The sequence below is a fragment of the Bacillus cereus group sp. Bc010 genome, from assembly GCF_027716745.1.
GTDB lineage: Bacteria > Bacillota > Bacilli > Bacillales > Bacillaceae_G > Bacillus_A > Bacillus_A pacificus.
Genome location: NZ_JAQFUY010000001.1, coordinates 230,685 through 288,355 on the forward strand (window position 1 = coordinate 230,685; position 57,671 = coordinate 288,355).

Genomic DNA, 57,671 nt, shown 5'->3' on the forward strand with positions numbered 1-57,671 from the left:
AAATCTTTTCTATGAATAGAGTACATTTTGGGATAACAAGATGGGATAATCAATTTATTGAAAATAGTTCCTTTTTCGGATACAAGTTTAAAGCCGTTACTTTCGTTGCCGAATTTTTTTATTCTCTCAGAAATTCCGTATGGCTCAAGTGCTTGCATTGCATTTGGAGCAATGATAATACCCGCACCAGCAACAGTAGGCTCATTGTTTTTATCATATACTTTTACTTCTATTCCTATTTTTGTAAGGAAATGGCTGCGCAAAGTCCAGCAATACCGCCACCAATAATTATGACATTGTTCATTTGTTATCACTCCACCTTTGAATGACTTTGTTCATAAAATGACCTTGGTCATTTTATGAGTTAAGGTTAATCCCTTTTTATGTAATTGTCAATTATACTTTTAACTATAGTTATGGAATGATTAGGTGAAAATAGAATGAATGAAACTTTCCAGAAATGTAGAAAAGTAAATAGTAAAATTAAGCATCCGAGTAGGAGTATAGAGTGATAACATGTTACAATACAGCTAAGAACATGCAATAAAGGAGAGTTTTTTACGTGAAGATTAAAGCAATTGAACCGACGCCAAGTCCAAATACAATGAAAGTTATTTTGAATGAAGTATTACCATCAGGAGCACGTAATAATTATACAAATGAAAATAAAGAACAAGCACCAATGCAAGTGCAAGAAATTTTGAAAATTGAAGGTATTAAAGGTGTATATCATGTAGCCGACTTTTTAGCGGTGGAGCGAAATGCAAAGTATGACTGGAAAGTTTTATTACAACAAGTTCGTGCTGTTTTTGGCGAAGAAGTAGTAGAAGAAAGTGAAGAACAACAACTTGCTCATTTTGGAGAAGTGAAAGTATTTGTTCAAATGTTCTTTACTATCCCAATGCAAGTAAAGTTAACAGATGGAACGACGGAAGAACGTGTTGGTTTACCTGACCGTTTTAAAGAATCAATTATGAAAGTTCAAATGTCTGCACCAAACGTTGTAAAAGAACGTAAATGGGTGGAACAAAGTACACGTTACGGTAATTTTGAAGAAATCGGGAAAGAAGTAGTAGAAGAGATTGTTGCTGCTTATCCGGAAGAACGTGTAAATGAAACGGTCAAAGAATTATTAAATCAGGCAGGTGCTGTTGAAGTAACGATTCAAAAGCGTGAGCCATATAAAGTAACAGAAGAGATGATGAAAGATGCTGACTGGAAAAAACGTTTTGCAGCTTTAGAACAAATGGATCCTACTGAAGAAGATATTCCAGTGTTGAAGATGGCGTTAGATGATGAAAAAGTTTCGATTCGCCGTTTAGCAACAGCATATTTAGGTATGGTAAAAGGTGATGAAGTATTACCGTTATTATATAAAGCCTTATTAGATCGCTCTGTAAGTGTTCGTCGTACAGCAGGTGATTGCTTATCAGACGTAGGTGACCCAGCAGCGATGTTCGTTATGATTAAATCTCTGAAAGATCCAAGTAAATTAGTACGATGGCGTGCAGCGATGTTCTTATTTGAACTAGGAGACGAAAGTGCAATTCCAGCATTAAAAGCAGCGCAAGATGATCCAGAGTTTGAAGTAGCAATGCAAGCACGTCTAGCTTTAGAGCGTATTGAAGGCGGAGAAGAAGCAAAAGGTTCTGTATGGAAACAAATGACGGAGTCTCGTAAAGGGGAATAATGTATGATTGTTTTCTATGATAGTTGGTGTCCGATGTGTACGGCGGTTGCAGAACGTACGAAAAAATTAGATAAAAAGGGTAAGGTGAAATTTTTTTCATTTCGAGATGAAGATGTAGTTGAGAAGTATGAACTTTCTCAAGAACTACAAAGTAAGATGGAACAAAGATTGTATATTTTAAAAAATAATAAGTGGTATGACGGCATTCATAGCATATATGTATTAGCAAAGGTCGTTCCATCTTATTGGTTTGCCGTACCTTTTATAAAGCTATCTATCGTACTTGGTTTTGGAAGTAAAGTATACGATTATATCGCTAACAATAGAAAACTTGTCCCAGTTGGACATTGCCGCGAAGGGATTTGTGAAATCCCTACAAAAAAATGAAATCATCGTTATCTTTCTTTTGCACCTATTAATAGAGCGTGATATGATGAATTTGGAATGAAAGTTGAAGGAGAGATTACAAGATGTCAAATGCTTATGAAGAATACATGCGCCAAATGGTAATCCCAATGCGCCAAGAGTTAGTGCGTTCTGGGTTTGAAGAGTTAACTACAGAAGAAGCTGTAACAGAATTTATGGAAAACGTAACAGGTACAACTTTAGTAGTTGTAAACTCTGTTTGTGGTTGTGCAGCTGGTTTAGCACGTCCATCAGCAGGTCAAGCGGTTGTTCGTGCTGAAAAACAACCTGATCATCTTGTAACTGTATTCGCAGGTCAAGATAAAGATGCTACTGCAAAAATGCGTGAATACTTTGGAGAAATTCCTCCGTCTTCACCATCTATGGCATTGTTAAAAGGAAAAGAAGTTGTTCACTTCATTCACCGTCATGAAATTGAAGGTGCAACTATGGACGAAATTATTACGAATTTAGAACAAGCTTTCGAAAAGAATTGCTAAAGAAGGGGGAGAGTAAATCTCCCTCTTTTCTTTATATAGAGGTGAAAAAATGATAGTAACAACAGCAGGAAGAACGAACAAAGAAATGACAGCTTATGCAAACAGGGTAGCAGCAGAATTAAATGCTTCTTTCGTTAAACGTAATGACATACCAATACATAAGCTGCATGAACAGTATGAACAAGATGTACTTGTCGTAGGGAAGAACCGATTAGCTATTTATCCAAAAGGTACGGAAGAATCGTTTTTCTTTCATCCGAACTCAGCGATGTTTCGTGTGAAAAGGTTAATGCGCGGAGAACATGATCCGTTTGTACAAGCCACGCAATTAGAGAGAGGAATGACAGTGTTAGATTGTACGCTCGGGATGGCATCAGATAGTATTGTAGCTAGTTATATTGTTGGTGAAAGCGGAAAAGTAACAGGACTTGAAGGCAATGAGTATATGGCTTATATTATGGAAAATGGTTTGAAAACATGGTCTTCATCTGTTTCTGAAATTGATGAAGCAATGCAACGAATTGAAGTAAAGCAAACGGAGCACTTCGCATTTTTAAAACAATGTGAAGATAATAGCTATGACATCGTTTATCTCGATCCGATGTTTGAAGAAACTGTCATAGAATCTGACGGAATTAAAGGATTAAAACATTTCGCTTTGTATCATGATATTACTGATGAAACAATTGCGGAGGCGAAGCGAGTGGCGAGAAAGCGTGTCGTATTAAAAGATCATTTCCGTAGTTCTAGATTTGAAAAACACAATTTTCACGTATACAAAAGAAAAAGTGCTAAGTTTCACTTTGGTGTAATTGACCCTTGCTAATTGTTTGAAAAGATGTATAATAAGCAATAATTAATTAAATATACTGTCTGTGATGAAGAGAGTAGTCTTTTTTAGAAGGAAAGCGAGCTAGGGATGGTGTGAGCCTAGTGCGGAAGAAAAAGATGAAGCGCACTTCGGAGATGCTTCTTGAACGAATAGTAGAGTAAGCCGAGGCCCCCTGTCCTCGTTATAAACGGGAAAGTGGTTCGTAATGAACAACAAGGGTGGTACCACGGGTTCAAACTCGTCTCTTTTTTAGAGACGAGTTTTTTGTATTTTAAAAATGAAGGAGGTTGTAGCATGGATTATAAAAAGCAGTTTGCAGAAAGTTTATCTAATATTTTTACGAATGAATTAACGCAACAGCAAATTTTAGATTTAATTGAAACACCGAAACAAGATGAATTCGGAGATGCAGCGTTCCCATGCTTTTCATTAGCGAAGCAATATAAAAAAGCACCGGCTATTATTGCAAAGGAAGTTGCACAGAAATTAAGTGGTCCGTTTTTTGCGAAAGTAGAGGCTGTTGGTCCTTACGTAAATGTCTTTTTTAATCGTGAAACGGTAAGTGATACAGTATTAAAAACGATTTTAGCGGAGAAAGAAGAGTACGGTCACAATCATTTTGGATATGAAAAAACGGTCGTTATCGATTATTCCTCTCCTAATATCGCAAAGCCATTTTCAATGGGGCATTTACGCTCTACAATGATAGGAAATTCATTGAAACATATCGCTGAAAAATGTGGCTATGAAGTTGTAGGAATTAATTATATTGGAGACTGGGGAACACAGTTTGGAAAGTTAATTACAGCTTATAAAAAATGGGGAAATGAAGCAGTAGTGAAAGAGGATCCAATACGTGAATTATTTAAGTTATATGTTCAATTTCATGAAGAGGTAAAAGACGACGAAGAATTAGAAGAAGAAGGACGCGCTTGGTTTAAGAAATTAGAAGAAGGTGATGAAGAAGCTGTTGAGCTTTGGAATTGGTTCCGCCACGAATCTTTAAAAGAATTTTCTCGTATTTATGAACTTCTCGGTGTGGAATTTACTAATTTTCAAGGAGAAGCTTTTTATAATAATTTAATGGAAGACTTTATTGGGATTTTAGAGGAACATGATTTACTTGAAGAGTCAGAAGGAGCATTAGTCGTTAATTTAGAAGAAGAGGGAATGCCACCTTGCTTAATTAGAAAATCAGATGGTGCGACGATTTATGCAACGCGTGACTTAACAGCAGCACTATATCGTCAAAACACATTTGGTTTTGATAAAGCGTTATACGTAGTTGGCCCGGAACAAAGTTTACACTTCAATCAATTTTTCACTGTATTAAAAAAGTTGGGCTACACTTGGGTTGACGGCATGGAACATGTACCGTTTGGGTTCATTTTAAAAAATGGTAAGAAAATGTCGACACGTAAAGGAAGAGTTATTTTACTCGAAGAAGTACTTGAGGAAGCAATCGAACTTGCAAAACAAAATATTGAAGAGAAAAATCCAAACTTAAAACAAAAAGAAGAAGTAGCGAAGCAAGTCGGTGTTGGCGCAGTTATCTTCCACGATTTAAAAAATGAGCGTATGCACAATATCGAATTTTCATTAGAAAATATGCTGAAATTTGAAGGAGAAACAGGACCGTATGTACAGTACACACATGCACGTGCTTGCTCTATTTTAAGAAAAGAAAGTGTAGAATTTGAAACATGTACATTTGCTTTAAAAGACGATCATAGCTGGAGTGTCGTAAAATTACTAAATAAATTCCCGCAAATAATTGAAGCAGCTTTCAATAAAAATGAGCCATCGATTATTTCGAAATATATATTAGATGTAGCACAATCATTCAATAAATATTATGGTAATGTTCGTATATTAGAAGAGAGCAAAGAAAAAGACAGCAGACTCGCATTGGTTTATGCTGTGACGATTGTATTAAAAGAAGGGTTACGTTTACTTGGGGTGGAGGCACCTGAGGAGATGTAAAATAAATAGGTATACGTATCATAATAGATATGTATGCCTATTTATTTTTATAGAAAATATGTAAGTAACAGTTATATTTTATAAAGTTTAAACTTTTTTGGAATTGTTTCAGGTGTAGGAATGTCCGCATAAGATGGAGAATTGTAATGTCATATAAAAAGGAGGCGTTAAACTTGAAAACGTACGATTGGAACAATAAACTAACATATTTAAAAAACACGAGAGATTTATATTACAACGACGATTATGTAAGCTTTTTAGTAAATACAGTTTGGAAGATTACTAAGCCTGTACATATCGTTGATTACGGTTGTGGATATGGTTATTTAGGCTTAGTATTAATGCCATTACTTCCAAAAGGATCAAAGTATACCGGCATTGATAGTGGAGAAACTTTATTAGCTGAAGCGAGAGCGTTATTTCGTTTACTTCCATATGAGTCAGAATTTATGGAGGGGGATGCTACAGAAATAGAATTAAACGATAAATACGATATAGCAATCTGTCATGCCTTTTTGTTACATATGAGTTCACCAAAAACGATGCTAGAAAAAATGATACATTCAATTAAAAAGGGCGGAAAAATAATCTGTTTTGAACCACATTGGATATCAAATATGTCTTCATACTTTTTAAATGGAGAGAATCAATCGGAAATTATTAGGCTAGGAGCTTTGCAGAATTTATTTGAAAGTGACATGCAGAGAAGCGGAAAAGATGGAAATATTGGTATGAAAATACCGATGTTTTTAAGTGAACTAGGCGTAAAAAATATTCAATGTAGAGTAAGTGATAAAGTGAACTTTTTAGATTCTAATATGCATCATAATGATAAAAACGATTTGTATCAATCATTAAAAGAAGAAGGGATTGCTGGTAATCCCGGTGATAAGCAACAATTTGTAGAACGTTTAATGGCTAGAGGATTAACATATGATGATGCGCTAGCTCAATATGAAGCTGAGCTCCGATTTTTTAAGGCATTTCATCTTCATTCTTCTTTAGTATATGCTCCGAATATGAAAATTACATTTGGTGAAATAGAATGTTAAAGGAGCAATACGATGAAAAATGTCGCTTAATGTCGGTAAGTCGATATTCGACATATAATCGCTGATATAATTTGAAAATCGCCGATAAAACGAAAGAATCGCTGATATATTTAAATAATCGCCGATATAATTTCATGTACTGATTTCAACTATATAAAAATAAGATCCATATGTTACGTTATTCCAGTTAATCAAACAAAATACAGAGAAAAACAATCAATTTTACTATATTTTGTTATAAATTCGAATAATATTAAATAATACTATCCATTATAGGAGATTTTAGTTGAATACATACAATATGATGTGTAAAATCTAAGCAAGTAGCAGTTTAAATATAAATTCGAGGTGAATACATGCTAGATTTTAAGCAGTTAGATGCTTGTTTGAAAGACAAGAGATTTATAGATGGATTACAGGAAATAAATAATGAAATTTCATATATAAAAGAAAAGAATACTTTATCTTATGTGAAGAATTGGCTTGCTAATATTCCTTCACATAAGGAGTTTGATATATTAATTCGCCTTACTGATGAAGGGCTTATGCACCAATACAGTTCATTCCTCATTCGCTACGCTTATAAAAAATTCCCAAATATGAGAACGCTCTCTTTATATTGTGATGAGTTAATTGATGAGCGGAAAATACTTGAAGTAGAACAGTTGTTAAAAGACTCATTAGAAGAGGTAAACAAAGAAGAGATAGACGTTGATCTTTTAGCGAAAACATATTTTACATTAGTACGATGTTTGTTGGAAATGAAACGAAATGAAGAAGCTCTTTTTTATATGCAAAAGGCAGAGGAGTACAGTGAACGTGCCGTGTTTGATAAATGGGGATACGTCTATATGCATACAGGTGAATGGGAGAAAGCAGAAGAACAATTTATAGCTGGTATGCAGCATAAAGATTGTGAAGAGTTATCTACCTATTTATTATCACAGTTATATGCGAATAAAGGAGAACAAAAACGTGCATTGGAGCTAATTGATGATGCAATTGTAAAGTTCCCACAAGTACCATATTTTCATTTTGAAAAGATAAAATATGTATTAGATTTAGGGAAGTACGAAGATATGTTATCAGTAATAGATAACATAAATAAACAGCTTCCTTATCATGCGTATAAAGCTTATTTCGTACATTTACGAGCAGAAGCACTGTACAAAATGAATAAACTTGTAGATTTACAACAGTTATTAAAAGAAGAAAAAAGTTTAAAAGGGTCTTTATATCATAATTTAGAAAAAAATCCAGATGGAAAAAAGGTTCACTTACCAATCGTTCCAATTGTACAAAAGGATAATTATTGTGTGCCGACAAGTTTAGAAATGATGTTGCAGTTATGGGGAGAAAAACGTACACAAGATGAAATAGCAGAGTTTATTTTTGATATGACAGGATCGAAGTTTTCAGATACTGTTTCTTATTTAGAAGAATTAGGTTATGAATATCGTTATTTTAAAGGTAATGTAGAAAATTATAAGAGACTGCTAGATCAGGGAATTCCCGTATTATTAAGTATAGATATTGAGCATGCTTCACATGTACAAGTACTAGCTGGATATGATGATACATTGCAGGCCTTTTATGTTCAAGATCCGAACTTTATAGAGCCAGTTATTGTCGAATATAGTAAGTTACAAGAAAAATATCGTTATACAGGTTGTTTAGCAATTACGTTTGTTCCGCAAGAAAAGAAGGAACTACTATCATTTTTAAATGAAGAAGAACATCATTATTTTAAATCTATTTTTTCTTTAACAGATCATTTGGATGAACAAGATAAAGAGGGGATTCATGACTTAGTACAGTTTTTAAAAGGGACGAGTGATAATCCGAATACGTGGTTATATACGGTTAAGCATTTAGATGTTGAAGTAGATAAAGAATTTATTTTATATTGTATAGAAAAGTTAATGGAGAAATTTCCTAACTCAGATTTTGTTAAATTACATGGTGCACAGTGCTTTATTCGCCTGGAAGAGTTAGAAAAAGCTGGGCACATGCTTGCGAGTGTTGAGAAGAAAAATAGTCGTGCCTTATATCATTTCATAAACGGAAGGTATGCTTTTGAGCAGGAAAGTTATTTAGAAGCAATTTCAAGTTTTCGTTCCTCGTTACAATTAGACGCAGATCAGCCGATTGCTTGGAGTTTCCTTGCGTTATCCTATATGTATATCGATCAATCTGATAAGGCATTGCAGTTTTCTCAAGTTGCTTTAGAACGTAGTCCAGAAAGATTTACTTTAACGAATCATGGGTTAATATTAATAGATTTAGAAAGATATGAAGAAGCGTATGAAATCTTTAACGACCTGTTAAGAGAGTATAAAAATGAGGCGCATGTATGGTATGAGCGAGCGAGATGTGCGCATCATTTAGGGAAATTACATTTAGCGATAAAAGGGCTTAAAGTAGCGATTCATTTGGATAGTAATGCACCTTACATTTATACGAAACTTTCGGAAATATACGAATCTGATTTGAAGGATGAGGAAAGTACGAAAGAAATTTTATTAAAAGGTATTGAGAATTGTGATGATAAGGCACCTCTATATGTAAAACTGGGTGACTATCATTTTCAAAATGATAGCCTGGAAGAAGCAGAATCGTTGTATACTCGTGCTTTAGAAGAAAATCATGATGATGTTTATTCTCACTTCGGACTTACGCAAGTTTATATGGCAAGAGAACAATATAAGGAAGCAAAAGAATATATTCTCGGTATTGAAAAACAAATTGAAAAGAGCCAAGATTTTCTTATGAATGCGGGAATGGTTTTATGGGATGCTGAAGTTGAACTTGGTGGAAGTGAAGAAGGGTTTAAAGTAGCATTGTCTAAGTTAGAGAGTGGTATAAAGCAGAGCGAATATAATGTAGCAAGCGCGTTAGATGAATATGTGAATCGAATTAAAGGAACGGTATTTGTGCAGCGAGGTATAGCATTCTTAAGAACGTTACACAAAGAAAGAAATGAAGTAAGTGAATACGGTTGTTATACAGGTATTTTATATGAATCTATCGGACAGTATGGCCAAGCGATGAAAAGATATAAAAGGGCGATAGAACAAAAGGAAACGGCATTACCGTATTACCGAATTGGTGAAACACTTATGGCATTAGGGCAATTGCCGGAAGCAAAACAGGCATATGAAACATGTTTAGAGCTTGATGGGACTTTCGTCGGTGTACATTTACAGCTTGCGGAAATATATGAAAAAGAAGAAAATCGTTCTAAAGAACAAAGGCATATGGTTCAGGCGATGAAAGAAGAGCCGCTGCATATTAATATGGAATATTTGGCGCAGCTTTCAGTAGAAATGAACCTTCAGGAAGAATTGCTGACTGAACTAGAACAATTAGCGGACGAAGTGCCTGAAATATGGCGATTAGATGCGATTGCATACGTGTATGGAGCAATGGATGAAATAGATAAAGAACAAGCACAGATTGAAGAGGCACTACAATTAGATAGTGAGCATACAGAAGTTTTATATCATTATGCAAAAGTATTAGTGAAAAATAGAAATGCAAAAGCAATTGAAATTGCAATGAAGGTTATACAAAAAGATGTAAATAATGAACGTATATTTGATGTATATGTAAAAGCGATAGAACAACATAAGAAATGGTCTAACATACGAGATTTTCTTCACATATTAAAAGTAAAAAAGGCAGAAAGAAGTATGGCGTTTATGTATGCTGCATCTGCAGTTACAGAAAGATGGATTGAACGTCAACAAAATGAACAGCCGAAGAAATCCATAATTACAAGAGCTTTTTATCGCATGAAAAACCGTGCGAAAGAAATTTCGATTATTACTACAATCATTGATTTATATGAAATTTCGTTACAGTTAAATCAAAAAAATAGTATGGCAGCGCAGCGATTTGCACTATTTTATGAGAATGTGGCGATGTATAAAGAGGCGATAGATGTATTGCAAACATCATTAGAAAGTAAATGGGATTACGATGTAGCCAAGCAACTTGTAAATCTTTTCATAGAGTGTGAGGAAGAAGATAGGTTACGGGATGCTGCAGAATTAACGAAGCAAATGGTTCGAGAGTTACCAGATGATTACGATACTCTTCTTCTTCAGGCACAAGTATTCTTTAAAGCAGGAGAAGAAAGAAAAGCAGAAAAGATTACTTTACAATTAACGGAGCAAACACCATTTGTAAGTAGAGCATTTCTTGCTTTAGGAGAAATATATCAAAGTCAAGAACGGTTTGAAGAGGCAATTCACGTATTAGAAAATGCTTCTATCCATCATCCGAATGAAACAGCAATTCTTCTTTCTTTAGCATCTTCTTATCATGGTGCCGGCCAAACGATAAAGGCAGAAAAAATAACAAATGAAGTATTAACAATGGATGCGAGTGATTTGTTAGCAAGATACGATCGTGCTTGTTATTTAGCGCAGTTAAACAGAAATGAAGAGGCGAAGGAAGAGCTTGAAATTGTACTTCGTGAGGATGAGTCGGGATTTTTCGCTGAACTTATCGAGGATGATGAAAATTTAGCAGCATTGCGAGAATTTGAAAAGTAATTGTATAACAATCACGAAAAAGGGTATAAATGAAAATATATTTTGAATTAGTTGACAATTTATTATCCAATGGCATAAAATAGCTTTTAACAAAGTATACAAATCTGAAGACGAGAAAGAGTAAAATAGTGTACTGTTCCACAGAGAGCCGGTATGTTGCTGAAAGCCGGTGTGCAGACGTTATTTGAAAATCATCTCCGAGGAGCCGAGGCTGAAAGTAAGTAAGCCCGGACGGATGTCTACCGTTACAAAGAACACGTATGATAGTACGTTGCTAAGTGCTATTAGCGAAGAGCTAATAGAATTAGGGTGGTAACGCGGTTAAACCCGTCCCTACTTCATAGGGACGGGTTTTTTGTGTGCTTTAAAACATAAAAAGGAGTGATTGTAGATGAAGAAAGTAGATGTAAAAGAGTCAGCTGTAGGGAGAGAAACACGTATTCGTAAGCAGTGGAACGAGCAAAGTATTTTCGAGCAATCAATTCAGAATCGAGAAGGCGCACAATCGTTTGTTTTTTATGAAGGACCACCAACGGCGAATGGATTACCGCATGTAGGTCATGCGCTTGGACGAACAATTAAAGATGTAGTAGCAAGATATAAAACGATGTCTGGTTATAAAGTGTTAAGAAAAGCGGGATGGGATACACACGGTTTACCTGTAGAATTAGGTGTTGAGAAACAACTTGGTATTTCTGGTAAACATGAAATCGAAGAGTATGGAATTGAACCATTTATTAAAAAGTGTAAAGAGAGTGTATTCACATATGAGAAGCAGTGGCGTGAATTCACTGAAAGCATCGGTTACTGGGTAGATATGGATGATCCATACGTTACGTTAGAGAATCCATATATCGAAAGTGTATGGCATATTTTAGGGACGATTCATGAAAAAGGTTTATTGTATAAAGGACATAGAGTTTCACCATACTGCCCAAGCTGTCAAACTTCACTAAGTTCACATGAAGTTGCACAAGGGTATAAAACAGTAAAAGATTTAAGTGCAACAGTTAAATTTAAAGTGAAAGATAGTGAAAATGAATATTTCCTAGGCTGGACGACAACACCTTGGACACTTCCAGCCAATGTTGCGCTCGCTGTACATCCAAATATGGAATACGTGAAAGCGAAACAAGAAGGTCATGTATACATTGTTGCGAAAGAACGTGTACAAGATGTATTAAAAGAAGACTATGAAGTATTATCTGTCCATAAAGGCGAAGAATTAGTAAATACATCTTATATGCCACCATTTCCAATGAAGGAAGTTACAAATGGTTACCACGTTATCGCAGCCGATTTTGTCACGGCAGATAGTGGTACAGGACTCGTTCATATCGCACCGGCATACGGGGAAGACGATTATAGAGTCGTTCAAAGTGAAGGATTGTCATTCTTGCATGTTGTAGATGAGAAAGGTGAGTATACAGAGGCAGTACCATTTTTGAAAGGTAAATTTGTTAAAGATAGTGACGTAGATATCGTTCGTTATTTAGCGAAGGAGGGCTTACTATACCATAAAGAAAAGTATGAACATAGCTACCCGCATTGCTGGCGCTGTGATTCACCACTTCTTTATTATGCAGGAGAGAGTTGGTTAATTCGAACGACTGCAATTAAAGATACATTTTTACAAAATAACGATACTGTTACTTGGTATCCAGACCATATGAAACATGGACGATTTGGTAAGTTTTTAGAAAACATGGTGGACTGGAATATTAGCCGAAATAGATATTGGGGAACACCATTAAACGTATGGGAATGTGAAAGTTGCGATCATCAATTCGCACCGAAAAGCATTGCTGATTTAAGAAAGCATAGTACGAAAGAGACACCTGAAGACTTAGAATTGCATAAGCCATATGTAGATGAAGTGCAAGTTTGCTGCGAAAAATGCGGAAGTAAAATGAATCGTACACCAGAAGTAATTGATGTTTGGTTTGATAGTGGTTCGATGCCATTTGCGCAATATCATTATCCGTTTGAAAATAAAGAGTTATTTGAAGATCAGTTTCCAGCAGATGTAATTGCAGAAGGCATTGATCAAACACGCGGCTGGTTTTATAGTTTATTAGCAGTATCGGCACTATATACTGGAAAAGTACCGTATAAACGAGTGCTATCACTAGGGCATGTATTAGATGAAGAAGGACAGAAAATGTCTAAAAGTAAAGGGAATGCACTAGATCCAGTTGATTTAGTAAATCAGTTTGGTGCAGATGCTTTAAGATGGGCACTTCTCGTTGACAGTGCTCCGTGGAATGCGAAGCGTTTTTCTGAAAGAACAGTATTGGAAGCGAAATCTAAGTTTGTAGATACATTAGTCAATGTGTATAGCTTCTACGTTTTATATGCAAATTTAGATGAGTATAATCCAGATGAAACATATGACGTAAAGCGAACGAAATTGGATGAATGGGTATTATCAAGATTGCATAGTACAACGAAAAAAGTGAGAACTGCACTTGATGATTATCAATTTACGAATGCAGCTCGTGAAATCGCGACGCTTGTAGATGAAGTAAGTAATTGGTACGTAAGGCGATCGCGTAATCGTTTCTGGGAGTCTGGTATGAATGCTGAAAAAGCAGCTGCGTATGAGACACTTCATGAAGTACTTGTGACAATTAGTAAATTAATTGCACCATTTACACCGTTTGTCGCTGAAGATATTCATTTAAATTTAACTGGAAGTAGCGTTCATTTAGAGGATTATCCAATTGTAAATGAATCACTACTTCAACCGAAATTAGAAGCGGAGATGGATGCAGTTTTACAAGTTGTTGAACTTGGAAGAAGTAACCGTAATCAACATTCTTTAAAAGTAAAACAGCCGTTAGCGGAACTTGTATTACTTGAGCATAATGAAAATGATATGGATTGGGAATCTTATCGTGATATCGTCATGGATGAGTTAAATGTAAAAGCGTTCCATGTTGAACTCGATGAAACGAAATACACGTCTTATCAATTAAAGTTGAACTTTAAAACGGCTGGGCCGAAGTTTGGTAAAAATGTGAATGCAGTAAATGGTTGGCTAAAACAATTACCACAAGACGAGGTACAAAACTTTGTTTCTACAGAAAGAGCGGTTTACGAAGTAGCATCAGGAGAAGAAATAGTTGTAACGACTGAAGATGTAGTAGTAGAGAAAGTTGCGAAACCTGGATTCTCTAATACAACTAACGGACAATATACAGTAATGTTAGATACGAATGTAACGGAAGAATTGCTACAAGAAGGGGTAGCACGTGAATTCATTCGCGCCGTTCAAGAATATCGTAAGCAGTTGAATTTACCTGTTAATTTACGAGTAGATGTAATTCTTGATACAGAGGAAGAACTACAGCAAACGTTAACGAATCATAAAGAGTTGTTGGAAGAAAACTTACTCGTTAAACAATTTACATTTGGTCACTTAACGAATGAAGATGATGAACTATCTTTAGGTGAGACGAAAGTTCGTATTAAATTAAGCGCGACTAAGTAAAGAAAAGGAAGTTGGAATCATTCCAACTTCCTTTTTTGTATGATAGATATTTATCCGGCTAATTTTTTCATAATCGATTCGATAGGACCTCAAGAAAATTTCTTTCTAAAGTATTGTTTTCGCTTTACACATAAATATTGAGAAAATTTCACGCCCCCTGAATGGAAAGGTAATAGAATTGTTCATAGAGAATTACTCGTAGATTCAATTTTTATTCCCCCCATTTTATGGGGAATGATTGCCTAGTGGTAATGGGATAAGGTTGAGCTACTTTATTAGGGGGAGTGGTTCTATGTTTAATAAAAAAATGGTGGCAATGGCAATGACTGTGCCGTTAGTAATGGGGACGATTACTACAGTTTCGGCATTGGAAAAACAACAGCAAGTAAAGCTAGAAGCTTATTCGCCGCAGAAAAAAGCAACTGAATATTTAAAAGAAAATGCTGCGCAGTATGGATTAAAAGCAGACCTTTCAGACTTACAATATATTTCTACAACAGAAACGTCAGTAGCTTCATATGTTAGGTTCCAACAAGTTGTGAATGGTGCGCCTGTATTTTCAAAACAAATTACAGTTACTCTTAACGGTGAGGGAAAAGGAGTACTTGCTATTTCTGATTATCAATCTGTTAAAGGTGTGAAGGAAGCTACGACAAAAATTAGTGAAAAAGATGCAATACAAAAATCAATGGCGTATGTTGGAGAAGCAAGTGAACAAAACTTATGGGCTCCTACAGAGAAAGAATTCGGATATATTGTGGAAGAAGGAATTGCTCGTCCCGTATATAAAGTTGTAGTCCATTCTAATAACCCGTTTGGTGCATGGGAAACATTTATTGATGCTGAAAACGGAAAGTTAATTAAAAAGGTTGATATAAACCGAAAAGCAGAAGGATCAGGAAAAGTATTTTTACCTAATCCTGTCGTATCAAGCGGGAGTTTAGCAGGATTAAAGGATAACAATGATGCGGATTCTCCAGCGTTAACGAATCAATTAAAAACGGTCACTTTAAAAGGCTTAGATGGGACAGGATTTTTAATTGGAGAGTATGTTACGATTTCTTCAAAAGCCAAAACGAAATCTACAAATTTACAATTTAACTATACACGCGCAAATGATAGCTTTGAAGATGTCATGTCCTATTATCATATCGATACTTTGCAACGTTACATTCAAAGTTTAGGTTTTAAAAATATTAATAATCGCTCTATTAAAGTGAATGTAAATGGAACGACGGCGGACAACTCATTTTATTCTCCGACAACGAAAGCTTTAACATTTGGTACTGGCGGAGTAGATGATGCAGAAGATGCGGGTATTATCGCACATGAATATGGACATTCGATTCAAGATAATCAAGTTCCTGGTTTTGGTAGTTCGGCAGAAGGCGGAGCGATGGGAGAAGGATTTGGAGACTTCTTAGGTGCTACGTATGAAGATGCAGTATCAACTACAGGGTACGGAAAAGCATGTGTTGGAGAATGGGATGCGACTGCTTATTCTAGTTCAGATCCAACGTGCTTACGCCGATTAGATAATAATAAAGTGTATCCGAAAGATATTACGAATGAAGTACATGATGATGGAGAAATTTGGGCACAAGGCCAATATGAAATGGCGCAAGCATTTGGTCGTGATGTAGCAACGAAAATTATTTTACAATCGCACTGGTCGTTAACACCAAACTCTAAATTCAGTGATGGAGCAAAAGCGATTAAGCAAGCGGATGCTCTTTTATATGGCGGACAACATGCTGCGGATATCGATCGTATTTGGGCAGCGAGAGGAATTAGTACGAATTAATATAAAAAGTCGTGGCATGTATAAGCCACGACTTTTTAATTTGCTTAAGAACTGGTACTAGTAAAGTAAGCTATATGAATGATAATTTGAATTTATTCGCATTTCATTTGTTTTTTTCGTCTTTAAAAACAAAATGCTCTTTAAATTTTCTAGACTCTACTTTTTGACCATTTCTCATGGAGCGGAAAGGGTGTTCTTGCCAAGTAATAATTACATCAACTTCATCCGCTTTTGTAGAAACTGGAAAATTAGTATGTTCAAATCCAGTTTTTCCACTTGCTAAACGACTTTCCTTTAGAGAAAAGAGTTCATATTTCGTTTTTGTTTTTGGTTCGTTGCGGAATACTTCGACTTGTACGTTATATACTTCACTGTTTCCAACATTTTTTACTGAAAATTGATAAGTTTGGAATTCATCTTTTTTAGCTTGAAGCTTTTTTTTGTTTACTTTTTTCGGTTCAGCAATATTCACTTGCCATTGATCAGAGTTTTGAGAGATAGGTAAAGATTTTGGTGAATAGGCGTACGTTTCATTCACTACAATTAGGCATAACAAAAGAAGAAAGAAACTAATCGCTTTTTTCATATAAACACCTCGCTATAAAATTTTTATTAATATGCGTAAATAAAACGGTAAATATGTAATTAAATGGAAAAAAAGGTGATACTTTGATTCAAATGAATTTGAAAAAACTTGAAAAAGTAGTAAATGGTGAAGGATTACAAGAATCGTTTCATCTTATCGAGATGCATGGTGTCTGCATAGATTCCAAAAACATGAAAGAAGGAAATTTATTTGTTCCAATCATTAGGGTGAAAGATGGGCATGAGTATGTGAAAGAAGCAATGGATAATGGAGCTGTCGCTTCCTTATGGAAAAAGTCTTACGGTACTCCGCCAAAAGGGATTCCAATTATATTTGTAGATGACACTTTGTTTGCTTTGCAACAATTGGCACAATTTTATCGAAGAGAGCTAAATGTAAAAGTAATAGGAATTACAGGTAGTAATGGCAAGACTACGGTAAAAGATATAATAGGAAGTATTTTAAGTTCAACTTATCGAGTGCATAAAACAAAAGGTAATTTTAATAGTCAAATCGGTTTGCCGTTAACAATTTTAGAGATGAAACGAGATACAGAGTTTTTAATACTTGAAATGGGAATGAGTGAAAAAGGACAAATTCGAAATTTATCACGAATAGCACAGCCAGATGTAGCGATTATTACAATGATTGGACAGTCACATCTAGAGACGCTTGGATCAAGAGAAGAGATTGCAAAGGCTAAATTTGAAATTATAGACGGATTAAATGACGATGGACTGTTCCTATATAATGGCGACGAGCCATTACTTTCTCAAAATATTAATATGCTAGGTATAGAAAGTAAGTCATTTGGTGGAAAGTATACAAATGATTTGTTTCCAACGAACGTACAATTAGATGAATATGGTGTTCATTTTAAATTAAATAATACAAAAATACAGTACGATGTTCCCTTACATGGAAAACATAATATTTTAAATGCGATTGTCGGAATTGCTGTAGGGCAATTTTACAAAGTCCCTATAGAAAAAATACAAGAAGCATTGCAGCAAATAAATATTACACAAATGCGCTTTCAGTTTTTAACTGCTAAAACAGGTTTTACAATTATTAACGATGCATGGAATGCAAGTCCCTCCTCAATGAAGGCTGCAATTGAAACGTTACAGAAATTAAATGCCTATGAGAAAAAAATAATCGTAATTGGGGATATGTTAGAGTTAGGGAAGGAAGCTAAAACATATCATAGAGAAATTGGTAAAATGTTAAATGAAGAGAGCATCCAATATGTATTTACGTATGGAGCGTTATCTGAAATCGTAGCGGAAGAAGCAAGAAAGAACTATCATACAGGAAAAGTACAGTCATTTGATAATAAAGACGAGATAGCAGAGGAAATATTGAAAGTTATAACGAAAAAGGATGTTGTTTTATTGAAAGGTTCACGTGGAATGGCTTTAGAGGAGATTGTACAAAACTGGATGTGAAAAATTTAAATATATTTAAAAATTACTTGCAATTTATAAACCGAAGAGATAGAATACTCTGTAAATATAAAAAGTGATGATCAGGAAAAGTACATGATGCAAAGGTCTACAGAGAGCAATCGGTTGCTGAGAAGATTGTGATACCGCATGATGGAAAGACACCTGTGAGTGTTGCTTTGAACGTGATAATTAGTAAAAGCAAACGGTACCTACCGTTATCAGGACTAAGATGGTCATTATGACAATTTGGGTGGTACCGCGGAAAAATCCGTCCCTATTTATAGGGGCGGATTTTTGTATTCTTTGAAAGGAGGTGAGTGACCGTGGATGATGACGATGATAACAATAACGTAAATAAATATAAATTTACTGGAGGGAAATGTAATGAAGCGTTCACTCACAAAAGAATGTACAAAGCAAAGCGGAAAAGTTGTATTACTTCAAGGATGGGTAAAAAAGATTCGTCATCTAGGTAATGTTAGTTTTTTATTAATAAGGGATCGATCAGGGGTTATGCAATGCGTATTAGAAAACAAGCTAGCTGGATTTAAAGTAGATGTGGAAAGTGTTGTTCAAGTCGTAGGCCAAATAGTAGAGACTTCGAAAACAGAATTAGGGATTGAAGTGCTTGCTCACGAAGTGAAAATATTAAATGGCGCAGAACCACTTCCATTTGAAATAAATAAAAAGAAGTTACAAGTCGGCTTAGATCAACTACTGAATGAACGGGTATTATCATTAAGACATGAGCGAACCGCGGCTATATTTAAAGTGAAATCTACGCTCGTCCAGAGCTTTAGTGAATTCCTTATAAAGAACGATTTCACACGTATATTTACTCCAAAAATTGTTTCGCAGGGGGCAGAAGGAGGAGCAAATGTTTTTAAGCTGCCATACTTCCAAAAAGAAGCGTATTTAGCTCAATCACCACAGTTTTATAAGCAAATGATGGTAGCGGGAGGATTAGAACGTGTTTTTGAAATTGCACCTGTATATAGAGCGGAACATCACAATTCTTCCCGTCATTTAAATGAATATATATCGTTAGACGTAGAGATTGGCTTTATAAATAATTTTCATGAAGTGATGCAATTAGAAACGGATGTTTTAAGATATATGTTTCAACAAGTAGCAAAAAACTGTGAAAAAGAGCTACAACTATTACAAATAGGAATACCTGTTATTACTGAAATACCGAAAATTACATTGTTACAAGCACAAGAAATCTTGAAAAGTAAGTATCGTAAAGAATCTCCTGTAGGGGATTTAGATACAGAAGGTGAAAAGCTACTAGGGAAATATGTGAAGGAAACATATAAGAGTGAATTTGTTTTCATTACACATTATCCGAAAGAAGCGAGACCGATGTATACGATGCCGAATAACGAGAATCCAACTATTACTGATTCGTTTGACTTACTATATAAAGGATTAGAAATAACTTCAGGGGCACAGAGAATTCATAATTATGAAATGTTACTAGCTTCTTTTAAAGAAAAAGGATTACATCCAGATACATTTCAATCTTATTTAAATACATTCCGATACGGTTGTCCCCCGCACGGTGGTTTTGGAATTGGATTAGAGAGAATTGTATACAAACTGTTAGAATTAACAAATGTACGAGAGGCGAGTGCTTTTCCAAGGGACTGTACAAGGCTTATCCCTTAATAATAGGGGAAGGAATTCCGCATTTTCTCATTAAAATTTAATATGTCCCTTGACAGCTACTAATATAACCGATATACTTCATATTAATTTCAAAAGAAAATATATTCTAAATATTTAAATGTGTTGAATAGGAGTAGTAAGGTCGTATATTTGTACAGAGAGCTATGGGTTGGTGTGACATAGTCAAATGACATCCTGAACTCGCCTAGGAGCAGTAAGGTGGAACGGAATCACATTCTTAGTAAATCTTAACGGTTAACCTTCGATATTAGGTTTGTAATCAAACGATTACTACTAAGGTGGATTCATAATGGAATCAATAAGGGTGGTACCGCGTTAAGTAAATGGCTTAGCGTCTCTTTATATAGAGACGTTGAGCCATTTTTTTATTTTATGGAAATAGAAATGGAGGGTTTATTCGGATTGGTCTATAAAATTTAATTATTTATATAAAATGATTTCATTAGGAGGAAAATGAGATGAAACAGACGGAGCAATGGACTTCGAAATTAGGGTTTATAATGGCTGCAGCCGGATCGGCAATTGGACTTGGCGCAATATGGAAGTTTCCTTATATCGCCGGCAAGAGCGGGGGAGGGGCATTCTTTTTAATCTTTATATTATTTACTGTATTAATTGGATTACCACTACTTATAGCTGAATTTATGATTGGACGTAGTACGCAGAAACAAGCAGTTGGCGCATTTAAAAGTATTGCACCAAATACAGGGTGGCACTGGATTGGACGCCTTGGCGTAGGAACGTGTTTTATATTACTTTCGTTTTATAGTGTTGTAGGTGGATGGGTGTTAATTTATTTATTCAGAGGAGTAACGGGACAACTTATTACTCCAGGACAAAATTACGGTTCATTATTTACTGAAACAATTGGAAATCCTGTTTGGGCAATTATGGGACATTTCGCTTTTATGTTCATTACGATTTGGGTCGTATCAAAAGGTGTACAAAACGGAATTGAAAAAGCAAGTAAATATATGTTGCCAGCGTTGTTCGTTTTATTTGTCGCTCTTATTGTTCGCTCATTAACACTTGATAATGCAATGGAAGGTGTGAAGTTTTTCTTACAACCAGACTTCTCAAAGATTACTTCAGAAAGTATTTTGTTCGCAATGGGGCAATCTTTCTTTGCGATTAGTATCGGGATCTCGATTATGGTCACGTATAGTTCCTATTTAAATAAAAAAGAAAGTTTACCAAAATCAGCAATAACAATTGTTGGATTGAATTTATTTGTTTCATTATTTGCAGGACTTGCAATTTTTCCGGCCGTATTTTCATTAGGAATGGAGCCAACAGAAGGGCCTGGATTACTATTTATCGTATTACCATCAGTATTTAGTCAAATTCCATTTGGTGGGTTTTTCTTAACAGTATTCCTTGCACTATTTACATTTGCGACATTAACATCGGCATTTTCACTATTAGAGACAGTTGTTTCAGCAGTAGCAAATGGCGAACAAGAAAGAAGAACAAAGTTATCATGGATGATCGGTTTCTGCATTTTCTTAGTAGGTATACCATCAGCGTTATCATTTGGAGTATGGAGTGATATTACGATTTTCGGAAAAAATATTTTTGATGCAGTAGACTTCTTATCTAGTAATATATTAATGCCACTTGGTGCACTATTCATTAGTATTTTCGTTTCATTTAAAATGGAAAAGAAGGTATTAGAAGCAGAGTTTTTTGTAGGTGGAAATTATGGAAAGAAAGTATTTACTTGTTGGGCGTTTTTACTTCGATTTGTAGCACCACTCGCAATCATTATCGTCTTTTTAAATGTAATAGGGATTATTTAACAGTTGATGTTATAATAGTCAGTAAAAAAAGAAGGTGATGATCATAAAGGCGAATTTGATAGAAGCAGGGAAATACATGCATATTAGAGGAAAAAAGCTATACGTTGAAACGCATGGAAACCCTAAAAATAAACCAGTTCTATACTTGCATGGTGGACCAGGAGAAAGTTGTTACGATTTTTCATTTCATCAAGCGGAACGTTTAAAAGATTCTTTATATGTAATTATGATAGATCAAAGAGGTGTTTGTCGCTCAGAAGAAATTACTGAGGACGAAGATTTTGGATTAAAAGATTTAATTGAAGACTGTGAGGAATTAAAAAAAGTATTACAAATTGAAAAGTGGTCTGTAATTGGACATTCTTTCGGTGGATATGTAGCATTGTTATATGCGTCGATATATCCAAGTTCAATAGAGAAAATAATATTTGAAGGGCCAACTTTCGATTTTGCATTAACAAGTAGAGCTTTATTACAAAAGACAGCGGACTTATTAAAAAAATATGGAAAAGAAGAAGTAGCAAAAGCGTGTTTATTTTATTTATCTAGCAATGCTTGTTCAGAAGAGTTGTTAGAAGCTTATATAAGATTAAGTGATGAATTAGAAGAAAAAAGAATGGAGATTTACAATAATAAGGAAGATGAGACAGATGAGAGTTTATATAGTGATGAAGAGTGGGAAGAATTTTCAAATCGCTCCAAAATTCACTTTGATAGATTAAAATTAGAGGGAGCATGTCATACGTCATTATTATCTAAAATAAAAGATGTACAGAATCCAATGTTATTAATAGTAGGAAAACATGATGTTGTAACGTGTGAAAAACAAATTGAAATATTTAATAAAGATGCCCGAAACGGCAAGTATATCGTATTTGAAGAAAGTGGTCATTCACCTCATTATGAGGAAGCAAATAGGTTTGCAGAAACAGTCATACATTTTTTGAAATGAAGAAAAGGGTGCTTCTCTAAATAAGAAGCATCCTTTCTAAATTTCTGGATATGTGATTGTAATGCTAGGCCACTTACTTTGCCAGTTCTTTTTAATAACTCTGTTTTTGTACATATGTATACGCTCTTTCGATTCCAGAAAATGAGCTGTTGGTCTCACTTGTAAGGAAAGAACATCTTCAATGCCGCACGGAGCTGTTAATATAACATTGTTTTTTTCGTCTAATGTAACCCCTAAAGCCGTTGCTGTTTCAGGGAATTTAGAAATAGCATCAACAGAAGAAGAATACGGTGGCATATTATTTACTACGTGCATACGAGCTTGATTCTTTACAGACCAAGGGATAGTAGCATCCATATTCATTAATTTCGTTTCTAATGATTGTTCGTATATCTCATCTTTATGTAGACTATCATAATAAATCACATCAACATCAGGCATAGTAGTTTTAGCTTCATAGTTATGTAAAGTATCCCAAATTTTAGAACGAACAAACCCGGCACAAATCCACCAATCAGGTAATTCTAGTGATTTTGCTAATTGTAATACGTCCATCATCCATTCGTCGTTTTCTATTAAGCGAATGATATGTTGCTCTGTTTGGATATTCATTGATATATTCACCTTTCTAGTAAATTAATGTATTAGTTCAATAATCCATAAAATCCAGTAAGCACCTGGTACAAATAGTAGTTGTGCTAATAATGTACCGAAAAGTCTAGAAATCATTAGCCAACCGTACATTTTACTCATAGACTCAGCACCATTCTCTGATTGTAAAGCACGTTCTGTTAAAAGAGCGATGCGTGGATCGAGTAGTACGGTTAATAAAATTGTAGCAAAACCATTTACAAGACCAGAAGCTGTACTTGCGTTTGTTGCATAATCTGGATTTAGAAATGAAGCGTAAAGGGCAGAAAGAACACCTGCTGTATAAATAGCAGTAGCAAACATATTAATAAGCATAATACGTTTTGGAATACCACCAATGCGTAGTCTATGAATCATTTCTAACTTTGGAAAGCGTACATATTTTTTTGTGTACTTTAACTTTTGAATGTTATTCGTCTTCATCATTCGAATGAATGAACCATCTGTTTCAAAATTTTGAATGACGTATCCAAATAGTTTTGTCAAAGTTGGATACAGTATAATTGCAAGTAATGTACCGATAGAAGCAGATAATAGAACGAGACGTATAATATGCTCTAAATCAATCGAAGAATCTAGTTTTGCTTCATCGACAATACCACCGATTAAAAAGGCTTGTAGTAAGTTAGATGTTCTAGAAATAAGCAGTACCATTCCTACGACGGATAAGGCAACGGCAATCTTTTTTAAACGTACACCAGCTAATCGAATACTATAAGAGCTAGTTTCAACCGCATGGATAATAATTGTGAAAGCCATTATAAAAATTAACGTAATTGACATTTGTTTCACCAGTTTCTATTAAAATAATTGTAACTTTTTCACTTTACCATATGTATCTTTTTTTGTAACTGAAAGTATGTGACATAGGAAAAGTAATTTTTCAGAAAAAAAGATAATGATAGTATTATAATAAAAGAGGTAATAGGAAAAGCTGTTATAGGTTACTTATAAAGTAAAATGAGTGGGGGATTGAAACGTGTACACAACATATTTATTTGATTTAGATGGAACATTGACGGATCCGAAAGAAGGGATTGTCAATTCAGTATTGTATGCATTAAAAAAGGTTGGCATTGAAGAATTACATATAAGCGAGTTAGATTCATTTATTGGTCCACCCATCCAGCAATCATTTGTAGAGAGATATAATATGAATGAAGGAGAAGTTGAACGAGCTGTTTTTTATTTCAGAGAATATTTAAAGCAACGTGGATTGTTGGAGAATAATGTTTACGAGGGTATTCCAAATCTTTTAAAACAATTAAAAGATACAGGCAATCGTTTATTTATAGCAACTTCAAAGCCTACTATATTTGCTGAACAAGTACTAGAGCATTTTCAACTAACAAATTATTTCGAAGGTATCATTGGAAGTAATTTAGATGGTACAAGAATAAAGAAAGAAGAAATCATTGCTCATATTTTACAAACAAATGAAGAACTTAATAAAGAAGAAATTGTTATGATTGGAGATAGAAAGCACGATATAATCGGTGCGAATTATAATGAGATTGCTTCAATTGGTGTTTTATACGGTTATGGTAGTGAAACAGAGTTGACTGAAGTTGGTGCGACTCATATCGTAAATGATGTAAAAGAACTACATCATTTTTGTTTAGAAAATAGTTTGATAAAGAAGTAAATATAGAGACTAATAATCCCTTTATAACGTATGATGATGAAATCGTTTTTGTTTAAAGGGATTTTTTATATGTAATCGAATATGTATAATTAGACATTTTTAGCATGAAAAATTTGTATGAATAAGAGGAGGGATGTCAGAATCAAAAGATTAGTAGTAGAAGTTTATCTATAAAAGTTTGAATTTTCTGTTAAAGGAGGGGTATAATTGGAGCTAGTTATTATATTATTAGCACTTAGTTTACTTATGTTTGTAGCTTATAGAGGCTTTTCTGTTATTTTATTTGCACCGATTTTTGCTTTATTTGCGGTATTTTTGACAGAGCCTAGTTTTGTATTACCGTTCTTTTCGAATATTTTTATGGAGAAAATGGTAGGTTTTATTAAACTATATTTTCCTGTATTTTTACTTGGAGCAATATTTGGGAAAGTAGTAGAAATGTCAGGAATTGCGGACTCAATTGCAAAGACAATTATAGAGTTGGTTGGTGAAAAACGTACAATATTAGCAATTGTATTAATGGGGGCTATTTTAACGTATAGCGGTGTTAGTGTGTATGTAGTAGTGTTTGCTGTATATCCATTCGCAGCAAAGCTGTTTCGACAAGCGAATATTCCAAAACGTTTAATCCCTGGAACGATTGTTCTTGGAGCAGTCACGTTTACGATGGATGCGCTACCTGGATCACCACAAATTCAAAACGTAATACCTACAACTTTTTTCAAAACGGACATTTATGCTGCACCGATACTTGGAATTGTAGGAGCAATTTTTGTTCTTACATTAGGTTTACTATATTTAGAGAGTAGACGTAAGAAGGCAAAGGCAGCAGGAGAAGGATATTTTGGTTTTAACGATGGGAATACGGAAATGGCAGCTTCTTTACAAGCAGAACAAAAAGATATGCAGCTGGTTAAAAATATTGAAATTACAAGAGCGCAGCAAGTAATTGCTTTTATACCACTTATTTTAGTAGGTGTAATGAATAAAGTTTTTACTATTATGATACCGAAGTGGTATCCGAATGGTTTTGATTTTTCTGCAATTGGTATGAAAGCATTTGGAAAAGTAGAATTAAGTGCAGTAGTTGGAATCTGGTCAGTAGAATTAGCACTTATTATAGGTATAGTAACAACGTTATTATTATATTGGAAACGAGTAGTAACAGGATTCCAAGCTGGATTGAATACAAGTATTGGTGGAGCGCTACTTGCAACAATGAATACAGGAGCTGAGTTTGGATTCGGTGGTGTTATCGCAGCACTTCCAGGTTTTGCGATTATGAGAGATGGCATTTCTGCCACGTTTACCAATCCGCTAGTGAACGGAGCAGTCACGACGAATATTTTAGCTGGCATTACAGGTTCTGCATCAGGAGGAATGGGAATCGTTTTAAGTGCAATGGGTGATAAGTTTATTGCAGCAGCTAATCAATTCGATATTCCGTTAGAAGTAATGCATCGTATCGTATCAATGGCATCAGGAGGAATGGATACATTACCACATAACGGAGCTATCATTACTATTCTTACAGTAACTGGGTTAACACATAAACAATCTTATAAAGATATATTTGCTATTACAGTTTTGAAAACGCTTGCTGTATTTTTAGTTATCGCGTTCTATACTTTAACAGGAATTTATTAAATAGATATTTTATAGACGAAAATATTAATTAGGGAAAGAAGAGGTGGAGTACTTGCAAGAAGTTGCTGAATTTCGTATGCCGAAGTCTGTATTATATGGAAGAAATTCGCTTGAAAAACTGGGGGAACAATCCAAGAAGTTTGGAAAAAGAGCTTTTATAGTAACTGATACAATTATGGAGAATTTAGGATATGTTGAGAGTTGTATACAACAATTAAATACAAAAGGTATTACCGTTATTACATATAATAAAGTAAATGCTGAGCCTACAAATATACATGTGTTAGAGGCGTTAACTATTTGTAAAGAGGAAAAGTGTGATTTTATTATCGGTCTTGGTGGTGGAAGTTGTATTGATGCAGCAAAAGCAGTTGCGGTGTTATATACAAATGGCGGAGAAGTAGAAGATTATGTCCAAAAGGATATGGAAATAGACAATGATCCGCTACCGCTCATTGCAATTCCAACAACTTCGGGTACTGGGTCAGAAGTAACAAGTGTAGCAGTAATTACGAATAAACGAACAGATGTAAAAATGATGATGAAACATCCGAGTTTTACCCCGCAAGTAGCGATTATTGATCCGATTTTAACACGTTCTGTACCACCTCATATTACAGCAGCAACAGGGATAGATGCATTATGTCATGCAGTCGAAGCATATATTTCTAAAGTTTCACAATCACTTACAGATGTACTCGCTCTTTCCGCTATTGAAAGTATTATGAAATATTTACGTATTGCATATGAAGATGGAGAGAATATGGAGGCAAGAGAAGCGATGATGATTGCTTCCTTACAAGCTGGAATTGCATTTTCAAACGCATCTGTTACATTAGTTCATGGAATGTCAAGACCAGTAGGAGCGTTATTTCATGTACCACATGGTATATCAAATGCAATACTATTACCTACAGTTTTAGAGTATACAAAAGTGAGTGCAGTAAAAAGACTAGCAGAAATTGGACGCTGTTTAAATAAAGATATGTATTCCTATTGTGATGAAGAAGTAGCCGATTACACGCTCAGGGAAATAAAAAAACTTTGCTTTGATCTTCGTATTCCAAATTTAAAAGAATACGGAATTGGTGAAGTTGAATTTGAAAAAGCTATTTCTAAAATGGCATCTGATGCAATTGAAAGTGGAAGTCCAGCAAATAACCCACGTGTGCCATCATATGATGAAATTAAACAGTTGTATCAAGAATGTTTTCATTATCGATATGAAGATTCTATAAAAACATTAGGTGGTTAATTTCAGAATATTCTTATAAAATTTCCTTGGAAATAGTTAAAACAAGACTTTATATTTTTAACGTAAAGTCTTGTTTTATTATGTATAATATACATAATAAAATATCGTAATTATCTTGAATAAATAGTGTAAGGTGGGTGTGGGTTTAATGAAAACGATAGGTCTTATTGGTGGTATGAGTTGGGAATCAACTGCTGAATATTATCGAATCATAAATGAAGAAATAAAAAGTAGATTAGGTGGGTTACATTCAGCTAAATGTTTAATTAATAGTGTAGACTTTGAAGAGATTGAAGGATTCCAGTCTAGCGGTGATTGGGATAGTGCAGGAGAAATTCTAGGGAATGCAGCATATTCATTACAAATGGGAGGCGCAGACTTTATTATTATTTGCACAAATACAATGCATAAAGTAATTGAGAAAATAAAGGAGAATATTCATATTCCAGTTTTACATATCGCAGATGCAACTGCGAAAGAAATGAAAAGAAAAGGTATTCAAACTGTTGGTTTACTTGGAACAAAATATACAATGGAGCAAGATTTCTATAAATCACGTATTAAAGAGAATGATATAAAAGTCATAGTACTATTAGAAAAAAATAGAGAAAAAATAAACGAAGTCATATATACAGAATTATGTTTAGGAAAAATCGTATCTCAATCCAGAGAGTATTATAAAACAGTTATAGAAGATTTAGTGCAAAAAGGCGCACAGGGTATCATTTTAGGTTGTACAGAAATAGGATTATTAATAAAGCAGGAAGACGTATCAGTTCCAATATTCGATACGACTTATATACATGCAGTTGAAGCAGTTAATTTCGCTGTAGAAGATAGATCATAATTATATTATGTAATCTAATTTGTATATGTGGAAAACATTCAGAAAATATTTTATAATGTAAGTGGTTACATGTAAGGGGGAATGCGTATGTTTTCAGTTCGACCAATCGCATTTGTACATAATGAAAGAAAGGAAATAAAAGACGATGAGTGGGGAGAAGTAAAATCCTATATTACTTTAACTGAAATGTATACAGAAGAAAGTATACAAGGGATTGAAGATTTTTCTCATATTGAAGTTGTTTTTTATTTTCATAAAGTAACTGATGAACAAATTCAATATTTTGCTAGATATCCTAGAAATAATCATGATTATCCTAAAGTAGGTATTTTTGCACAGCGTGGGAAAAATCGTCCGAATCGTATAGGAGCAACCATTGTAAAGGTAATCAAAAGAGAAGGTAAATCCATTATTGTTGAGGGGTTAGATGCTATTGATGGCACCCCTGTATTGGATATAAAGCCAATAATGAAAGAGTTTATGCCGAAAGAAGAAATTGTACAGCCTAAATGGGCAACGGATATAATGAAACAGTATTGGAAGGGGAATGGAGTAAAATGAGAATATATGAGGCAACAATTGCAGATTTAGATGGACTAGCATCAGTTTTTAATAACTATCGTATGTTTTATAGACAAGATTCCGATCTAGAAGGAGCAAAAGTATTTTTACAAAATCGAATCGAGAAAAAAGAATCAGTTATTTTCGTGGCAGTTGAAGATGGGGAATATATTGGATTCACACAATTATATCCATCATTTTCTTCTATTTCGATGAAAGAATTATGGATTTTAAATGATTTATTTGTACAAGCTGCTAAGCGCGGGGCAGGAACAGGGAAAAAATTATTAGAAGCTGCGAAAGGATTCGCCTTAGAAAATGGTGCAAAAGGTGTAAAATTACAAACAGAGATTGATAATTTATCAGCACAGCGATTATACGCTGAAAATGGATATTTGAGAGATAATCGTTATTTCCATTATGAATTAACTTTTTGAGATATGTATAGTTAAATGAGATGTTTTCACTCTGTGAAATAAAAAATCATTTATAGTTCCCTTTCTATACTAAAGGGAAGGAACTTATATAATGTTATATATTATATAAATATTGGTACACTGCTTAATGAAAGTGGTGTACTTTTTTATTTTATAGATCCCGTATACTTCATTTACAATAACAATTAATTTGGTTATAAAAATATATATTGTTTTTTGAATTTCTGGTCTAATTAAAAGTGTTTATATGAGAGTAAATACAGTTAAAGAGATAGCGACTGCTTAAGGAAATATAAATAGCGTTCTTTCCTTAAGAAGAGCGTTCAAGTAGCTGTTTAATTTGGTAACTGCTAGCATCTGTATTTTAGGATGTATAAAGTTAATAACTAATGATTGATAAGAAATCTTATTAACAACAGTTTAAACAAGGTTTCTGATTTTACCAACGTGGCAGGATAGCTGAATAAGAAGATTTAAAGTGCAATTTTCAAATACATACAATTGGATTGTATTTTCATTTGACAATTTTAGTACGTTCGTACTAAAATTGGTGTATGGAAAATAAAAAATTAAATCGTCGAACACAAATTATTGAAGATGCTATAAAAGTACTTGTTGAAGGAGGTTATTCAAATGCTTCGATTGGAAATATTGCTAAAAAAGGAGGGATTAGTAAAGGAGTTGTAACGTACCATTTTCCAAATAAAGAAGAATTGATGAAAGCTGTTGTTGAATATTCTTATGCGCTTGCGGTTCCTTATATGGGGAAATCTATGGAAGGCTTAGATAGTGCCCCTGCATTTCTTCGTGGATATATCGAATCGAATTTAAGGTTTATGTTTGAGCATAGAAAATACGTGATGGCAATTATTGAAGTTGTTTCAAATGCTCGAACTGAAAATGGGGAATTACTTTACAAAAATGAAGATGAATCTATATATGAACCGTTAATCGAGATTTTTAAGTGGGGGCAAGAAATTGAAGGGAGTTTTAGAGAGTTTTCACCTCTTATAATGGCTAAAACTATACGAAGTGTAATTGACTCAATTGGACCGCGAATTGCAAAGGAAGATGTTTCAGATATGGAAAAATTAATAGCTGAAATAACTGATACGTTTGATTTTGCCACTAGAAAAAATATTTAAAAGAAAAGGAGATGAAATAGTGGGGGCTTCTAAATTTAAGCGGTTAAATAAAAAGGTTATTGCTGCAAGAAAGATGGAAGGGATTATCTCCTTATTTGTATACATAGTCATCATTGTTACATTGCTATATTGTACGTTCACATTCCATTGGCCCGAATGGATTGTCATTATTACAACGTGTTTAGCGATTATTTCCCTTCCTTTTGAATTATATTGGGCACCAATGTGGAGATATCGTATATGGCGATACAAAATAAACGAAACTAGTATTCAAATTCAAAAAGGTATTCTGTTTAAAAGAAAAATATTAATACCTATGGGGAAAGTTCAGCATATAGATGCGAAGCAAGGTCCTATTTTAAAAAGGTATCATTTATATACCCTTACGCTATCAACGGCTGCAGGTAGCCATCATATTCCAGGATTAGCTGAAGAAACGGCAGATTCTATCCGAAAAGAAATTGAAATCTATGCGAGGTTATATGATGAACAAGTCTAAGAATAAGAATCAACAGCTTCATCCAGTTTCGATTCTTTACTTCATCGTTGTAGCTATAAAAGAATCTTTATCTTATATTTGGTTGTTTCCCTTATTAGTTTTGTTGGTACATAAACAAATGGGAAACCAAATTTCTACAGTGAAAATTGGAGTAATAGTAAGTGTATTTCTGATTATGATGTTTTTAATTGTAGGAATTTTAAAATGGAAATCCTTTATTTATGAAATTCAAGAGAAGGCGATCTATATTCAATCTGGTTTGATTATGATCAAGAAAAAATGGGTAACGCCTGATCGTATTCAATCTATTGATTCTACAATTCGTGTGTACGATCATTTTTTTCCACGCTAACACTTACTATTGAACTTGCAGGTGGAGATGAATCCAGTATCACCTTTAGTTGTATATCAAAAGAAGAAGAACGACGTATTCGAGACATTTTACAAGTGAATTTACAGGACGATACCATAGGTGAAATAGATGAATCAATACTTCATTTGTCAAATAGTGATTTAGCTTTACACAGTTTTTTGTCACCGAAATTTGGAGTTATCTTAATGATATTAACCCTGGGCTTACTCAAATATTGGGATATGACAAAAGGAGGCAATCAAAATACCTTATTCACTTTCTTATTCAATTGGTTTGGATCAAATTGGATTGTGATAACAATCGTTCTTGTTTTGATTATATCGTTCATTCTCTCATTATTACTTACTTTTGAAAGTGACTACCATTTCACGATCAAGAAAAATTGTAAAGATGAATTAGAAGTTGAACAAGGGCTATTGGAAAAGAAATATCGAACAATTACCAATAGCCGTATACAGGCACTTCTAATAATTGAGCGACCATTACATCGCTTATTAGGGTATGCATCTATTCAAGCTATTGTTATTCGTAATAGTCAAAATGAGCAAAATGAAAAAAGCATTGCAATCATCCCTTTTGTTAAAAAGAAAAAAGTGAAAACTTTACTGAAGTCTTTTACTGGTTATCAAAAAAGTGATTGCTTACAGCAGCTTACTAAAGGAGCTTCTTTTCATTATAAAGTCATCCCTTTTATAGTAGGACTTCTTATTGCAATTGCAATATGGTTATATATACCAGCATATTATCATTACTTCGCAATAATAGTCCCCTTTATCCCTTTATTTTTAGGGTGGATGGAATTTAAAATGATTGGTTGGAACCAAAATGAACATTTTTTAACGCTTCAATATGGAAGTTTATCTCGTAAAACAGTCATTATTAAAAGAGGGCGTATTCAGTGGATTTCCGTACGACAGACAAACCTACAGGAAAAACAGCATTTAGCATCTTTGAAGTTAGCAATTGCTTCAGGTAAGGAAAATATTAAGTTTTCATTGAGCCATATTCCAGTAGATGCTGCAAACCATATTTATAAAAATACGCTAAAGATAAAGAAAGAGGGATAAATATGAAAATCTTTTTAGGAATAATCGGGCTTGTTATTTTGGGGATTGGTGTTCGCGCTCTGTTTTCTGGGACATTCATTCTAGAAAACGTCATTCCGAGTATTTCGCATACAGCAGGTAATATTCTTTTGATTATTATTAGTATTGTTTTAATTGCATTTGGATTCAAGGATCATAAAGAGTAATAGAACTAAATAATAAAATAAACCATAATCATTCTATTTTTGTGAAACACTAAACTTAAACTAGTACAAACTTTTTTATGAAAATCCGATATTTAGTTAAAAAGAAACGCCATTTTGATCAATATTTTTTCAAAATGGCGTTCTTCATTATCAAATAAAGAATTCATAAACAACTTTTTTAGCAATCTTTATTCTTATCGGAATTAGCCCCTCAACATGTATTTGAGAAAATCATTCCCAATGTTGTAGAAGATGAAGTTATTTGTGGTGCGAACAGGATCAGATGTACAGAATTATACTGCTTTTTGATATTGTTTAATCTAAACAATGTGAAGACCCTTTGGTGAATTTTTATTGGTAATTTAAAATCCAATTTGTCGCATCTTCAAAGTTTTCTGCAATGTAGTTTGGTTCAATATGTGCCCACTTGTCTCGGTACGTATGTAAAGCGTCGTATCCAGCACCTGTTCGTACTAAAATCGTTGTCGCATTCACTTTTGCTCCTGCAACGATATCAGTCCAGCGATCACCAATTACAGCACATTGTGTTAAATCAAGCCCGTGTTTTTCGGCTGCTTGTAGCAGCATGCCTGTATTTGGTTTACGACATTCGCAACCATCACCGTGTTTATGAGGACATACGTAAATATCATCAAAACCGAAGCCTTTTAATTCTTGTGAGAAATCGGCTATGGTCGCTATCCCATCCGCGATACCTGGTTGATTTGTAAAAGAGAAAAATTTTATATGATTAGCTTTTAATTTTTGCAGTGATGCTTTTGTAAAAGGAAATAATGTAAATGATCCTGGGTAATGTATGGTAGTATCGCCACCAATTGTACCGTCACGATCAATGAAAATTGCTTTAATAGTTGTCATAGTTATAGTCCTTTCAATTAACAAGTAGTTTAAAAATGTTTTACAAATCGATATCCATTCACTTCATATCCTAATTTTTTGTAAAAAGGATGAGCTTCTACTCTTTTTGTTCCACTAACTAGCCATGTGCCAATGCAATTATGCTTCTTTGCTAATTGCTCTGCATAATCCATTAATGCTTGCCCAACGCCTTTCCGTCGTATTGTAGAATCAACGCTAATAATTGAAATTTCTCCATACCGAGTTACATCTTCTAAATTTTCACGTATACGAAACCCAAGTAATCCAAGTATAGTTTTTTCTTCCTCATAAACATATAACAAATCAAAAGGACTCATTTGTACGAATTGCAATCGGTTGTTCATATCTTCATACGAAATAGAGGAACCTTTTAATTCTTTTGTTAAAGAACAAAGTGCATCTATATCGTCTATCGTAGCTTCACGAATTTCAAAAGACATATTATCCACTCCAATTAAATGTAATCAAACATTAAGTATTCTATTAAAAAATATTTATTCCTGCTATGAAAATAAATATTTTATAATGATATATAGATAGTTGTATGTTATTCTTTTCCTAGTTTGTATTGGAAATGGAAAGAAGGGGAATGTATGTTAGAAGTAAATATCCGTTCTGCTGGATATGAAATAGGTGAAAAAACAATTCATGATATTGCCTTTTCGATTGAGCAAGGCGAATTAGTTGCTCTTATTGGCGCAAATGGTGCCGGGAAAAGTACAACGATTAAAACGATGCTCGGGTTACTTGTAAATGTGGATGGTGAAATATCATTTGGCGAGAAGAAAAATCCGTATGCATATGTGCCAGAACACCCGACGTATTATGATTATTTAACGCTTTGGGAACATATTGAATTATTAATGGCTGCTCGCGAGAACGAAGCCGGAAGCTGGGAACGGAAAGCTGAAGAGTTATTACATATGTTTCGAATGGATAAGCATAAACATGAGTATTTATCAAAGTTTTCAAAAGGGATGAAACAAAAATCGATGCTTATATTAGCATTTTTAACTGAACCAGATTTTTATATCATTGACGAACCTTTTATCGGTTTAGATCCGGTAGCTACGAAAGAGTTTTTAAGTTATTTATATAAAGAAAAAGAACGCGGGGCAGGAATTTTACTTTGTACGCACGTATTAGATACAGCTGAAAGAATTTGCGAAAGATTTTTACTCATCTCTCAAGGTACATTAGTCGCAGATGGCCATTTAGAGGCAATTCAAACGTTAGCAGAAAGGCCAGGAAGTTCATTATTAGACTGTTTTGATGTAATTGTAAGGCGTGAACAACATGATTAAAAAACAATTTTATAAAAGATTATGCCATGAACTAGGGCGGAAATGGAAGTCCATACGTTCTATAACGGATTGGACGGTTGCGCTATATATTGTTATTCCAGCATTTATATTTATGGGGATTTATTATCGTTCACTATGGACGGAAGAATTATCGATGGGAGAGACTGTTTATTTCGGATTAAGTCTACTCGCATTTTATGCGATTACATATGGAAGAGGAGTTCGCTCATTTTTTGAGCAAGCGGATAGTTTATTTTTAATTTCGTACCCCGCTCACATGCAAAAATTAATCCAGTATGGCATGACATATACGTTTATTCGAATAGCAATAACGAATGTAGTAGTTGTTGTTGCGATGTTACCAGTGTTGATGAAAAGTATTGGAGTGACGAAGATACAAGTCGTATTATTTTGGCTATTCTTTACTGTATTTCGATTTTTGTTGGCGTTATTAACGAGATTTATTCATGTACGTGTGGGGAAACGATGGCTACTATGGATTATAAAAAATGTAATATTTTCTATAAGTCTATCCTTTTTTGGATTGAGTTTGTTTCTTATTTATAAAAATCCATTGTATTCTATACTAAGTATCGGTCTAACAGTGTTTCTAATTATCATATTGATAAAAGAAAAATTAAATTATAAAAATTGCTTTTTTAAAGAAGTTGAGAGAGAAAAAGAAGAAAGTATGCGCTGGACGAGTCGGATTATACAAGTTGGTGGTCATACAGCTAAACCGAGTAGTTCGAATAAAAAGGCGTGGATGTTTCCATGTTCTAAAAAGTTTTTAGGGAAGAAAAAGGATTCTCGTATTGTTGAATCCTTTTTAAAAGAATTTTTCCGTACAAGTAGTGCGCGAATATTTTATATTCAAATTGTATGTATAAGTACTGTTAGTATTATTATGAGTCCGAAGTGGATTGCCGCTATTATTCTTGCATTTGCTTTATTTGCAATTTCCCGTTATGCGCGCGACTATTGGAATGAGTTTACGAACAAAATGTTTCTTCATTTATATTGTGATGAAGGCAAATTACTCTTGTTAAGATGGAAGACAGATCGCTATTTATTGTTTCCAGTAATACTTTTGTATGGAATAGTTATACTTTCTCATTTTTATTTATTGCCAGCTGTAATTGCCGGGATTATTTTTATAGTATTAATTGGTTGGATAGTATTCTTACCATAGAAAAAAGAGCCGAAAAATGGCTCTTTTTTCTAATCCGTAACACATTGATAAATAAAATATACTAAAACGAGTATGCTTGCGGCGGAATACATGACATCTAAAGTCATCGGATCTCCTCCTCATTGTTGTTGTATTTTATTGTATGAAATCTTACAATTTCATATTCAAGTGAAAAATATGTGAACGTTAACAAAATTGTAAAGTGCAAAAATTACAATCATTTTGTATAATAGAGAAAACAACCGTTATATAAAATATAATGAGTGAAAGGGGAGGAAACATACATGCCAAATTGGTTTAGAAAAACCTTAGTCGCATTAATTACCGTATTTACATTTGGTTTAGTGACGCCTCCTTCCATATTGCTTGATAATGCCAAAGCTGCGGACAAGCCTACGAGCACAGCTGGGCAACAAAATTTGGAGAGTACGTCCTATACATATGAAGAAACGAATGACAGGTTAACCACCGATACTTTTATTACGTATGCAATGCAAGAAGCAGAGAAGCAGTCGATGCAAAAGTTTGGAACTAAAATTGGTCCAGTAATTGAAGATGAATTTAAAGATGTAATATTACCGAAAATTGAAGAGGCAATTGCTGAGCTTGCCAATGATGTACCAGAAGATTCACTACAATCATTAGCGATTTCCCAAAAACCAGCTGGTGGGAATAATGAAAAAATCTTTCACGTTTATGACACGAAATCAGGAAATGACTTATTGCGATTTCATGTAAGGAGAGATCATCCACCGCAAGATGGTTACTATTTTAATTTCCACTATCACCGTTTTGATGATGGGTACTCTGGACACCATGAGTTAGGGAATATTTATTGGAATACGAATGTACCACCAAAGTGGCTTTCTTAAAAAGAACAAGAGAAAATCTTGTTCTTTTTTTATGTGTATAGAAGGGTAAGACAACGGCGGTGTTGAATAAAATAGGTTTAGCAAAAAGAAGAAAAGGGAGTATGGGAATGCAAAAATATATTGTTTTTGACTTTGATGGCACATTAGTAGATTCACAAAATATATTTGTACCAATCTATAATCAAATTGCTAAAAAGCACGGATATAAAACGGTAAAGGAAGAAGAAATTGAGTATTTACGTAAATTAACGATGCCAGAGAGATGTAAACAACTCGATGTACCATTGTATAAACTACCGATATTAGCACTGGAGTTTTATAAATTGTATCAACCTGCCATAAAAGATCTTATTTTGTTCCATGGGATGAAGGATGTATTAGATGAGTTACATAAAAAAGGCTACGGAATTGCAGTCATATCATCCAACTCAGAAGAGCATATTCGGGCATTTTTACACAATAATAATATAGAAAATATACAAGAAGTATATTGTTCTAAAAATTTGTTCGGTAAAGATAAAATGATAAAAAGATTTTTAAAATCGAAAAAAATAACTGAGCAAGATATGTTATACGTCGGTGACGAACAGCGAGACGTAGCAGCGTGTAAAAAGGCTGGGGTGAACGTAATATGGGTATCTTGGGGATATGATGTCATTGAAACAGTGAAAAAAGATGCACCAGATTATATGGTCAATACACCGATGGAAATTGTGCAAGTAGTACAAGGAGCGTATTCTTAATAGGAATAAACTTCGAGCAGGCATTCATCATATGTAATTTTGGGTAGCGTATACACCAAATGTAGAAATGTAAGGGGGAATATACATGAAAACAATTACAACATGGCAAAACAATATACAAATAGTAAAAGATGCAGCGAATATTGTAGAAATTTCTAAAGGTTTTTCACCGGATAAAAAATATATAGTTACGACAATTGATAATGAAAAATATTTGTTACGGATTGGCGATATACAAGAGTATGAAAGAAGGAAAATAGAGTTTCAAATTTTAAATGAAATGGCAAAACGTAACGTACAGGCACAAAGGCCGATTGAAATAGGTATATTGGAAGAAGAAGGTGTATGCTATAGTATTTTTTCATATTTAGAAGGGGAAGATGCGAAGAAGCTATTGCCTACGTATACACCAAAAAAACAATATGAAATTGGCATAGAGGCAGGAAAAGATTTAGCAAAAATGCATACATATGAAGCTCCTAATGATACACTTCCATGGTATGAAAGAGCCATGAAAAAACATCAAAAATATGTAGAGGCATACAAAACATGCGGAATAAAAATAAAAAATGATGATAAAATCATTAAGTTTATTGATGAAAATGAAATGTATTTACAAAATCGCCCCAATCAATTTCAACACGATGATTTTCATTTAGAAAATATAATTGTACGGGATGGGAAATATGTAGGTGTTGTTGATTTTAATGGTTATGATTGGGGCGACCCACTTCATGATTTTGTAAAAATAGCACTATTTGCAAGAGACATTAGTATTCCGTATTCAATCGGACAAATAGAAGGATACTTTAATGGGAGAATACCAGAGGAGTTTTGGAAATTATATGCGGTATACGTAGGTATGACAGTGTTCTCATCAGTTGTATGGACATTACGAGCAGCACCACATATGTTAGATGATACGCTAGAGCGTCTTACTGTAGTTTTAGAGGATCATAAAGACTTTGAGCTATTAAAGCCAATTTGGTTTCAACCAGAAAAAATTGATATAAAAAAATAAAAGGCAGGTGTGAATCACATCTGCCTTTTATTTTTTACCATTCTTCGTTTTGAAGTAGTTGCATCCTTTTTGCATAGAGAAAAGGGGAATAGAGGGAAGAGTTATCGTCCCTCTATTAAAATATTTATTTTGTTTTCTTAAATGCAAGTGGCTGAGTACTAAGTGTAGCTGGCACATGTAACTGAAGCGATGGAAATTCACCACTCACATTCATTTCATAAGCGAATAATAAACTCATTTTCATTTGGAATAAATCAACTTTTACAGAAAAGATGTCGTAATGATGATGCGTTAATTGAATGTCCATCTCCATAAATTGTACGAATAACGAATCATCTCGTTTGTATACTTGTAATGTTCCGTATGCAGGATGTTCAAAAGTACCAGTATAATCCTCTAACTTGTGCGAAGGTGTAGTCCCTTTCATTTGTTCTGGGAGGGATTCAGTTGCTTCTTTCATCATTTCCTTCATTTTTTCAGTATCTTCTACAGCACGTTTATGCCAATCAATGGATTCTAATTCAAGTAGTTCGTCATAAATTTGATTAGCGAGATAAGTAGGAAGTAATGTTCCTCCAGCATTCGTTAAAATGACAAGGCCTATGTTTTCTGTTGGTATGAATGAAACAAGCGCTGAAAATCCATCGATATTACCGCCATGATGAATCACTTTTTTACCACGATAAGCGCTAATAAACCAACCAAGACCGTAACTATTTAATGGAGATTCAGGGAGTGATAAAACCGGTTGGTCTGGAATGGAATTGTGTGGTGTATACATTTGTTGTAATAATTCAGAGGAGATTAATTCATGATCTCCAAATTTTCCTTCATTTAAGTGGAGAAGTACCCAATTTGCCATATCTTTAATTGTAGAATTGATACAACCAGCAGCGCCAACGGTATCAATGTTGCGGAATGGAACTTCTTTTATTTCACCGTCATTTTCAATGTAAGGTAAAGCGTATTCATCTGTCGTTTGTGAATCGGTAACAGAGAAGTTTGTATGTCTCATATTTAAAGGTTCTAAAATATGTTCTGTAGCGTATTGCTCCCACGTTTGATTTGTTATGTTTTCTACAATATAGCTAATTGTCGCATACATTAAGTTGTTATATAGAAATGATGTGCGGAACGGTGCATCAAGTGGTAAATGTTTTATTTTTTCAACGAGATCTTTTCGAGATAAGGAAGAGCTGTACCAAAGGGCATCATGACGACTTACCCCGGTACGATGAGAAGCTAAATCTCTTCCTGTAACTTGTGAACTAGCAAGTAGTTCAGATAAAGAGAAGTTAGGTATATAAGACTGGACAGGAGTATCCCAATTAAACCTTTTTTGCTGTGCTAACAAACTTAATGAAAGTGTGCCAAAAGCTTTCGTTGAGGAACCAATTGCGAACAAAGTACGCGGTGTAACTAGTTCTTTTGTCTCTAGATTTCGATAGCCAAATCCTTCTGAAATAATAACTTCACCGTCTTTTATAATAGCTACAGCAGCTCCCGGAACGTTTAAATCCTTCATCATTTTTTCAACCGTTGTTTGTAAAGAAGTCATAACAGGCGTTTCAATTTTAGACATACTTCTAACCTCCAAATATAAATTTTGTTCTACCGCACTATACTTTCGGTAATAGAAAATGAAAACCTTTTTAAATATGGAAAGTTAATAATTTTGTAAGAATTACTGAAATAAATTTTATTAATCAAGATTATTAAATTCAATGTTTTTCATGTTATGATAAATTTTATATAAGATTGAAAGAAGGTTTTACTACATATGAAACATGCTGAAAATGAATACTTAAATTTATGCCGCCATGTAATGGAGCATGGTACGAAGAAAGAAGACCGTACAGGGACAGGCACTGTATCTGTATTTGGATATCAAATGCGTTTTGATCTAAGTAAAGGTTTTCCTTTATTAACAACAAAGAGAGTGCCGTTTCGACTTGTAGCAAGTGAGCTACTTTGGTTTATGAAAGGTGATACAAATATTCGTTATTTATTGCAGCATAATAACAACATTTGGAATGAATGGGCATTTAAGAATTGGGTAGAAAGTGACGAGTATACGGGTCCTGACATGACTGATTTCGGTCTTCGCTCACAACAAGATGAGGAATTTAAAGTTCAGTACGATGAGCAAATGGAATTGTTTAAAAAGAACGTTTTAGAAGATGATGACTTCTCAAATAAATATGGTTATTTAGGAGACGTATACGGTAAGCAGTGGCGTGCTTGGAAAACGACAACTGGTGAGACGCTTGATCAATTAAAAGATGTAATTGAAATGATTAAAAAAACGCCAGATTCACGTCGCCTAATTGTATCTGCTTGGAATCCTGAAGATGTACCAAGTATGGCATTACCACCTTGTCATACGTTATTTCAGTTTTATGTAGCAGACGGTAAACTTTCTTGTCAGCTATATCAAAGAAGTGGTGATATATTCCTTGGAATTCCATTTAACATTGCAAGTTACTCGTTACTAACACATTTAATTGCACATGAATGCGGACTTGAAGTGGGAGAATTTGTTCATACAATTGGAGATGCCCACATTTATACGAATCATTTTGAGCAAGTAGAAAAGCAATTGGCGCGTGAACCACGTCCGTTCCCAAAACTTACATTAAATCCAGATGTGAAATCTGTGTTTGATTTTGAAATGGAAGATTTAACGATTGAAGGATATGATCCACACCCAGCAATTAAAGCACCGGTTGCAGTGTAATTGTAGAGGAGATGAAAAGATGATAGTTTCATTTATGGTCGCAATGGACGAGAATAGAGTAATTGGTAAAGATAATAATTTACCTTGGCGTTTACCGAGTGAATTACAATATGTAAAGAAAACAACGATGGGTCATTCGCTTATTATGGGAAGAAAAAACTATGAAGCGATTGGTAGACCGCTGCCTGGAAGACGTAATATTATTGTAACTCGTAATGAAGGGTATCATGTTGAAGGCTGTGAAGTAGCACATTCTGTAGAAGAAGTGTTTGAGCTATGCAAAAATGAAGAAGAGATCTTTATTTTTGGCGGAGCGCAAATTTACGATCTCTTTTTACCTTACGTAGACAAGTTATATATAACAAAAATCCATCATGCATTTGAAGGAGATACATTCTTCCCAGAAATGGATATGACAAATTGGAAAGAAATTTTTGTTGAAAAAGGTTTAACGGATGAAAAAAATCCGTATACGTACTATTATCATGTATATGAGAAGCAACAATAGTAAAAAAGATTGATGTGAAAATTCACATCAATCTTTTTATTTGTATCCATCAATATAGGTTTAAAGATGAGATTCGATAGTGCTATAATGAATGGTAGCATGTAAAAATGCTAAAATTTTCAAGAGTATTAAGATAGAAAGAGGAGGAGAATCGATTGAGAAAGATATGGGGGATTCTTTTTCTTTGCTTAACATTCATGTTAGTCGGATGTGGTAAAGAAGAAAAACCACAAGAAGCATTTGATACATATGCAAAAGCATGGAATAAACAAAAATTTGCAGAAATGTATGATCAATTATCAAAAAAGGCGAAAAAAGATATTTCAAAGAAAGAATTCACTGAGAAATATGAAAAAATTTATTCTGGCATTGAAGTGAAAGACTTAAAAGTAGAAGCAGGAGAAGTAAAAGAAGATAAAAAAGATGAAGGTCCTGTTCCTTTTAAAGTAAGCATGGATACTGTTGGTGGTAAAATCAATTTTGCCCATGAAGCAAAAATGGTGAAAGAAAAAGATGGAGATAAAGAATCTTGGAAAATAGATTGGACTCCTGATTTTATATTCCCAGGTATGACGAAAGATAGTAAAGTGCGTATGCAAACGACAGAGCCGAAGCGCGGAGAAATATATGACCGTAACGGTAAATATCTTGCGGTAAATGGTAAAGCTTCTGAAATCGGATTGATTCCTGAAAAATTAGGGGATGCAGCTCCGCAAACGAAAGAAACGGTAGCGAAGTTACTAAATATGTCTGTCGAAGAAATTGACCAAAAACTAGCAGCTAAATGGGTAAAACCAAATTACCTTGTACCAATTGGAATATTGCCTGAAGGAGCAACACAAAATACGTACATAGATTTACCTGGTGTTGCAACAAAGCCAGTAAATGTTCGCTCATATCCATTAGGAGAAGAAGCCGCACATCTTACTGGCTATATTGGAAAAGTGAATGCTGAAGATTTAAAAACGTTACAAAAGAAAGGTTATCAAGCAGATGATCCAGTAGGTAAAGCTGGTTTAGAGCAAGTACTGGAAGAAAAGCTACGCGGTAAAAAAGGTGGTCGTGTCTTCGTAGAAGATGCACAAGGAAAAGAAATTAAAAATTTAGCAAAAACAGATGCTGTTGATGGAGAAAATGTAACTTTAACGATTGACAGTGCAGTTCAAACCGAAATTTATAATGAAATGAAAAATGAGGTAGGATCAAGTGCAGCAATTAATCCAAAGACTGGAGAAACACTTGCACTTGTGAGCACGCCAGCTTATAACCCAAATACCCTTACAAGAGGGGCGTCAAAAGCGCAACGTGATGCGGTAAATAATGATCCGAAAAAACCGATGACGAATCGATTTACACAATTATCAGTTCCAGGATCTGTATTTAAGCCGATTACAGCTGCAATCGGTCTTGAAACGAAAACAATTGATCCAAAAGAAGAGTTAAAAATTGAAGGATTAAAATGGACAAAAGATTCTTCTTGGGGTAATTATTATGTAACACGTGTAAAAGATGCAAATCCGATTGATTTTGATAAGGCGATGAAATACTCGGATAATATTTATTTCGCACAAGAAGCTTTGAAGATCGGGAAAGATAAATTTATGAGTGAAGCGAAAAAATTCGGATTCGATGAGAAATTACCAATTGAATATGGATTCCCAGCTTCTAAAATCGCAAATGATGGTATTAAAAATGATATTCAAATGGCAGACACAGGGTATGGACAAGGACAAGTATTAATGACGCCACTCCATCTAGCATTAACGTACGCACCAATTGTTAATGAAGGAAACATACCTTCTCCATATATAATTAAAACAGATAAGCAACCAAAAGCTTGGAAAGAGAATGTAATTTCAAAAGGCAATCAGGATATATTAAAAACTGCTATGACGAAAGTAATTAATGATCCAGATGGTACTGGGAAAATTGCTAAAATTGATGGCATGACTCTTGCTGGAAAAACAGGTACAGCGGAATTAAAAGTATCAAAAGAGGCTGAAGGAAAAGAATTAGGCTGGTTCGCTGCATTTGATTTAAATTCACCAGATATGGTTATTACTATGATGATTGAAGATGTAAAAGGTAGAGGCGGAAGTAATATTCCAGCTGAAAAAGTAAAACATGTATTTCAAAAATAATATGTAATAAAAGGTTAGCTCTATAATTTGTAGAGCTAACCTTTTTCTATGAAGGAATCCTTAATATCTGTATACTGAATTTTAAGGAAACAAAACAAATCATTAACTTACGAAAAAAAAGTAGCTATTTTTTATTGACATCGAACGAAACTTTTCGTATTATACTTACATAAGGTAAGTTATTTACTTTCAAATTATAAATCTCAAATTAAAGATAAAATGTAGAAAAGGGAGAGAATACAATGACAAAAGTACTATTTATTACAGCAAATCCAAATTCAGCAGAAGGTTCTTTCGGAATGGCAGTAGGGGAAGCTTTCATCGAAGCTTATAAAAACGAACATCCACAAGATGAAGTTGTAACAATTGATTTATTCAATACTACAGTACCAGCAATCGATGCAGATGTATTCGCTGCTTGGGGTAAATTTGCAGCAGGTGAAGGATTTGAAGCTTTAACTGAAGCTCAACAACAAAAAGTTGCAGCAATGAACACAAACTTAGAAACATTTATGCATGCAGATCGTTATGTATTTGTAACTCCAATGTGGAACTTTAGCTATCCACCAGTAGTAAAAGCATACTTAGATAACTTAGCAATTGCAGGTAAAACATTCAAGTATACTGAAAATGGTCCAGTTGGCTTATTAGAAGGTAAAAAAGCACTTCACATTCAAGCAACAGGTGGCGTTTATTCTGAAGGAGCATACGCAGCTGTAGACTTCGGCCGCAATCACTTAAAAACAGTATTAGGATTTATTGGTGTAAATGAAACTGAATATATTGCAGTTGAAGGTATGAATGCAAACCCTGAAAAAGCACAAGAAATTAAAGAAGCAGCAATTGCTAATGCTCGTGAATTAGCAAAACGTTTCTAATATAGAATGGTTAAAAAGTCCAAACACTTGTTGTTTGGACTTTTTTTCTTCTTTTTCCTTCGTTTGTCTAGTATAATGAAGGTCGGAATGATAATAGGTGGGGGTTCTGTATGATTCAAACGTTTTTTAAAATCTTTTATTTAATTTTAATCGTAATTGCGATTACACCAAGAATGTGGCGTCTTAAAAGACAAGTAAATACGATGTCGCCACAAGAAAAAGATAACGCTGTGTACAAAACGACAAATTGGTTTGGTAAGAAAATGGTGCGCGTAGCTGGGGGAACAGTAGAAGTTAAAGGACTTGAAAATGTTCCGAAAGATAAGCCGGTACTAGTTGTAAGTAATCACCAGAGTAATATGGATATCCCTGTTTTACTAGGTTATTTAAATAAACCAATTGGCTTCGTTTCAAAAGCGGAGATTAAAAAGTTCCCAGTTGTACCAACTTGGATGGAACTTATGAATTGTGTATTTATGGATCGTAGCGATCGTCGCCAATCACTTCAAGCGATTAAAGATGGAATTGAACTATTGAAGAATGGACATTCTATCGTAATTTTCCCTGAAGGAACGAGAAGTAAGGGTGGCGAAATTGGAGAGTTTAAGGCTGGGAGTTTTCATCTTGCTGTAAAATCTGGTGTAGCAATCTTACCTGTAACATTAGATGGGACATATAAAATGTTTGAAGCGAATGGAAATCGTATGAAGCGAGCTCGTGCAACAGTAACAATTTCTAAGCCGATTACACCTGAAGAGTATGCGACTATGGATATTAAAGAGTTAACGAAGTATACACAGGATGTTATCGCATCACAATTACATAAGTAATAAAAAAGGTTTCAGCTTACATTAAGCTGAAACCTTTTTTATGATGCTGTAGGTAGGACGTAAAAGAGTACGCAGAAGAACATCATCGCACTACCACCTAATACGAAAAGATGCCAAATGGCATGGTTGAAAGGTAACTTTTCCCAAAGAAAGAATATAGCTCCTACAGAATATAAAATTCCACCTGCTAAAAGTAGTGAAAAACCATGTCCAGTTAGATTTTCATAAAGTGGTTTAATAGCAACGATTATGAGCCATCCCATTATGATATAACATAGCGTCGATGCCTTAATAAAGCGACGTACAAAGAAAATTTTGAAGATGATACCTCCGATTGCTAGTGTCCATATAATTGCGAGTAACGTCCAACCTAATGGTCCACGAAGCGTAATAAGTAAAAAAGGAGTATATGTGCCAGCGATTAATAAATAAATGGCTGAGTGATCTAGTATAGTAAATAATTTTTCTACTTTTGGATGGTGAATGCTATGTAACAATGTCGAAAACAAGTACAGTAAGAACATGCTTACACCGTAAACCGTAAATGCAACAACAGCAGATGCGGTACCATGCTTAGAGGCATGAATAATCAATATGATTAAGGCAGGGATGCTTAAAATGGCACCGATACCATGTGTAATTGCATTTGCAATTTCTTCTTTCACAAATTGTGTCATTCGTGTCATTTTTTCAGTCATAATGGTAATCCTTTCTACTATCATAAAATAATATGTCTTTTCTCTTACCATATCATACACAAGGGTAATAGAAAATGAAATTTGTATAATTGATTATATTTTTGAATTTTTTTGACAAAAGCCAATGGATTTGTTGACGTTTTCAAACTTTTTTGACAAAATAAAATTATGTAATAGTAGGACAAGGAATCTACTAATAAAGGGGATGGGGAAATGTTTTCAAATATTGGCTTTCCAGGATTAATTTTAATTTTAGTAGCTGTACTTATTTTATTTGGGCCGAAAAAATTGCCGGAAATCGGAAAGGCTTTAGGGGAAACGTTAAAAGAATTCAAAAAATCAACGAAAGAATTGACTGATGATGCATTTCAAGAGAAGGAAAAGAAAGAAAAAATGTAATGAATTTTCTTCGAAATGGATAAATAAAGTGTGGTGAACGAGATGGAAGATCGGGAAATGAGTGTAGTAGAACATATAGTTGAGCTTCGCAAACGAGTAATATATACCGTGTTATCCTTTGTACTATTTTTAATTGTTGGGTTTACTTTTACGAAGGATATTTATTTTTGGCTTGTAAAAGACTTACCAATGAAATTAACTGTTCTCGGTCCAAGTGATGTATTGTGGATTTTTTTCTCGATTGCTACAGTATTTGCTATCGTTTGTACAATTCCTTTTGCTGCTATACAAATTTGGTTATTTGTAAAACCGGGTTTACATCCAAATGAACAAAAGATGACGTTAATGTATATACCGGTATTGTCTATATTATTTATTGCAGGTTTATGCTTTGGATATTTCGTTGTAATGCCGTTTTTATTTCATTTTTTAACTACTATAGGTAATGAAATGTTTAATACGATGTTTACGACAGAAAAGTATTTTCATTTTGTTCTTAATTTAACAGTTCCATTTGCTGTAATTTTTGAATTACCAGTAGTAGTAATGTTTTTAACGAGTATTGGACTATTGACGGCGGAATTTCTAATAAAAATAAGAAGGTATGCTTACGTAGCATTGATTATCATTGCATCGTGTATATCACCGCCAGATTTTTTATCACATAGTTTAGTTGCGGTACCGCTTATTTGTATTTATGAAATTAGTATCGCTTTATCAAAGATTGTTAATAAGCGAAAAAAGAAAAGAGAAGAAGAAATTCAGTCGAAAAGTGCCTCGTTATAAAGGCACTTTTTTTATCCCACTTTAATGGGCAGTAAGACCCCCACCTCAAAATTTAGCGAAAGCAAAGAAGTTAGGTGGGGGCCGGGCTGCCCATAAAAGTCCGATTGGTTCAACTAATAATCAGTGGGGGCTGAAGAAAACCCCCACTGATTAAAGTTTCACTTTATTTATTTGTTATACTCTAGTTATAAACGTATACAATATAGAGAAGAAAAAAATTATAGAATCTCCAAAATTTAGACAAACTTTGCGCTTTTATAAGTTTATACTGAATATATTAAGCAATATACGGATAACGAGTCCTTGTCTTAATAGGAATTTAGGATGGGGGATGGATTAGGTGAAGATGAATAGAGTATAAATCTTTTAACCATAAGGACTACAGAGATTGTCTAAGGATACTTTTGTATTCATGGGAGTCGCCACTTTAAACAACGTGTTACAGCGTAAAGTAGAAGAAGTTCAAAAATCCAATGAAAAAGAGGATTGATATTGTGATTACGAAAAGTTTTTATTTCACTCATTCAACAGGGGAGTGTATTAAAATATTTGAAATCCCTGTCCTACAAGCGCAGCATCCATTATCGTTTCTAATACAGTCTCGTCTTCAATTATTTATTGCAAAAATTCAAAAACAAAAGCACCCAAGATTTTCGTATTCTTTCCGTGAATATTTACAAAATTGTTTGAAGTGGAATGATTATTTAAATGTATATAAAACAAATACTCTTGAAAAAAATGCATGATATAGAGTGGGGACAGGGTTAAGAGCTCTGTCTTTTTCATTTTAGATATAAAAATATAATTAATTTAATGAAATTTCGTTTCAAATTGTTGAAAGCAATGGGAATACTAGTATAATAACAAGGAGAGCGTATTGGAAAGGGAAGAATATAATATGCAAAAAATTAAAATTGTAACAGATTCAACGGCAGATTTATCACAAGAGGTAATTGAGAAATATGACATTCATGTTCTACCATTATCAATCTCTGTAAATGGACAAACATATTTAGATCGCGTTGATCTACAACCAGATGAATTTATTGAAGAAATGATTAAATCAGAGGAACTACCAAAAACATCACAACCAGCAATGGGTACATTTGTAGAAATGTATGACAAGTTAGGTGAAGATGGAAGTGAAGTACTTTCCATTCATATGACAAGTGGAATGAGTGGTACTGTGGCAACTGCAAATAGTGCTGCATCAATGACCGACACAAAAGTAACAGTTGTTGATTCGCAATTTATTACACATGCTTTAGCATATCAAGTAGTTGAAGCTGCGAAAATGGCAAATGAAGGACGCTCACTAGAAGAAATTTTAAAACGTGTAGATGAAGTAAGGAAGAATACTCGTTTATATGTAGTAGTAGATACATTAGAAAACTTAGTGAAGGGTGGGCGTATCGGTAAAGGAAAAGCGTTTATCGGTTCGTTGCTTAATATAAAACCAATTGCTAGCCTTGAAGATGGTGTTTATAACCCTGTAACGAAAGTGCGTAGCCAAGGTCAAATTGTAAAAACGTTAGCTAAGTTATTTGAGGAAGATACAGCTGGGAAAGTTATAAAAGCTGTGGCAATTCCGCATGCGAAAGCAATTCCTTTAGCTGAAAATGTAAAAGCGGCTGTTGAAAAAGTAAGTGGATTTGCTAAATCAGAAATTTTCTTTACAACGCCTATTATTAGTACTCATACAGGTCCGGGTGCAATCGGATTTATGTATTTAGCAGAGTAATAAAAAAGCTACTTGAAATTTATTTCAAGTAGCTTTTTTATGTGAATAGAAAGTAAGAAATAAGAAGGGCTATACAGGCACTCCCGCTAATGATATAGCGAGTCTGTAAATATTCATTCATAGAAAACACCCACTAATTAAAGTTTCACTTTATGATTTTCTATAGTATATGTTGGATATAGAAGATAAGTAGTTACGTTATACATGTAACGTGTTAATTTTTTCATTCACTTTCTTAGCATGTGTTTCGCTATTATAAGTGAAAGTTTGACCTAAAAAGAGTACATGCAGTTGTTCCCACGGTAACATACGTAAATTCCAATTATTTCGAAGCCTTGTTATTGCCTCGCGAGGTGTTTCATCGGCGAGTGCAAAAGCTCCGTAATGCATTGGTATAAAGTGTGTAGCATTTAAATCTAAATAAGCTTGCACTGCTTCTTCAGGTGAAACGTGAGATATTTTCATAAACCATTCTGGTTCATAAGCTCCAATTGGCATAAGGGCAATATCAATTGAAAAGCGTTTGCCAATTTCTTTGAAACCTTGGAAATAGCCACTGTCTCCACAAAAATAAATGGTTTCCTCCACATTGTCATTCTTAATAATCCATCCACCCCAGTGAGATGTGTTCATATCAAATAATGATCTTCTCGTCCAGTGCTGAGCAGGTACGAAGTGAAAGGAAACATCATCAATAGTCGTACTTTCCCACCATTTATACTCTTCTACATTGTTGAATTTTTTACGAGTAAATAATTTTTTTAGCCCAATGGGTACTAAGTATAATACGTCATCTTTAAGTTGGCGCAGTGTTGAAAAATCTAAATGATCATAATGACCATGTGAAATGAGGACAATATCAATTTTAGGTAGTTCTTGTATAGAAAGACCAGGTTCAGTAAGTCTTGGGACTAGCTTCAATTTATTGGCCCATACTGGATCCGTTAATATATTAAGTCCATTCGTTTGGATAAGAAAAGTGGAATGTCCAATCCATGTGACAGTCGTTTTTTCAACATTACTTTGCAAAAATGCACTTTGTTTAACGGGTGATTGTTCTACTAAGAAAGAAAAATCTTTTTTGTTTTGCTTTCGTTCTTTACGCCAGCGTATAAAAGAGCGAATTGATTTTTTTGTACTAACGTTATCCATATTTTCATAGCGCTTTGCCATGAACATCACCTCATTTAAAATCATTGTAATTGTATTGTACCGAAATGTTGTTAAGGAATACAGTGTATAACATGGATGAATGTTTAAATAATTGTAAAAAAACAGGAAGATGCATTTACAAAAATAACAATAGAATTAGTTTTGCAGCGATTATTTAGAGAAATAATAGTAAAAAAATTATTTTGTCTAGTAATTCGCTTGAAATAAAGAAGTAACATACGTAAATTCGTACGATTTCGTGAACAAATGTAGTAAACAATTTTCTCGTAGTGTTAACTTTTGTTATGATAAGTATAGCCTATTTAAATTTAGGATAGAGAAAAGAGGTTTATAAATGAAGCGTTATCAAAAAATAATTGGTCTTATGGTTGTATTTTGTCTCTTTGTACTTGCTGGATGTAGTGGATCAGGTTCAAAGCTTCGTAAACCATTAAATTGGGATTTAGAAACTTTCCAATTTACTAATCAAGATGGAAAACCATTTGGTACAAAAGATTTAAAAGGGAAAGTTTGGGTTGCAGATTTTATGTTCACAAACTGTCAAACAGTTTGTCCGCCAATGACTGCTAATATGGCAAAATTACAGAAAATGGCGAAGGAAGAGAAATTAGATGTTCAGTTTGTATCATTTAGCGTAGATCCTGACCTTGATAAGCCGGAGAATTTGAAGGCTTTCATTCAAAAATTTACAGAGGATACTAGTAACTGGAATTTACTAACGGGTTATTCGTTAGAGGACATTACGAAGTTTTCAAAAGATAATTTCCAATCACTTGTAGATAAACCTGAGAATGGTCAAGTTATACATGGAACATCATTTTATTTAATTGATCAAAACGGAAAAGTAATGAAAAAGTATAATGGTATTAGCAATACGCCGTATGAAGACATTATACGTGATATGAAACGATTAGCAGAATAAAAAGAGGGGTGCAGATTAAAGCACCCTTCTTTTTTACATTAGTCTATGGATAAAATGTCATGTTGCTGTGGAAGTTTTGGTGCCCGAATTTCTAACACGCCATTTTGATATGAAGCTTTCGCTGCTTTTTTATTAATTGAATACGGCAACTTAATTAATCTTGATGCTTCTGAAATGGAACGTTCTCGGCGATAATAGTTATGGGATGTTTGCTCTTCTTCTTCCAGTATCTCTTCTTTTACAGAGACTTTTAAGTATTCATTTTGTATTTCAATTTGAATTTGTTCTTTTTGTATACCTGGTAGTTCAGCTGTAACAACGAGTTCTTCGCCAACTTCGTATAAATCTACAGGGAATGTTAATAAACGATTTCCTTTTTGGAAAAAATGATTTAAATCAGCAATTACATTGCGAAGTGGTGTTTGCTCGAAGAAATCATCAATTTGCTTTAAATAATTGCGAACCGGTGGGCGAGAAGAGTCTTTTTTTTCTTCACTCATGGTATTCCCTCCTAGAAATCAATTTGCAATATCATATGACAAAAGCGGAGAAAGGTGATTGCCTAATTTTCATGTTTTCATAAAAAATTGTTAAAAATGTGAAATGGAGTGATTTTTTTATAGTTTTTGGTCGCCATATTCAGTTGATTATGCTAGTATAAATAGGGTTGATATAGTAGTATAGAGACAGAATGAAAACTGAAAGAGGGTAAGAAGTATGTGTGGTTTTGTAGGATGTTTATGTGAAAACCCTAGAGAGTTTTCAGAAACAGAAAAACATCAATTTGAAAATATGAACACGATGATTTTCCACCGTGGTCCAGATGACGAAGGATATTTTCGTGATGAGCATGTACAATTTGGCTTCCGCCGTTTAAGTATCATTGACTTAGAGGCAGGACATCAGCCGCTAACTTATGAAAATGATCGATATGTAATTATTTTTAATGGTGAAATTTACAACTATGTAGAATTACGTGAAATGTTACTTGAAAAAGGTGCAACGTTTGCAACGCAATCTGATACAGAAGTTATCATTGCATTGTATGCACATATGAAAGAAAAATGTGTAGACTACCTTCGTGGTATGTTTGCATTTATGATTTGGGATCGTGAAGAAAAGAAACTTTTCGGTGCACGTGACCACTTCGGTATTAAACCTTTATACATCGCACAACAAGGTGATACTACATTCTTCGCATCTGAGAAGAAAAGTATTATGCATGTGATGGAAGATAAAGGCGTTAACCCAACGTCATTACAACATTATTTTACGTACCAATATGGTCCAGAGCCAGAAACATTAACAATTGATGTTAATAAAATCGAACCTGGTCATTATTTCGTAAAAGAAATCGGTAAAGAGATGGAAATCCATCGCTACTGGAAACCTTATTTCAATGCTTCAAGTGCAACGAAAGAGGAGCATATCCAAGCAATTCGTGATGTGTTATATGATTCAGTAAAAGTGCATATGCGCAGTGATGTACCAGTAGGTTCATTCTTATCTGGTGGTATCGATTCATCTATCATCGCTTCTATCGCAAGAGAAATGAATCCAAATCTTTTAACATTCTCTGTTGGGTTTGAGCAACGTGGTTTCAGTGAAGTTGATGTTGCGAAAGAAACTGCTGAGAAATTAGGCGTTAAAAACCATAACGTATTCATTTCAGCGAAAGAGTTTATGGATGAGTTCCCAAAAATCATTTGGCATATGGATGATCCTTTAGCAGATCCAGCAGCTGTACCGTTGTACTTCGTTGCTAAAGAAGCACGTAAGCATGTAACAGTTGTTCTTTCAGGCGAAGGTGCAGACGAGCTATTTGGTGGTTATAACATTTATCGTGAGCCAAACTCACTGAAAATGTTCTCTTACATTCCTAGCCCAGGTAAGAGCGTTCTAAAAGCACTAAGTGGTGCTCTTAAAGAAGGCTTTAAAGGAAAGAGCTTCCTAGAGCGTGGATGTACGCCAATTGAAGAGCGTTACTATGGAAACGCGAAAATCTTCCGTGAAGAAGAGAAAGCTGAATTAATGAAGTATTACAATGAAAGTGTTAACTATATGGATATCACGAAACCATTGTATAACGAAATTAAAGATTATGATGATGTAAGCAAAATGCAGTACATTGACATGTTCACATGGTTACGCGGTGACATTTTATTAAAAGCTGATAAAATGACAATGGCAAACTCATTAGAACTTCGTGTACCGTTCTTAGATAAAGAAGTATTCGATGTTGCATCTAAAATTCCAACTGAATTTAAGATTGCTAACGGAACTACGAAAGCTATTTTACGTGAAGCAGCACGCGGAATCGTTCCAGATCACGTATTAGATCGTAAAAAACTTGGATTCCCAGTACCAATTCGTCACTGGTTAAAAGACGAAATGCATGATTGGGCTATCAATATTATAAACGAGAGTAAGACAGAGCATTTAATCGACAAACAGTATGTATTAAACTTACTGGAAGCACATTGTGCAGATAAAGGCGATTATAGCCGTAAAATTTGGACTGTACTTGCGTTTATGGTATGGCATCAAATTTATGTTGAGCATAAATACGATACGAATAAGTTCCACGAAGAAACGAAACGTGCGTATAGCTTAGTTTAATTAGAAAAACCTTAAGATCGTATATGGTCTTAAGGTTTTTTTCATAAATAGGACGTATTATTGATACAATAATAGTAAAAGGATGGACAACATATGATTACGTTTGAAAAAGTAACTGTAGAAAATGAAAACGTTGTAAAAGAAATGTTTCGCTCACATAGTTTAAGTGAGAAACAGGTACAGTATTGTGTGAAAGTCGATGATACATATATTGGTGTAATAGATTATCGTGTTCAAGGGGAGACTGCGATTTTATCTCAGTTAATTATTCACTTTGACTATCAAAGTTACGGTTATGGGACAAATACGTATTTCACATTTGAAATGATGATGAAAGAAAGAAATGTGAAAGAGATAAAGGTATTACAAACGGAATTAACAGAACCAGTGAAATCTTTCATAGAGAGCTTTGGATTTAATGTGGAAGACGGAATATATGTGAAGAAAATATAGCGATGAGTAGTTATGCGGGATAAATATAAGGCAGGTGGATGTATGACGATGACTTCTGGTCTTGTATTAATTGGAGGGTGTTTTTTAGTAGCGGAGCTAAGCCATATGTTTATTCGAAAAAGAATGAATAAGAAGAGAAAGCCGTATGAATTACAATATGCTCCAGTGTTTTTCCTTTTGTTTTGTATGCTACTTACATTACAAAACATAACGAACTTTCCACCTCTTTTAAATGTTTTTTTAAAGTTCGGTTTGCTGTATAGTACCACTGGCATAGCCCTTTTATTTCTTTTATTTTGCATACGTCATATTCACTATCAATCGTATATATTTATATTAAATTGGTTAAAGCAAAATGATAGAAACCGCCTTACATAAGGCGGTTTTTTTATTTACGTTATGTATTGACTGGAATTACAATTACTTTCTTATGCCCATTACTTTTTTACATGTTACGCTTAAAAAATTTGAGTAGTAAATAGGTACAAAAATATTTTGAATAAAAATGAGGGCGGAATTATATATATTGAAAAAGTTTTCTGATATATCTATTGACAATGTATGAGATATACATTAATCTTTAAGTGTAAATGATAATCAATTTCATCTAGGAGGGCTTATGACACGCACTAAAAATATTCTTATACTTTGCGTTATGTTACTAATGGTCGTAATCGCAGGGTGCGGTAAAGAAGAAGAGAAGAAAGATAAAGATACATTAGTAAAGGCAAAAGATTCTTATAGTATAAAGCATGCAATGGGCGAAACGACAGTAAATGGTACGCCAAAAAGAGTTGTTGTTTTAACAAATGAGGGTGTTGAGGCACTTTTAACTGTTGGAGTAACGCCAGTTGGAACGACGAAACCACGAGCTGGTGATGAATGGTATCCTCATTTAGCGAAAGAGTTAAAAAATACGAAAGTAGTAGGAACTGAGCGTGACATTAATTTAGAAGCAGTAATGAAGCTTCAGCCGGATTTAATTATCGGAAATAAAATGCGTCACGAAAAAATATACGAGCAGTTAAAAGAAATCGCGCCAACAGTATATGCTGAAACATTACGCGGTGATTGGAAAGAAAACTTCACACTTTATACAAAAGCTGTAAATAAAGAAAAAGAAGGGCAAAATGCTCTAAATGATTATAAAAAGCGTATTGCAGCAATAAAAGGACAATTAGGTGATAAAATTAATTCTAAAGTTTCAATTATTCGCTTCGTCCCTGGTGATGTTCGTATTTATCAAAAAAATTCATTCTCAGGTGTTGTATTAAATGATATTGGATTTAAACGACCACCATTACAAGATAAAGATGAATTTGCAATTAAAGGAATTACAAAAGAGCAAATTCCAAATATGGACGGGGATTATTTATTCTATTTCACATCTGATAAAGACGCGGATAAGAATAATGAAGGAAATACATTAGCAAAAGAATGGACAGAAGATCCACTATTTAAACAACTGCAGGCTTCTAAAGATAATAAAGTATTCCAAGTAGATGAAGTGATTTGGAATACAGCAGGTGGTATTGTAGCTGCAAATCTTATGTTAGATGATATTGAAAAATATTTTCTGAAGTAAATGAATAATCTAGTGCATCACTTTAAATAGGTGATGCACTTTTTATTTTGTTAAAATACAGAAAATTCCTTCTTTTGAGTGTGCATAAGTTGTACAATTAAAATAATCATGAAATAAAGGAGTGGGAATAAATGAAAGCTACTCATAAAGATTGGGTTTTATTTAACGGAAGAATTGTAAATACGAAGGAAGAACAGCCGATGATTCCATTAGAGGAGAGAGGCTTTCAATTTGGTGATGGTATATACGAGGTATTCAGACTATATGATGGGAAGCCACATTTATTAGATTTACATTTAGAACGATTCTTTCATTCTATGGAAGAAATAAAATTAATTCCACCGTTTACTAAGGAAGAGTTAGTGGAAGAGTTATATCAAATGATTGAAAAAAATCAATTTCAAGAAGATGGTAATGTATATTTGCAAATATCAAGAGGTGCTCAAGCACGTAATCATGTATATGAGTCAAATATGCAACCAACATATTTTGCAAACATTGTTTCTTTTCCAAGGCCAATCACGGCTATGGAACGAGGAATAAAAGTTACTGTAGAAGAGGATATACGCTGGAAGTTTTGTCATATAAAATCCTTAAATCTGCTACCTAATATTATGATTAAAAATAAAATAAACGAACAAGGCTATCAAGAAGCGATATTAGTACGAGAAGGAATTGTAACGGAAGGGTGTCATTCAAATTTCTTTATGGTGAAAAATAATAAATTGATTACACATCCGGCTGACAATTTCATTCTACACGGCATTACACGTCACTACGTTATTACATTAGCGAAAGAGTTACATATTGAAGTAGAAGAAAGAGAATTTTCACTTCAAGAAGTGTATGAGGCCGATGAATGCTTCTTCACAGCGACGCCACTTGAAATATTCCCAGTCGTTCAAATTGGTGACGAGCAGTTCGGAAAAGGCGAAAGAGGACCGATTACAAAGAAACTCCAAGTTGCATATGAAGAAAGTATTCGTTTGTTTAAAGTTACGAACTAATATTGAAGAAAAAAGCTGGTATTACTCCAGCTTTTTTTCATGATATAATTCAAGC

The 57,671-nt window shown here is 34.1% G+C and carries 53 protein-coding genes, 2 pseudogenes and 4 other annotated features (1 of these 59 only partly in view); of the genes and pseudogenes, 45 read left to right on the forward strand and 10 right to left on the reverse strand.

What is annotated here, in order from left to right; genetic code table 11:
• Positions 1-304 (reverse strand): annotated as a pseudogene (locus PDQ68_RS01210) (FAD-dependent oxidoreductase) (it extends 829 nt beyond the left edge of the window).
• Between the two features lie 258 nt (positions 305-562).
• Between PDQ68_RS01210 and PDQ68_RS01220 the strand changes: the two are divergent.
• The 9 genes from PDQ68_RS01220 to PDQ68_RS01260 all read left to right on the forward strand — a co-directional run bounded on the left by PDQ68_RS01220 (position 563) and on the right by PDQ68_RS01260 (position 16,318).
• The gene (locus tag PDQ68_RS01220) at positions 563-1,690 is read left to right on the forward strand and encodes a conserved virulence factor C family protein (RefSeq protein WP_000692572.1); all 1,128 of its coding nucleotides are present in this window, start codon (positions 563-565) and stop codon (positions 1,688-1,690) included.
• A 3-nt stretch (positions 1,691-1,693) separates the two neighbouring features.
• A complete protein-coding gene (locus PDQ68_RS01225) occupies positions 1,694-2,077 on the forward strand; it encodes a thiol-disulfide oxidoreductase DCC family protein (protein ID WP_000634897.1) in 384 nt (127 codons plus the stop codon).
• A gap of 83 nt (positions 2,078-2,160) precedes the next feature.
• Positions 2,161-2,595, forward strand: a complete 435-nt coding sequence (locus PDQ68_RS01230; protein WP_000063713.1) for a BrxA/BrxB family bacilliredoxin — start codon at positions 2,161-2,163, stop codon at positions 2,593-2,595.
• A 49-nt stretch (positions 2,596-2,644) separates the two neighbouring features.
• A complete protein-coding gene (locus PDQ68_RS01235) occupies positions 2,645-3,421 on the forward strand; it encodes a class I SAM-dependent methyltransferase (protein ID WP_061182829.1) in 777 nt (258 codons plus the stop codon).
• A gap of 40 nt (positions 3,422-3,461) precedes the next feature.
• Positions 3,462-3,676, forward strand: a binding site (T-box leader).
• 45 nt (positions 3,677-3,721) lie between these two features.
• A complete protein-coding gene (gene argS / locus PDQ68_RS01240; protein WP_061182830.1) occupies positions 3,722-5,410 on the forward strand; it encodes an arginine--tRNA ligase in 1,689 nt (562 codons plus the stop codon).
• Between the two features lie 146 nt (positions 5,411-5,556).
• On the forward strand, positions 5,557-6,462 hold the full coding sequence (locus PDQ68_RS01245) for a class I SAM-dependent methyltransferase (RefSeq protein WP_073530451.1): 906 nt from the start codon (positions 5,557-5,559) through the stop codon (positions 6,460-6,462).
• Between the two features lie 356 nt (positions 6,463-6,818).
• Positions 6,819-11,021, forward strand: coding sequence for a bacteriocin-processing peptidase family protein (locus PDQ68_RS01250; protein WP_061182832.1), 4,203 nt, complete (start codon positions 6,819-6,821; stop codon positions 11,019-11,021).
• A 98-nt stretch (positions 11,022-11,119) separates the two neighbouring features.
• Positions 11,120-11,359 (forward strand) — a binding site (T-box leader).
• 53 nt (positions 11,360-11,412) lie between these two features.
• Positions 11,413-14,514 (forward strand): isoleucine--tRNA ligase, encoded by a 3,102-nt coding sequence (gene ileS / locus PDQ68_RS01255; RefSeq protein WP_016717354.1) that lies wholly within the window; start codon positions 11,413-11,415, stop codon positions 14,512-14,514.
• Positions 14,515-14,806: 292 nt separating this feature from the next.
• Positions 14,807-16,318 carry a M36 family metallopeptidase gene (locus PDQ68_RS01260; RefSeq protein ID WP_061182833.1) on the forward strand — a complete coding sequence of 504 codons (1,512 nt, stop codon included), beginning with the start codon at positions 14,807-14,809 and terminating at the stop codon, positions 16,316-16,318.
• Between the two features lie 103 nt (positions 16,319-16,421).
• Here PDQ68_RS01260 and PDQ68_RS01265 read toward each other — a convergent pair whose 3' ends face one another.
• Positions 16,422-16,904 (reverse strand): hypothetical protein, encoded by a 483-nt coding sequence (locus PDQ68_RS01265; protein ID WP_061182834.1) that lies wholly within the window; start codon positions 16,902-16,904, stop codon positions 16,422-16,424.
• An 83-nt stretch (positions 16,905-16,987) separates the two neighbouring features.
• Between PDQ68_RS01265 and PDQ68_RS01270 the strand changes: the two genes are divergently transcribed.
• The 4 genes from PDQ68_RS01270 to PDQ68_RS01285 all read left to right on the forward strand — a co-directional run bounded on the left by PDQ68_RS01270 (position 16,988) and on the right by PDQ68_RS01285 (position 22,795).
• On the forward strand, positions 16,988-18,352 hold the full coding sequence (locus PDQ68_RS01270) for a UDP-N-acetylmuramoyl-tripeptide--D-alanyl-D-alanine ligase (RefSeq protein WP_080444090.1): 1,365 nt from the start codon (positions 16,988-16,990) through the stop codon (positions 18,350-18,352).
• Between the two features lie 67 nt (positions 18,353-18,419).
• Positions 18,420-18,631 (forward strand) — a binding site (T-box leader).
• 105 nt (positions 18,632-18,736) lie between these two features.
• On the forward strand, positions 18,737-20,023 hold the full coding sequence (gene aspS, locus PDQ68_RS01275; RefSeq protein ID WP_061182835.1) for an aspartate--tRNA(Asn) ligase: 1,287 nt from the start codon (positions 18,737-18,739) through the stop codon (positions 20,021-20,023).
• A 114-nt stretch (positions 20,024-20,137) separates the two neighbouring features.
• Positions 20,138-20,386, forward strand: a binding site (T-box leader).
• Between the two features lie 116 nt (positions 20,387-20,502).
• Positions 20,503-21,843, forward strand: a complete 1,341-nt coding sequence (locus PDQ68_RS01280) for a sodium-dependent transporter (protein ID WP_000814557.1) — start codon at positions 20,503-20,505, stop codon at positions 21,841-21,843.
• Between the two features lie 37 nt (positions 21,844-21,880).
• Positions 21,881-22,795, forward strand: coding sequence for an alpha/beta fold hydrolase (locus PDQ68_RS01285; RefSeq protein WP_080444091.1), 915 nt, complete (start codon positions 21,881-21,883; stop codon positions 22,793-22,795).
• Between the two features lie 36 nt (positions 22,796-22,831).
• Here the strand turns inward: PDQ68_RS01285 and PDQ68_RS01290 are convergent, their stop codons facing one another.
• Both PDQ68_RS01290 and PDQ68_RS01295 read right to left on the reverse strand, forming a co-directional pair.
• A complete protein-coding gene (locus PDQ68_RS01290) occupies positions 22,832-23,407 on the reverse strand; it encodes a nucleotidyltransferase family protein (protein ID WP_061182836.1) in 576 nt (191 codons plus the stop codon).
• 24 nt (positions 23,408-23,431) lie between these two features.
• Positions 23,432-24,229 (reverse strand): lipid II flippase Amj family protein, encoded by a 798-nt coding sequence (locus PDQ68_RS01295; protein ID WP_000028910.1) that lies wholly within the window; start codon positions 24,227-24,229, stop codon positions 23,432-23,434.
• Between the two features lie 196 nt (positions 24,230-24,425).
• On the opposite strand from PDQ68_RS01295, the gene PDQ68_RS01300 reads away from it, so the two are divergent.
• The 11 genes from PDQ68_RS01300 (at position 24,426) to PDQ68_RS01350 (ending at position 33,107) form a co-directional block, all read left to right on the forward strand.
• Positions 24,426-25,091 carry an HAD family hydrolase gene (locus tag PDQ68_RS01300; protein ID WP_061182837.1) on the forward strand — a complete coding sequence of 222 codons (666 nt, stop codon included), beginning with the start codon at positions 24,426-24,428 and terminating at the stop codon, positions 25,089-25,091.
• A 207-nt stretch (positions 25,092-25,298) separates the two neighbouring features.
• Positions 25,299-26,738 (forward strand): GntP family permease, encoded by a 1,440-nt coding sequence (locus PDQ68_RS01305; protein WP_000424304.1) that lies wholly within the window; start codon positions 25,299-25,301, stop codon positions 26,736-26,738.
• A 52-nt stretch (positions 26,739-26,790) separates the two neighbouring features.
• Entirely contained in the window at positions 26,791-27,993 is a 1,203-nt protein-coding gene (gene eutG, locus PDQ68_RS01310; RefSeq protein ID WP_061182355.1) for an alcohol dehydrogenase EutG, read from the forward strand.
• A gap of 148 nt (positions 27,994-28,141) precedes the next feature.
• Positions 28,142-28,840, forward strand: coding sequence for an aspartate/glutamate racemase family protein (locus PDQ68_RS01315; RefSeq protein WP_061182354.1), 699 nt, complete (start codon positions 28,142-28,144; stop codon positions 28,838-28,840).
• An 87-nt stretch (positions 28,841-28,927) separates the two neighbouring features.
• Positions 28,928-29,401, forward strand: a complete 474-nt coding sequence (locus PDQ68_RS01320) for an SAM-dependent methyltransferase (RefSeq protein WP_016717366.1) — start codon at positions 28,928-28,930, stop codon at positions 29,399-29,401.
• Positions 29,398-29,838 (forward strand): GNAT family N-acetyltransferase, encoded by a 441-nt coding sequence (locus PDQ68_RS01325; protein ID WP_270786566.1) that lies wholly within the window; start codon positions 29,398-29,400, stop codon positions 29,836-29,838. The genes PDQ68_RS01320 and PDQ68_RS01325 overlap by 4 nt, the downstream gene beginning before the upstream one ends.
• 554 nt (positions 29,839-30,392) lie before the next feature.
• A complete protein-coding gene (locus tag PDQ68_RS01330) occupies positions 30,393-30,983 on the forward strand; it encodes a TetR/AcrR family transcriptional regulator (protein WP_016717368.1) in 591 nt (196 codons plus the stop codon).
• Between the two features lie 19 nt (positions 30,984-31,002).
• Positions 31,003-31,482, forward strand: coding sequence for a PH domain-containing protein (locus tag PDQ68_RS01335; protein ID WP_016717369.1), 480 nt, complete (start codon positions 31,003-31,005; stop codon positions 31,480-31,482).
• Complete coding sequence (locus PDQ68_RS01340; protein ID WP_235590112.1) at positions 31,469-31,834, forward strand: YdbT family protein; 366 nt, start codon at positions 31,469-31,471, stop codon at positions 31,832-31,834. The genes PDQ68_RS01335 and PDQ68_RS01340 overlap by 14 nt, the downstream gene beginning before the upstream one ends.
• A gap of 206 nt (positions 31,835-32,040) precedes the next feature.
• The gene (locus PDQ68_RS01345) at positions 32,041-32,922 is read left to right on the forward strand and encodes a PH domain-containing protein (RefSeq protein WP_235590113.1); all 882 of its coding nucleotides are present in this window, start codon (positions 32,041-32,043) and stop codon (positions 32,920-32,922) included.
• Between the two features lie 2 nt (positions 32,923-32,924).
• Positions 32,925-33,107, forward strand: a complete 183-nt coding sequence (locus PDQ68_RS01350) for a hypothetical protein (RefSeq protein WP_016717371.1) — start codon at positions 32,925-32,927, stop codon at positions 33,105-33,107.
• Positions 33,108-33,458: 351 nt separating this feature from the next.
• Here the strand turns inward: PDQ68_RS01350 and PDQ68_RS01355 are convergent, their stop codons facing one another.
• Both PDQ68_RS01355 and PDQ68_RS01360 read right to left on the reverse strand, forming a co-directional pair.
• On the reverse strand, positions 33,459-33,986 hold the full coding sequence (locus PDQ68_RS01355) for an HAD-IIIA family hydrolase (RefSeq protein ID WP_061182381.1): 528 nt from the start codon (positions 33,984-33,986) through the stop codon (positions 33,459-33,461).
• A gap of 29 nt (positions 33,987-34,015) precedes the next feature.
• A complete protein-coding gene (locus PDQ68_RS01360; protein ID WP_016717373.1) occupies positions 34,016-34,447 on the reverse strand; it encodes a GNAT family N-acetyltransferase in 432 nt (143 codons plus the stop codon).
• Between the two features lie 153 nt (positions 34,448-34,600).
• On the opposite strand from PDQ68_RS01360, the gene PDQ68_RS01365 reads away from it, so the two are divergent.
• The 5 genes from PDQ68_RS01365 (at position 34,601) to PDQ68_RS01385 (ending at position 39,139) form a co-directional block, all read left to right on the forward strand.
• A complete protein-coding gene (locus PDQ68_RS01365) occupies positions 34,601-35,311 on the forward strand; it encodes an ABC transporter ATP-binding protein (protein WP_016717374.1) in 711 nt (236 codons plus the stop codon).
• Entirely contained in the window at positions 35,304-36,503 is a 1,200-nt protein-coding gene (locus PDQ68_RS01370; protein WP_016717375.1) for an ABC transporter permease, read from the forward strand. The genes PDQ68_RS01365 and PDQ68_RS01370 overlap by 8 nt, the downstream gene beginning before the upstream one ends.
• 284 nt (positions 36,504-36,787) lie before the next feature.
• The gene (locus tag PDQ68_RS01375) at positions 36,788-37,375 is read left to right on the forward strand and encodes a YpjP family protein (protein ID WP_001134412.1); all 588 of its coding nucleotides are present in this window, start codon (positions 36,788-36,790) and stop codon (positions 37,373-37,375) included.
• A gap of 107 nt (positions 37,376-37,482) precedes the next feature.
• Positions 37,483-38,118 (forward strand): HAD family hydrolase, encoded by a 636-nt coding sequence (locus tag PDQ68_RS01380; protein WP_029141114.1) that lies wholly within the window; start codon positions 37,483-37,485, stop codon positions 38,116-38,118.
• An 85-nt stretch (positions 38,119-38,203) separates the two neighbouring features.
• Positions 38,204-39,139 (forward strand): aminoglycoside phosphotransferase family protein, encoded by a 936-nt coding sequence (locus PDQ68_RS01385; RefSeq protein WP_016717377.1) that lies wholly within the window; start codon positions 38,204-38,206, stop codon positions 39,137-39,139.
• Positions 39,140-39,263: 124 nt separating this feature from the next.
• Here PDQ68_RS01385 and PDQ68_RS01390 read toward each other — a convergent pair whose 3' ends face one another.
• Positions 39,264-40,721: a serine hydrolase gene (locus PDQ68_RS01390; RefSeq protein ID WP_061182431.1), complete on the reverse strand. Its 1,458-nt coding sequence runs from the start codon at positions 40,719-40,721 to the stop codon at positions 39,264-39,266.
• A gap of 198 nt (positions 40,722-40,919) precedes the next feature.
• On the opposite strand from PDQ68_RS01390, the gene PDQ68_RS01395 reads away from it, so the two are divergent.
• The 5 genes from PDQ68_RS01395 to PDQ68_RS01415 all read left to right on the forward strand — a co-directional run bounded on the left by PDQ68_RS01395 (position 40,920) and on the right by PDQ68_RS01415 (position 46,233).
• Positions 40,920-41,876: a thymidylate synthase gene (locus tag PDQ68_RS01395; protein ID WP_061182432.1), complete on the forward strand. Its 957-nt coding sequence runs from the start codon at positions 40,920-40,922 to the stop codon at positions 41,874-41,876.
• Between the two features lie 19 nt (positions 41,877-41,895).
• Positions 41,896-42,384: a dihydrofolate reductase gene (locus PDQ68_RS01400; protein ID WP_014893782.1), complete on the forward strand. Its 489-nt coding sequence runs from the start codon at positions 41,896-41,898 to the stop codon at positions 42,382-42,384.
• A 155-nt stretch (positions 42,385-42,539) separates the two neighbouring features.
• On the forward strand, positions 42,540-44,525 hold the full coding sequence (gene pbpC / locus PDQ68_RS01405) for a penicillin-binding protein 3 (RefSeq protein WP_061182433.1): 1,986 nt from the start codon (positions 42,540-42,542) through the stop codon (positions 44,523-44,525).
• Positions 44,526-44,767: 242 nt separating this feature from the next.
• Positions 44,768-45,403, forward strand: coding sequence for an FMN-dependent NADH-azoreductase (locus PDQ68_RS01410; RefSeq protein WP_000170016.1), 636 nt, complete (start codon positions 44,768-44,770; stop codon positions 45,401-45,403).
• Positions 45,404-45,513: 110 nt separating this feature from the next.
• Positions 45,514-46,233 carry a lysophospholipid acyltransferase family protein gene (locus PDQ68_RS01415; protein WP_000616585.1) on the forward strand — a complete coding sequence of 240 codons (720 nt, stop codon included), beginning with the start codon at positions 45,514-45,516 and terminating at the stop codon, positions 46,231-46,233.
• Positions 46,234-46,271: 38 nt separating this feature from the next.
• On the opposite strand, the gene trhA is transcribed toward PDQ68_RS01415, so the two are convergent.
• Positions 46,272-46,931, reverse strand: coding sequence for a PAQR family membrane homeostasis protein TrhA (gene trhA / locus PDQ68_RS01420; protein ID WP_000136895.1), 660 nt, complete (start codon positions 46,929-46,931; stop codon positions 46,272-46,274).
• A 213-nt stretch (positions 46,932-47,144) separates the two neighbouring features.
• Here trhA and PDQ68_RS01425 point away from each other — a divergent pair, with 213 nt between their 5' ends.
• The 4 genes from PDQ68_RS01425 to PDQ68_RS01440 all read left to right on the forward strand — a co-directional run bounded on the left by PDQ68_RS01425 (position 47,145) and on the right by PDQ68_RS01440 (position 49,857).
• Positions 47,145-47,330 carry a twin-arginine translocase TatA/TatE family subunit gene (locus PDQ68_RS01425; protein WP_000492443.1) on the forward strand — a complete coding sequence of 62 codons (186 nt, stop codon included), beginning with the start codon at positions 47,145-47,147 and terminating at the stop codon, positions 47,328-47,330.
• A gap of 42 nt (positions 47,331-47,372) precedes the next feature.
• On the forward strand, positions 47,373-48,116 hold the full coding sequence (gene tatC, locus PDQ68_RS01430; protein WP_000390138.1) for a twin-arginine translocase subunit TatC: 744 nt from the start codon (positions 47,373-47,375) through the stop codon (positions 48,114-48,116).
• A gap of 494 nt (positions 48,117-48,610) precedes the next feature.
• A complete protein-coding gene (locus tag PDQ68_RS01435) occupies positions 48,611-48,862 on the forward strand; it encodes a DUF2535 family protein (RefSeq protein ID WP_000629015.1) in 252 nt (83 codons plus the stop codon).
• A 152-nt stretch (positions 48,863-49,014) separates the two neighbouring features.
• Positions 49,015-49,857, forward strand: a complete 843-nt coding sequence (locus PDQ68_RS01440; protein ID WP_011040282.1) for a DegV family protein — start codon at positions 49,015-49,017, stop codon at positions 49,855-49,857.
• A gap of 198 nt (positions 49,858-50,055) precedes the next feature.
• On the opposite strand, the gene PDQ68_RS01445 is transcribed toward PDQ68_RS01440, so the two are convergent.
• Positions 50,056-51,030: an MBL fold metallo-hydrolase gene (locus PDQ68_RS01445; RefSeq protein ID WP_061183503.1), complete on the reverse strand. Its 975-nt coding sequence runs from the start codon at positions 51,028-51,030 to the stop codon at positions 50,056-50,058.
• Between the two features lie 334 nt (positions 51,031-51,364).
• Between PDQ68_RS01445 and PDQ68_RS01450 the strand changes: the two genes are divergently transcribed.
• The gene (locus PDQ68_RS01450) at positions 51,365-51,952 is read left to right on the forward strand and encodes an SCO family protein (protein ID WP_000833339.1); all 588 of its coding nucleotides are present in this window, start codon (positions 51,365-51,367) and stop codon (positions 51,950-51,952) included.
• A gap of 38 nt (positions 51,953-51,990) precedes the next feature.
• Here the strand turns inward: PDQ68_RS01450 and PDQ68_RS01455 are convergent, their stop codons facing one another.
• Complete coding sequence (locus PDQ68_RS01455; RefSeq protein WP_001288082.1) at positions 51,991-52,452, reverse strand: Hsp20/alpha crystallin family protein; 462 nt, start codon at positions 52,450-52,452, stop codon at positions 51,991-51,993.
• Between the two features lie 217 nt (positions 52,453-52,669).
• Here PDQ68_RS01455 and asnB point away from each other — a divergent pair, with 217 nt between their 5' ends.
• The 6 genes and pseudogenes from asnB to dat all read left to right on the forward strand — a co-directional run bounded on the left by asnB (position 52,670) and on the right by dat (position 57,616).
• A complete protein-coding gene (gene asnB / locus PDQ68_RS01460; RefSeq protein WP_000333816.1) occupies positions 52,670-54,571 on the forward strand; it encodes an asparagine synthase (glutamine-hydrolyzing) in 1,902 nt (633 codons plus the stop codon).
• A 93-nt stretch (positions 54,572-54,664) separates the two neighbouring features.
• Positions 54,665-55,024, forward strand: a complete 360-nt coding sequence (locus PDQ68_RS01465; RefSeq protein WP_000627505.1) for a GNAT family N-acetyltransferase — start codon at positions 54,665-54,667, stop codon at positions 55,022-55,024.
• Between the two features lie 48 nt (positions 55,025-55,072).
• Positions 55,073-55,402, forward strand: coding sequence for a hypothetical protein (locus PDQ68_RS01470; protein WP_061183504.1), 330 nt, complete (start codon positions 55,073-55,075; stop codon positions 55,400-55,402).
• A gap of 8 nt (positions 55,403-55,410) precedes the next feature.
• Positions 55,411-55,506 (forward strand): annotated as a pseudogene (locus PDQ68_RS28840) (phosphatase PAP2 family protein); the annotation flags it as partial.
• A 137-nt stretch (positions 55,507-55,643) separates the two neighbouring features.
• On the forward strand, positions 55,644-56,609 hold the full coding sequence (locus PDQ68_RS01475; protein WP_061183505.1) for an ABC transporter substrate-binding protein: 966 nt from the start codon (positions 55,644-55,646) through the stop codon (positions 56,607-56,609).
• A 131-nt stretch (positions 56,610-56,740) separates the two neighbouring features.
• Positions 56,741-57,616: a D-amino-acid transaminase gene (gene dat, locus PDQ68_RS01480; RefSeq protein ID WP_000648394.1), complete on the forward strand. Its 876-nt coding sequence runs from the start codon at positions 56,741-56,743 to the stop codon at positions 57,614-57,616.
• Positions 57,617-57,671: the final 55 nt, after the last annotated feature.

What these genes read in the sequence shown, in the direction of transcription:
- PDQ68_RS01385 (WP_016717377.1), top strand. Translation starts at nt 38,204, where the DNA reads ATGAAAACAATTACAACATGGCAAAACAATATACAAATAGTAAAAGAT.
- PDQ68_RS01440 (WP_011040282.1), top strand. Translation starts at nt 49,015, where the DNA reads ATGCAAAAAATTAAAATTGTAACAGATTCAACGGCAGATTTATCACAA.
- PDQ68_RS01235 (WP_061182829.1), top strand. Translation starts at nt 2,645, where the DNA reads ATGATAGTAACAACAGCAGGAAGAACGAACAAAGAAATGACAGCTTAT.
- PDQ68_RS01415 (WP_000616585.1), top strand. Translation starts at nt 45,514, where the DNA reads ATGATTCAAACGTTTTTTAAAATCTTTTATTTAATTTTAATCGTAATT.
- asnB (WP_000333816.1), top strand. Translation starts at nt 52,670, where the DNA reads ATGTGTGGTTTTGTAGGATGTTTATGTGAAAACCCTAGAGAGTTTTCA.
- PDQ68_RS01340 (WP_235590112.1), top strand. Translation starts at nt 31,469, where the DNA reads ATGAACAAGTCTAAGAATAAGAATCAACAGCTTCATCCAGTTTCGATT.
- PDQ68_RS01400 (WP_014893782.1), top strand. Translation starts at nt 41,896, where the DNA reads ATGATAGTTTCATTTATGGTCGCAATGGACGAGAATAGAGTAATTGGT.
- PDQ68_RS01295 (WP_000028910.1), bottom strand. Translation starts at nt 24,229, where the DNA reads ATGTCAATTACGTTAATTTTTATAATGGCTTTCACAATTATTATCCAT.
- PDQ68_RS01315 (WP_061182354.1), top strand. Translation starts at nt 28,142, where the DNA reads ATGAAAACGATAGGTCTTATTGGTGGTATGAGTTGGGAATCAACTGCT.
- PDQ68_RS01390 (WP_061182431.1), bottom strand. Translation starts at nt 40,721, where the DNA reads ATGTCTAAAATTGAAACGCCTGTTATGACTTCTTTACAAACAACGGTT.
- PDQ68_RS01475 (WP_061183505.1), top strand. Translation starts at nt 55,644, where the DNA reads ATGACACGCACTAAAAATATTCTTATACTTTGCGTTATGTTACTAATG.
- PDQ68_RS01330 (WP_016717368.1), top strand. Translation starts at nt 30,393, where the DNA reads ATGGAAAATAAAAAATTAAATCGTCGAACACAAATTATTGAAGATGCT.
- PDQ68_RS01320 (WP_016717366.1), top strand. Translation starts at nt 28,928, where the DNA reads ATGTTTTCAGTTCGACCAATCGCATTTGTACATAATGAAAGAAAGGAA.
- PDQ68_RS01425 (WP_000492443.1), top strand. Translation starts at nt 47,145, where the DNA reads ATGTTTTCAAATATTGGCTTTCCAGGATTAATTTTAATTTTAGTAGCT.
- PDQ68_RS01360 (WP_016717373.1), bottom strand. Translation starts at nt 34,447, where the DNA reads ATGTCTTTTGAAATTCGTGAAGCTACGATAGACGATATAGATGCACTT.
- PDQ68_RS01375 (WP_001134412.1), top strand. Translation starts at nt 36,788, where the DNA reads ATGCCAAATTGGTTTAGAAAAACCTTAGTCGCATTAATTACCGTATTT.
- PDQ68_RS01225 (WP_000634897.1), top strand. Translation starts at nt 1,694, where the DNA reads ATGATTGTTTTCTATGATAGTTGGTGTCCGATGTGTACGGCGGTTGCA.
- PDQ68_RS01290 (WP_061182836.1), bottom strand. Translation starts at nt 23,407, where the DNA reads ATGAATATCCAAACAGAGCAACATATCATTCGCTTAATAGAAAACGAC.
- PDQ68_RS01285 (WP_080444091.1), top strand. Translation starts at nt 21,881, where the DNA reads ATGATCATAAAGGCGAATTTGATAGAAGCAGGGAAATACATGCATATT.
- PDQ68_RS01355 (WP_061182381.1), bottom strand. Translation starts at nt 33,986, where the DNA reads ATGACAACTATTAAAGCAATTTTCATTGATCGTGACGGTACAATTGGT.
- PDQ68_RS01325 (WP_270786566.1), top strand. Translation starts at nt 29,398, where the DNA reads ATGAGAATATATGAGGCAACAATTGCAGATTTAGATGGACTAGCATCA.
- PDQ68_RS01265 (WP_061182834.1), bottom strand. Translation starts at nt 16,904, where the DNA reads ATGAAAAAAGCGATTAGTTTCTTTCTTCTTTTGTTATGCCTAATTGTA.
- ileS (WP_016717354.1), top strand. Translation starts at nt 11,413, where the DNA reads ATGAAGAAAGTAGATGTAAAAGAGTCAGCTGTAGGGAGAGAAACACGT.
- aspS (WP_061182835.1), top strand. Translation starts at nt 18,737, where the DNA reads ATGAAGCGTTCACTCACAAAAGAATGTACAAAGCAAAGCGGAAAAGTT.
- PDQ68_RS01350 (WP_016717371.1), top strand. Translation starts at nt 32,925, where the DNA reads ATGAAAATCTTTTTAGGAATAATCGGGCTTGTTATTTTGGGGATTGGT.
- PDQ68_RS01260 (WP_061182833.1), top strand. Translation starts at nt 14,807, where the DNA reads ATGTTTAATAAAAAAATGGTGGCAATGGCAATGACTGTGCCGTTAGTA.
- PDQ68_RS01470 (WP_061183504.1), top strand. Translation starts at nt 55,073, where the DNA reads ATGACTTCTGGTCTTGTATTAATTGGAGGGTGTTTTTTAGTAGCGGAG.
- PDQ68_RS01345 (WP_235590113.1), top strand. Translation starts at nt 32,041, where the DNA reads ATGATATTAACCCTGGGCTTACTCAAATATTGGGATATGACAAAAGGA.
- PDQ68_RS01465 (WP_000627505.1), top strand. Translation starts at nt 54,665, where the DNA reads ATGATTACGTTTGAAAAAGTAACTGTAGAAAATGAAAACGTTGTAAAA.
- PDQ68_RS01395 (WP_061182432.1), top strand. Translation starts at nt 40,920, where the DNA reads ATGAAACATGCTGAAAATGAATACTTAAATTTATGCCGCCATGTAATG.
- PDQ68_RS01280 (WP_000814557.1), top strand. Translation starts at nt 20,503, where the DNA reads ATGAAACAGACGGAGCAATGGACTTCGAAATTAGGGTTTATAATGGCT.
- PDQ68_RS01445 (WP_061183503.1), bottom strand. Translation starts at nt 51,030, where the DNA reads ATGGCAAAGCGCTATGAAAATATGGATAACGTTAGTACAAAAAAATCA.
- PDQ68_RS01455 (WP_001288082.1), bottom strand. Translation starts at nt 52,452, where the DNA reads ATGAGTGAAGAAAAAAAAGACTCTTCTCGCCCACCGGTTCGCAATTAT.
- PDQ68_RS01250 (WP_061182832.1), top strand. Translation starts at nt 6,819, where the DNA reads ATGCTAGATTTTAAGCAGTTAGATGCTTGTTTGAAAGACAAGAGATTT.
- trhA (WP_000136895.1), bottom strand. Translation starts at nt 46,931, where the DNA reads ATGACTGAAAAAATGACACGAATGACACAATTTGTGAAAGAAGAAATT.
- PDQ68_RS01230 (WP_000063713.1), top strand. Translation starts at nt 2,161, where the DNA reads ATGTCAAATGCTTATGAAGAATACATGCGCCAAATGGTAATCCCAATG.
- PDQ68_RS01450 (WP_000833339.1), top strand. Translation starts at nt 51,365, where the DNA reads ATGAAGCGTTATCAAAAAATAATTGGTCTTATGGTTGTATTTTGTCTC.
- tatC (WP_000390138.1), top strand. Translation starts at nt 47,373, where the DNA reads ATGGAAGATCGGGAAATGAGTGTAGTAGAACATATAGTTGAGCTTCGC.
- PDQ68_RS01380 (WP_029141114.1), top strand. Translation starts at nt 37,483, where the DNA reads ATGCAAAAATATATTGTTTTTGACTTTGATGGCACATTAGTAGATTCA.
- PDQ68_RS01370 (WP_016717375.1), top strand. Translation starts at nt 35,304, where the DNA reads ATGATTAAAAAACAATTTTATAAAAGATTATGCCATGAACTAGGGCGG.
- PDQ68_RS01365 (WP_016717374.1), top strand. Translation starts at nt 34,601, where the DNA reads ATGTTAGAAGTAAATATCCGTTCTGCTGGATATGAAATAGGTGAAAAA.
- argS (WP_061182830.1), top strand. Translation starts at nt 3,722, where the DNA reads ATGGATTATAAAAAGCAGTTTGCAGAAAGTTTATCTAATATTTTTACG.
- dat (WP_000648394.1), top strand. Translation starts at nt 56,741, where the DNA reads ATGAAAGCTACTCATAAAGATTGGGTTTTATTTAACGGAAGAATTGTA.
- PDQ68_RS01245 (WP_073530451.1), top strand. Translation starts at nt 5,557, where the DNA reads ATGTCATATAAAAAGGAGGCGTTAAACTTGAAAACGTACGATTGGAAC.
- PDQ68_RS01410 (WP_000170016.1), top strand. Translation starts at nt 44,768, where the DNA reads ATGACAAAAGTACTATTTATTACAGCAAATCCAAATTCAGCAGAAGGT.